Origin of the sequence: Longimicrobium sp. (assembly GCF_035474595.1) — a bacterium.
Taxonomy (GTDB): Bacteria; Gemmatimonadota; Gemmatimonadetes; order Longimicrobiales; family Longimicrobiaceae; genus Longimicrobium.
On record NZ_DATIND010000157.1, the window covers coordinates 1 to 52,221 of the forward strand.

48 protein-coding genes are annotated in these 52,221 nt (G+C 72.0%); 8 read left to right on the forward strand and 40 right to left on the reverse strand.

The genetic code is table 11. The features are described 5' to 3' along the window. Positions 1 to 33 precede the first annotated feature (33 nt). Both VLK66_RS27805 and VLK66_RS27810 read right to left on the reverse strand, forming a co-directional pair. Entirely contained in the window at positions 34 to 447 is a 414-nt protein-coding gene (locus VLK66_RS27805; RefSeq protein ID WP_325312784.1) for a cupredoxin domain-containing protein, read from the reverse strand. Positions 448 to 1,213: 766 nt separating this feature from the next. Further along, the gene (locus VLK66_RS27810) at positions 1,214 to 1,555 is read right to left on the reverse strand and encodes an HIRAN domain-containing protein (RefSeq protein WP_325312785.1); all 342 of its coding nucleotides are present in this window, start codon (positions 1,553 to 1,555) and stop codon (positions 1,214 to 1,216) included. A 146-nt stretch (positions 1,556 to 1,701) separates the two neighbouring features. On the opposite strand from VLK66_RS27810, the gene VLK66_RS27815 reads away from it, so the two are divergent. The 3 genes from VLK66_RS27815 (at position 1,702) to mnmA (ending at position 4,535) form a co-directional block, all read left to right on the forward strand. Continuing rightward, on the forward strand, positions 1,702 to 2,850 hold the full coding sequence (locus VLK66_RS27815; RefSeq protein ID WP_325312786.1) for a cysteine desulfurase family protein: 1,149 nt from the start codon (positions 1,702 to 1,704) through the stop codon (positions 2,848 to 2,850). Next, positions 2,840 to 3,328 (forward strand): DUF1801 domain-containing protein, encoded by a 489-nt coding sequence (locus VLK66_RS27820; protein WP_325312787.1) that lies wholly within the window; start codon positions 2,840 to 2,842, stop codon positions 3,326 to 3,328. The genes VLK66_RS27815 and VLK66_RS27820 overlap by 11 nt, the downstream gene beginning before the upstream one ends. Before the next feature lie 94 nt (positions 3,329 to 3,422). Continuing rightward, positions 3,423 to 4,535 (forward strand): tRNA 2-thiouridine(34) synthase MnmA, encoded by a 1,113-nt coding sequence (mnmA, locus tag VLK66_RS27825; RefSeq protein ID WP_325312788.1) that lies wholly within the window; start codon positions 3,423 to 3,425, stop codon positions 4,533 to 4,535. Between the two features lie 93 nt (positions 4,536 to 4,628). Here mnmA and VLK66_RS27830 read toward each other — a convergent pair whose 3' ends face one another. Further along, complete coding sequence (locus VLK66_RS27830) at positions 4,629 to 4,895, reverse strand: hypothetical protein (RefSeq protein ID WP_325312789.1); 267 nt, start codon at positions 4,893 to 4,895, stop codon at positions 4,629 to 4,631. Between the two features lie 279 nt (positions 4,896 to 5,174). Here VLK66_RS27830 and VLK66_RS27835 point away from each other — a divergent pair, with 279 nt between their 5' ends. After that, positions 5,175 to 6,227: an AI-2E family transporter gene (locus tag VLK66_RS27835; RefSeq protein ID WP_325312790.1), complete on the forward strand. Its 1,053-nt coding sequence runs from the start codon at positions 5,175 to 5,177 to the stop codon at positions 6,225 to 6,227. 383 nt (positions 6,228 to 6,610) lie between these two features. On the opposite strand, the gene VLK66_RS27840 is transcribed toward VLK66_RS27835, so the two are convergent. From VLK66_RS27840 to aroF, 16 genes are all read right to left on the reverse strand, one after another. Next, a complete protein-coding gene (locus VLK66_RS27840; RefSeq protein WP_325312791.1) occupies positions 6,611 to 6,844 on the reverse strand; it encodes a hypothetical protein in 234 nt (77 codons plus the stop codon). Between the two features lie 61 nt (positions 6,845 to 6,905). Continuing rightward, complete coding sequence (dnaJ, locus tag VLK66_RS27845) at positions 6,906 to 8,048, reverse strand: molecular chaperone DnaJ (protein WP_325312792.1); 1,143 nt, start codon at positions 8,046 to 8,048, stop codon at positions 6,906 to 6,908. A gap of 60 nt (positions 8,049 to 8,108) precedes the next feature. After that, the gene (locus VLK66_RS27850; RefSeq protein ID WP_325312793.1) at positions 8,109 to 8,729 is read right to left on the reverse strand and encodes a nucleotide exchange factor GrpE; all 621 of its coding nucleotides are present in this window, start codon (positions 8,727 to 8,729) and stop codon (positions 8,109 to 8,111) included. 322 nt (positions 8,730 to 9,051) lie between these two features. Further along, entirely contained in the window at positions 9,052 to 9,969 is a 918-nt protein-coding gene (locus VLK66_RS27855) for a lysophospholipase (RefSeq protein WP_325312794.1), read from the reverse strand. A gap of 7 nt (positions 9,970 to 9,976) precedes the next feature. Beyond that, a complete protein-coding gene (locus VLK66_RS27860) occupies positions 9,977 to 10,630 on the reverse strand; it encodes a CDP-alcohol phosphatidyltransferase family protein (protein WP_325312795.1) in 654 nt (217 codons plus the stop codon). Between the two features lie 17 nt (positions 10,631 to 10,647). Further along, positions 10,648 to 11,226 (reverse strand): GTPase domain-containing protein, encoded by a 579-nt coding sequence (locus tag VLK66_RS27865; RefSeq protein ID WP_325312796.1) that lies wholly within the window; start codon positions 11,224 to 11,226, stop codon positions 10,648 to 10,650. A gap of 13 nt (positions 11,227 to 11,239) precedes the next feature. Beyond that, entirely contained in the window at positions 11,240 to 11,740 is a 501-nt protein-coding gene (locus VLK66_RS27870) for a roadblock/LC7 domain-containing protein (protein ID WP_325312797.1), read from the reverse strand. Continuing rightward, positions 11,740 to 12,048 carry a hypothetical protein gene (locus VLK66_RS27875; RefSeq protein WP_325312798.1) on the reverse strand — a complete coding sequence of 103 codons (309 nt, stop codon included), beginning with the start codon at positions 12,046 to 12,048 and terminating at the stop codon, positions 11,740 to 11,742. The genes VLK66_RS27870 and VLK66_RS27875 overlap by 1 nt, the downstream gene beginning before the upstream one ends. Positions 12,049 to 12,288: 240 nt before the next feature. Beyond that, complete coding sequence (gene recR, locus VLK66_RS27880) at positions 12,289 to 12,876, reverse strand: recombination mediator RecR (protein ID WP_325312799.1); 588 nt, start codon at positions 12,874 to 12,876, stop codon at positions 12,289 to 12,291. 7 nt (positions 12,877 to 12,883) lie between these two features. After that, positions 12,884 to 13,207 (reverse strand): YbaB/EbfC family nucleoid-associated protein, encoded by a 324-nt coding sequence (locus VLK66_RS27885; protein WP_325312800.1) that lies wholly within the window; start codon positions 13,205 to 13,207, stop codon positions 12,884 to 12,886. Between the two features lie 99 nt (positions 13,208 to 13,306). After that, positions 13,307 to 15,436 (reverse strand): DNA polymerase III subunit gamma/tau, encoded by a 2,130-nt coding sequence (dnaX, locus tag VLK66_RS27890; protein WP_325312801.1) that lies wholly within the window; start codon positions 15,434 to 15,436, stop codon positions 13,307 to 13,309. A gap of 329 nt (positions 15,437 to 15,765) precedes the next feature. After that, positions 15,766 to 16,341 carry an RNA polymerase sigma factor gene (locus VLK66_RS27895; protein ID WP_325312830.1) on the reverse strand — a complete coding sequence of 192 codons (576 nt, stop codon included), beginning with the start codon at positions 16,339 to 16,341 and terminating at the stop codon, positions 15,766 to 15,768. Then, on the reverse strand, positions 16,334 to 16,621 hold the full coding sequence (locus VLK66_RS27900; protein ID WP_325312802.1) for a hypothetical protein: 288 nt from the start codon (positions 16,619 to 16,621) through the stop codon (positions 16,334 to 16,336). Before VLK66_RS27900 ends, VLK66_RS27895 begins: the two co-directional genes overlap by 8 nt. Before the next feature lie 297 nt (positions 16,622 to 16,918). After that, positions 16,919 to 17,899 carry an aldo/keto reductase gene (locus VLK66_RS27905; RefSeq protein WP_349260558.1) on the reverse strand — a complete coding sequence of 327 codons (981 nt, stop codon included), beginning with the start codon at positions 17,897 to 17,899 and terminating at the stop codon, positions 16,919 to 16,921. A 217-nt stretch (positions 17,900 to 18,116) separates the two neighbouring features. Next, positions 18,117 to 18,500 carry a YraN family protein gene (locus tag VLK66_RS27910; RefSeq protein WP_325312804.1) on the reverse strand — a complete coding sequence of 128 codons (384 nt, stop codon included), beginning with the start codon at positions 18,498 to 18,500 and terminating at the stop codon, positions 18,117 to 18,119. 243 nt (positions 18,501 to 18,743) lie between these two features. Then, the gene (aroF, locus tag VLK66_RS27915; RefSeq protein WP_325312805.1) at positions 18,744 to 19,799 is read right to left on the reverse strand and encodes a 3-deoxy-7-phosphoheptulonate synthase; all 1,056 of its coding nucleotides are present in this window, start codon (positions 19,797 to 19,799) and stop codon (positions 18,744 to 18,746) included. A 288-nt stretch (positions 19,800 to 20,087) separates the two neighbouring features. Between aroF and VLK66_RS27920 the strand changes: the two genes are divergently transcribed. Then, a complete protein-coding gene (locus VLK66_RS27920; RefSeq protein WP_325312806.1) occupies positions 20,088 to 20,459 on the forward strand; it encodes a hypothetical protein in 372 nt (123 codons plus the stop codon). 102 nt (positions 20,460 to 20,561) lie between these two features. Here VLK66_RS27920 and VLK66_RS27925 read toward each other — a convergent pair whose 3' ends face one another. From VLK66_RS27925 to VLK66_RS27960, 8 genes are all read right to left on the reverse strand, one after another. Further along, positions 20,562 to 22,187, reverse strand: a complete 1,626-nt coding sequence (locus VLK66_RS27925; RefSeq protein WP_325312831.1) for a serine hydrolase domain-containing protein — start codon at positions 22,185 to 22,187, stop codon at positions 20,562 to 20,564. Positions 22,188 to 22,439: 252 nt separating this feature from the next. Then, positions 22,440 to 25,991 carry a chromosome segregation protein SMC gene (gene smc / locus VLK66_RS27930; RefSeq protein ID WP_325312807.1) on the reverse strand — a complete coding sequence of 1,184 codons (3,552 nt, stop codon included), beginning with the start codon at positions 25,989 to 25,991 and terminating at the stop codon, positions 22,440 to 22,442. Between the two features lie 293 nt (positions 25,992 to 26,284). Further along, positions 26,285 to 27,937: an SPOR domain-containing protein gene (locus tag VLK66_RS27935; protein WP_325312808.1), complete on the reverse strand. Its 1,653-nt coding sequence runs from the start codon at positions 27,935 to 27,937 to the stop codon at positions 26,285 to 26,287. A gap of 219 nt (positions 27,938 to 28,156) precedes the next feature. Further along, positions 28,157 to 28,546 (reverse strand): ribosome silencing factor, encoded by a 390-nt coding sequence (rsfS, locus tag VLK66_RS27940; RefSeq protein ID WP_325312809.1) that lies wholly within the window; start codon positions 28,544 to 28,546, stop codon positions 28,157 to 28,159. A 419-nt stretch (positions 28,547 to 28,965) separates the two neighbouring features. Continuing rightward, positions 28,966 to 29,412, reverse strand: coding sequence for a 50S ribosomal protein L9 (gene rplI, locus VLK66_RS27945; RefSeq protein ID WP_325312810.1), 447 nt, complete (start codon positions 29,410 to 29,412; stop codon positions 28,966 to 28,968). Positions 29,413 to 29,425: 13 nt separating this feature from the next. Next, a complete protein-coding gene (gene rpsR, locus VLK66_RS27950; protein ID WP_325312811.1) occupies positions 29,426 to 29,647 on the reverse strand; it encodes a 30S ribosomal protein S18 in 222 nt (73 codons plus the stop codon). Beyond that, positions 29,647 to 30,006: a 30S ribosomal protein S6 gene (gene rpsF, locus VLK66_RS27955; protein ID WP_325312812.1), complete on the reverse strand. Its 360-nt coding sequence runs from the start codon at positions 30,004 to 30,006 to the stop codon at positions 29,647 to 29,649. Before rpsF ends, rpsR begins: the two co-directional genes overlap by 1 nt. A 136-nt stretch (positions 30,007 to 30,142) precedes the next feature. Continuing rightward, on the reverse strand, positions 30,143 to 30,373 hold the full coding sequence (locus VLK66_RS27960; RefSeq protein WP_325312813.1) for a hypothetical protein: 231 nt from the start codon (positions 30,371 to 30,373) through the stop codon (positions 30,143 to 30,145). A gap of 215 nt (positions 30,374 to 30,588) precedes the next feature. Here VLK66_RS27960 and VLK66_RS27965 point away from each other — a divergent pair, with 215 nt between their 5' ends. Next, positions 30,589 to 31,101 carry a VIT1/CCC1 transporter family protein gene (locus VLK66_RS27965; RefSeq protein WP_325312814.1) on the forward strand — a complete coding sequence of 171 codons (513 nt, stop codon included), beginning with the start codon at positions 30,589 to 30,591 and terminating at the stop codon, positions 31,099 to 31,101. Positions 31,102 to 31,182: 81 nt separating this feature from the next. Here the strand turns inward: VLK66_RS27965 and VLK66_RS27970 are convergent, their stop codons facing one another. From VLK66_RS27970 to VLK66_RS28000, 7 genes are all read right to left on the reverse strand, one after another. After that, complete coding sequence (locus VLK66_RS27970; RefSeq protein ID WP_325312815.1) at positions 31,183 to 31,431, reverse strand: hypothetical protein; 249 nt, start codon at positions 31,429 to 31,431, stop codon at positions 31,183 to 31,185. A gap of 254 nt (positions 31,432 to 31,685) precedes the next feature. Then, the gene (locus tag VLK66_RS27975) at positions 31,686 to 32,126 is read right to left on the reverse strand and encodes a hypothetical protein (RefSeq protein WP_325312816.1); all 441 of its coding nucleotides are present in this window, start codon (positions 32,124 to 32,126) and stop codon (positions 31,686 to 31,688) included. A 308-nt stretch (positions 32,127 to 32,434) separates the two neighbouring features. After that, positions 32,435 to 34,570: an MASE1 domain-containing protein gene (locus VLK66_RS27980; protein WP_325312817.1), complete on the reverse strand. Its 2,136-nt coding sequence runs from the start codon at positions 34,568 to 34,570 to the stop codon at positions 32,435 to 32,437. Between the two features lie 252 nt (positions 34,571 to 34,822). After that, positions 34,823 to 36,160, reverse strand: a complete 1,338-nt coding sequence (locus VLK66_RS27985) for an erythromycin esterase family protein (protein ID WP_325312818.1) — start codon at positions 36,158 to 36,160, stop codon at positions 34,823 to 34,825. Between the two features lie 59 nt (positions 36,161 to 36,219). Beyond that, a complete protein-coding gene (locus VLK66_RS27990) occupies positions 36,220 to 37,158 on the reverse strand; it encodes a CHAT domain-containing protein (RefSeq protein ID WP_325312819.1) in 939 nt (312 codons plus the stop codon). A 14-nt stretch (positions 37,159 to 37,172) separates the two neighbouring features. After that, positions 37,173 to 39,851, reverse strand: coding sequence for a hypothetical protein (locus VLK66_RS27995; RefSeq protein WP_325312820.1), 2,679 nt, complete (start codon positions 39,849 to 39,851; stop codon positions 37,173 to 37,175). 199 nt (positions 39,852 to 40,050) lie between these two features. Beyond that, positions 40,051 to 40,284 carry a pinensin family lanthipeptide gene (locus VLK66_RS28000; RefSeq protein ID WP_325312821.1) on the reverse strand — a complete coding sequence of 78 codons (234 nt, stop codon included), beginning with the start codon at positions 40,282 to 40,284 and terminating at the stop codon, positions 40,051 to 40,053. A gap of 249 nt (positions 40,285 to 40,533) precedes the next feature. Here VLK66_RS28000 and VLK66_RS28005 point away from each other — a divergent pair, with 249 nt between their 5' ends. Then, positions 40,534 to 41,304 (forward strand): hypothetical protein, encoded by a 771-nt coding sequence (locus VLK66_RS28005; RefSeq protein WP_325312822.1) that lies wholly within the window; start codon positions 40,534 to 40,536, stop codon positions 41,302 to 41,304. 81 nt (positions 41,305 to 41,385) lie between these two features. Here the strand turns inward: VLK66_RS28005 and VLK66_RS28010 are convergent, their stop codons facing one another. Together VLK66_RS28010 and VLK66_RS28015 are read right to left on the reverse strand one after the other, a co-directional pair. Then, on the reverse strand, positions 41,386 to 41,919 hold the full coding sequence (locus tag VLK66_RS28010; protein WP_325312823.1) for a hypothetical protein: 534 nt from the start codon (positions 41,917 to 41,919) through the stop codon (positions 41,386 to 41,388). Positions 41,920 to 42,117: 198 nt separating this feature from the next. After that, positions 42,118 to 42,255, reverse strand: a complete 138-nt coding sequence (locus tag VLK66_RS28015; protein ID WP_325312824.1) for a hypothetical protein — start codon at positions 42,253 to 42,255, stop codon at positions 42,118 to 42,120. A gap of 107 nt (positions 42,256 to 42,362) precedes the next feature. Between VLK66_RS28015 and VLK66_RS28020 the strand changes: the two genes are divergently transcribed. Next, positions 42,363 to 42,614: a hypothetical protein gene (locus VLK66_RS28020; protein WP_325312825.1), complete on the forward strand. Its 252-nt coding sequence runs from the start codon at positions 42,363 to 42,365 to the stop codon at positions 42,612 to 42,614. A 26-nt stretch (positions 42,615 to 42,640) separates the two neighbouring features. Here VLK66_RS28020 and VLK66_RS28025 read toward each other — a convergent pair whose 3' ends face one another. The 4 genes from VLK66_RS28025 to VLK66_RS28040 form a co-directional block, all read right to left on the reverse strand. Continuing rightward, entirely contained in the window at positions 42,641 to 44,428 is a 1,788-nt protein-coding gene (locus tag VLK66_RS28025) for a hypothetical protein (protein ID WP_325312826.1), read from the reverse strand. Positions 44,429 to 45,435: 1,007 nt separating this feature from the next. Then, the gene (locus tag VLK66_RS28030; RefSeq protein ID WP_325312827.1) at positions 45,436 to 46,815 is read right to left on the reverse strand and encodes an MFS transporter; all 1,380 of its coding nucleotides are present in this window, start codon (positions 46,813 to 46,815) and stop codon (positions 45,436 to 45,438) included. A 66-nt stretch (positions 46,816 to 46,881) separates the two neighbouring features. Continuing rightward, positions 46,882 to 49,923 (reverse strand): type I polyketide synthase, encoded by a 3,042-nt coding sequence (locus VLK66_RS28035; protein ID WP_325312828.1) that lies wholly within the window; start codon positions 49,921 to 49,923, stop codon positions 46,882 to 46,884. Between the two features lie 41 nt (positions 49,924 to 49,964). Next, positions 49,965 to 52,221: amino acid adenylation domain-containing protein (locus VLK66_RS28040; RefSeq protein WP_325312829.1), on the reverse strand; the 2,257-nt coding region annotated here is incomplete at its 5' end.

Consider the following 52,221-nt stretch of genomic DNA (forward strand, 5'->3'; position numbering starts at 1 on the left):
TGCGTTGAAGGTCGCACTCACGCACTTCCGCACTCACCGCGCGACGACGGTGCCGAACATCCCCGTGTGGATGCTGCAGCGGTAGTGGTAGACGCCCGGCGTGGCAAAGGTGCGCGTCACGCTGGTGTTCTGCGTCTCGGGGATGTCCGACGGCGGGTTGCCGGTGCTGCCGACGCCGCCGTAATCGCCGGGATTCGTGACGCCCTGCTGGAAGGTGACGGTGTGCGCCACCGACCCGAACGCGAACGTCACGTTCTCGCCTGCGTTCACCGCCACGGAATCCGGCGTGAAGGCCAGCGACGGGGTGGCGTTCACGGTGGCGGTGGAGTTGTTCGGCGGCGGGTTGTTGGGCCCGGTGGGGCCGCCGTTGTAGTTGTTTCCGCTTCCGTTGCCGCCGCCGCAGGCCGCGATCATCACCACGCACGCAAGGACCAGGGGAGCTCGCATCGACGCCTCCAGAGCACGGGTGGACCGGCGCGCGCCAGGATAAGGCACGCGCATCTCCCTGCTCGCATGCCGCGCTCCGGTGTCCCCGCCGATCTTCCGCACATCGGAAGTCGTTGCAACACAATTCTATCGCCCCCAAAAGCCGGCTACGGCAGGGCGAGGGCATTCGGCTGATTGCGATGCACCGTGTCCCATTGCGCCACACTCCGCCGAACCTCCCGCCGGATCTGGCCCCGATGCCGCAGAGTGAGCGGATCAGCCTCGCGCAGTTTGCGAGGCTTCCCGTAGTTGTTGCTGCGACTTCAGCCGCCGGTGAGGAGGCCAGGGCTCACACGTGCGCTGCCGGACACGATCTTCCTCCCTCGCCCTCCGGCACCACCTACGCGAAGTCCGATCTCCGCAACGGATCGATCAGGGGGATGCTGATCCGATATCCGTCCGTTCCCGCACCATCCGCGATGCGAAAACAATCGGTAGATGCCGAGAGCACGCTCGATTCTACTTGATCGACGCAGTGGTCCTTCTGCAAAAAATCCGCGATACTCATCGCATGCCGAGCCCTCCACGGCTCGCCCGCAACAACGCGGATTCGATGCGGCCTCGACGAAACAGCGGCGGGCGATCCGTTGTGGATCGCCCGCCGCCGTTGGGGAGGACCGGCCTCGCCAAGGAGTCGCGCGGTTGCCCCGCGCGCTGCCATTTGATTGACGGGTTGCCCTCGAGGGGTCCCAATTTTTCGAGCGAGACCGGCCCGCTGCGATGTATATTAGGCGGCGTTCGCCTGGAGGCAATGGACTTCGATGACCAGCCGCTTCCAGCTCGGCACGTCGTCGCCGCGCACGCGCACGGCGGTGGCCGTGGCGGCGCCGCCGCGCTGCAGCCACGGGGCGAGCCAGGCGTTCACCTCGGGCGGCAGATGGCCCACCGGATCGCCGCCCGCCATGTGCACCCACACGGCCGGGTCCTCTTCCATCGGCGGGTCCGGGATCAGGATCAGGCGGTCGCCCTGCTCCAGCTCGCGCACGTGGCTGGCCCGGTCACCGAATACGGTGCCATGCACGGTGCTGCGGAAAACCGGGGGCTTCGCGTCGGGAAGCGGTGGGATCATGAGACCTCGATGGATGGATCGGCTGGCTCTCCCGAATGTATCACCGCGTACACGGCCGCTCAAGCTTTTTGTAAGCGATTGCATCACCGTCAGATAAATCTCCTCGGACGCGTCCCGTCCGGGGGTGCGGAAGGGGTCGCGGAGCGATGACGGAAGCACCCATCTACCTGGATTACGCCGCCTCGGCGCCCGTCCGCCCCGAGGCGCGCGACGCCATGCTCCCCTTCCTCGACGGCCGCTGGGGGAACCCCTCCAGCCTCCACCGCTGGGGGCGCGAGGCGCGCGCCGCGCTCGAGGACGCGCGCGCCCGCCTGGCCCGCGTGATCGGCGCGTCGCCCGCGGAGATCGTGTTCACCCGCGCGGGCACCGAGGCCGACGCCCTGGCTATCCTCGGCCGCGCGCGGACCGTTCCCGGCGCGCCGGTCGCCGTCACCGCCATCGAGCACAAGGCGGTGCTGGCCAGCGCGCACGCCGCCGCCGACGAGGGCGCGCCGCTCATCCTCCTTCCCGTCGACCCGAACGGCGTGGTGGAGATGGCGGCGGTCGATGCCGCGCTGGAGCGGAAGCCCGCCGTGCTTTCGGTGATGTGGGCCAACAACGAAGTCGGGGTGATGCAGCCGGTGCGCGAGGTCGCGGAGCGCTGCCGGGCCGCGGGCGTGGTCTTCCACTCCGACGCCGTGCAGGCGCTGGGGAAGGTGCCCGTGCGCGTGGACCAGGTCGCCGCGGACCTGCTGGCGTTCAGCGCGCACAAGGTGGGCGGCCCCAAGGGGATCGGCGCGCTCTACGTCCGCCGGGGGACGCGGCTGAAGCCGCTCCTCTTCGGCGGCGGGCAGGAGCGCGGCCTCCGCCCGGGGACGGAGGACGTGGCCGGCGCGGTGGGCTTCGCCGCGGCGGCCGAGGCCGTGGAGGCGGCGCGCGAGGGGGCGATGTCGCGCATCGGCGCGCTGCGCGACCGGCTGGAGGCGGGGCTGCTCGAGCGCGTTCCCGGCCTGGTGGTGAACGCCGCCGGGGCGCCGCGCCTGCCGACGGTGAGCAACGTCTCCGTCCCCGGCGCGGACCCCGAGGCGCTGCTGGTGTCGCTGGACCTGCAGGGGATCGCCGTCTCCTCCGGCTCGGCGTGCTCCAGCGGCGCGGTGGAGCCCAGCCACGTCCTCACCGCGATGGGCATCCCCGCCGACCTGGCGGGCCCGTCCGTCCGCTTCTCCCTGGGCTGGGGAACGACGGACGAGGAGATCGATCGTGTGCTGGACATCTTCACCGCCGTCGCCGAGCGCGTACGCTCGCTTGCTGGTTGATCGGCATCCACGTCTCTCGATCTACATCTCCCAACTCAGTGCCGCATCGACGGTCGAGGAGTACCTGGCCGAGCTTCCCGAGGACCGCCGCGCCGCGATCTCCACCGTGCGCGACACGGTGCTCCGCCATCTGCCCGCCGGCTACCGCGAGGGGATGGCCTGGGGGATGATCGGCTGGTGCGTGCCGCTGGAGGCGTATCCGGACACGTACAACGGGCAGCCGCTGTCGTTCGTGTCCCTAGCGGCGCAGAAGAATTACAACGCGCTGTACCTGACCTGCGTGTACGGCGACCCCGAGCGCGAGCGGCGGCTGCGCGACGCGTTCGCGGCCGCCGGGAAGAAGCTGGACATGGGCAAGTCGTGCATCCGCTTCAGGTCGCCCGACGACCTGCCGCTGGACGCCATCGGCCAGTTGATCGCCGACACGCCGCCTCACGCCCTGATCGCGCGCCACGAAGCCGTGCACCCGCGGAGATGAGAGGGCATCGACTCGGGCGCCGGCCGCACCGATCGGCCGCAGCGGGGTACGAGCGGCGGCGTATCGCAAACGGCTGAACCGCACGGAACTGGAGATGGAGAAGAAGACGGTCCTCGTCGCCATGTCGGGCGGCGTGGACAGCTCGGTGGCGGCGGCGCTGCTCGTGGAGCAGGGGCACACCGTGATCGGCGTGACCATGAAGACGTTCTGCTACCAGGACGCGGAGGCCGAGCTCACCGGCCCCACGCGCTCCTGCTGCGGGCTGGACGGCATCATGGACGCGCGGCAGGTGGCCGACCGCCTGGGGATCGCGCACTACGTGTTCGACGTGGAGCGCGAGTTCACCCGCGACGTCATCGACGACTTCGTCCAGGAGTACGCCGCCGGGCGCACCCCCAACCCGTGCGTGCGCTGCAACGGCAACACCAAGTTCCGCGACCTGCTGCGCCGCGGCCGCATGCTGGGCTGCGACGCCATCGCCACCGGCCATTACGCGCGGATGGGGATCGATGAGGCCGGGCGCCCCCTGCTGCTGCGCGGCGTGGACGCCGACAAGGACCAGAGCTACTTCCTCTGGGCGCTCCCGCCGGAGATCCTGCCGCAGCTGATGTTCCCGCTCGGCGAGCTCACCAAGCCGCGCGTGCGCGAGATCGCCCGCGATCTCGGTCTCGTCACCGCCGACAAGCCGGAGAGCATGGAGATCTGCTTCGTCCCCGACGGCAACTATCCGCGCTTCCTGCAGAAGCGGCTGGGCGCCGGACACGCCGCGCTGGCTCCGGGCGCGATGGTGACGACGGCGGGCGAGGTGGTCGGCGAGCACGACGGCTACGCGCGCTACACCGTGGGCCAGCGCCGCGGCCTGGGCGGCGGGCGCCCGCTCCCGCTCTACGTCATCGGCACCCGCCCCGGGCGCCGCGAGGTGGTGGTGGGCACGATGGAGGAGCTGCATCGCCCCGGCGTCACCATCGGCGAGCTGAACTGGCTCGCACCGCCGCCGGCGGTGGGCGACGCCGTGCAGGTGCAGATCCGCCACCGCGCGAAGGCGGTGGACGCCACGGTCGCGTCGGTCGATGAAGATGCGGTCACGCTCCGTTTCGCCACGCCGCAGCGCGCCGTCTCCCCCGGCCAGAGCGCGGTGATGTTCGCCGGCGACGTGGTGCTGGGCGGCGGCCGCATCGCCGGCGGCGATCCCGCCGCAGGCGAGTGACCCGCCGATCATCACGGGCCATGGCGGTGGCGCGAACGACGAGCCCGGCCCCCTGACCAGGGAGCCGGGCTCGTTCGCGTCATCGCCCCCGCGCTACTTCTGCACGTCGCAATCGAGCGGGACCGATTCCGAGTAGATGGACGTGGTGCCCCACCACTGCTGATACTTGAGATCGCAACCCATCTCACCCTCGCCGACGAGGGTGCCGTACGACCCGTCCGCGTAGAAATAGTAGTGCTGTGGCGCCGGAAGTCGGGCGACCGCCCTCACCGCCGCGGGCGCGGCAGCCGAAGCGGTGAGCAGGGCCACCAGTGCGGCAGCCATGCGGCGGCGCGAAACGTCGCGGATGCGATGCAGCATACGTCCCTCTCCTCCCCGTCAGGGTGAAAGCATCCCGCACCCCGGCCACCGGCGGAAGAGGCTTCCGCGCCTGGACGAGGGTCGGGTGGGACGGCTGCGCAGCCGGTATGGATCGTAACCGATCGCCACACTTCCCGTCAATACATATCCGGCGTTCGTCCGAACGTCACGCTCATCTTCCCACGTCCGCGTGTCCCCGGCGGCTGGACGCAGTAGATTCCCCGCGCGCGGCCCGGCATCCCACCCGTGCGGCCGCACCCACCCCGCATCGCCCACCCGATGAACGAGTCGAGACGCAACATCCTGCTGTACCTGCTGGGCGGCGCATCCGTCGTGATCATCACGGCAGGGCTGCGCGAATCGGCGGGATGGCTGAACCCCGTGCTGATGGCCGGCTTCCTGGCGCTCCTGCTGCAGCCGCTGGTGGTGCGCCTGCGCAAGCTGGGCGTGGCCGGCGGCGGCGCGGTGGCGCTGGTGGTGTTCGCGCTGGTGATCGCGGGGCTGCTGCTGGCGGGCTTCGTGGGCGTGTCCATGCGCCAGGTGGCCGGCGAGCTCCCCGGCTACAGCGAGCGGATGCAGGGGCTGATGCGCTCCATCACCGGGATGCTGTCGGCGCGCGGCATCGACGCCGGCCAGTACCTGGACAACGCGCTGCAGGGGCCGCAGCTGGGGCGCATGCTGCTGGGCGTGGTCGGCGCCATCGCCACCACCTTCGGCAACATGCTGCTCACCCTCTTCATCTTCGCCTTCATGCTGGGCGGGATGTGGGAGATGGAGCGCCGCGCCAGCAGGCGCGCGCGCGACCACAGCCCGCTGGCGGCGCGGTTCCTGGCGTTCTCGGACACGCTGCGCGGGTACATCGGCGTGCGCGCGGTGCTGGGGCTGGTGGCCGCGGTGCTGGACTACATCGTCCTGCTCGTCCTGGGCGTGGACCACGCGCTGCTCTGGGCGGTGCTGTCGTTCATCCTGAGCTTCGTGCCGAACATCGGGTTCACGCTTTCGCTGGTGCCGCCCACGCTGCTGGCCCTGCTGGAGGGCGGGTGGGTCCCCGCGCTGATCGTGTTCGCCGCGTACAACATCATCAACACGGTGATCGACAACGTGATCGGACCGCGCTTCGTGGGGAAGCAGATGCAGATCTCCGCGCTGCTCAGCTTCCTGTCGGTGATCTTCTGGGCCTGGGTGCTGGGCCCGACCGGCGCGATCCTGGCCGTGCCGCTGACGGTGCTCGTGCGTGACCTCACCTTCGGCCCCGCCGACCCGCCCGACATCGCCCCGCCCCAACCGGTGAAGTCGTCCACCGTTTCGGCGAGTGCCGGCACCGCGGGATAAAGCCGTACGCGGATTCCCGAGATGACGTCATCCCGAGATGACGTCATCCTGAGGCCGGCCACGCTGTAACGTACGCATGTGCAAGTGCTTGCAGGCCGAAGGATCCATAGCCTGATCCGCACGTGAGGCGTCGCTTCGCACGGATCGCGACCAAGGGAGTCATCTCACGGTCCACAGCGGACGTGCGAAACGGGCTATGGATCCTTCGGCCTGCCGTCCTCGGTGTACGCAGATTCGTCGGGGCCGGCCTCAGGATGACGTCTTTGTGCGCTTTTATGCAGAGGTGATTGCGATGCGAACGAAAGCCCGGAGCGCGTCCTGGCGCTCCGGGCTTTGCTGCATCGATGAAGTCCACGAAGGAGATGCGGATCAGGAGATGGAGATCAGTCCAGCTCTCGCGAGCTTCGCAGCATCTCCCTCAGCTGCTTTTCGTCGTACTCGACGACCTGCTCCTCGGCGGCGGCCTCGTTGCCGGGGCGCTCGACGTAGCGCGGCGGGCGGTTGGGGTCCGACAGGCAGTTGAACACGATCCGCGGCCGGACCGAGAAGCCGAATTTGCCGCTGGAGGCGAACGCCTCCCACGTCATCAGGCTCTCGTCGGTGAAGGTGTGGCTCATCGTCTTCCGCTCTCCGTCTCCGTCGTTCCGTACTCTCGTGCTTCCGTACTTTCGTACCGGTTCAGTGGCGCAGCCCCGCCGCCGAGGCGAAATCCTCGAACTGCTTGCGCTGCTCGTCGGTCAGCTCGTCGGGGACGGTGACCTCCACACGCACGTACTGGTCCCCGCGCCGGCCGCCCTTCTCCACCCCCTGCCCCTTGATGCGGAACTTGGTGCCGCTCTGCGTGCCGGGGGGGACGCGGAGCACCACGCCCTTGCCGTCCACCGTGCGCACCTTGATCTTCGACCCGAGCACCGCCTGGGCCACGTTGATCGGCACCGTCGACTGCAGGTCCAAGCCGTCGCGGGAGAAGAACTTGTCGGGCGTCACGCGCACGTTGATCAGCAGGTCGCCCGCCGGGCCGCCCGCCGCCCCCTTCTCGCCCTGCCCCGCGATGCGCACCTTGGAGCCGTTGTCGACGCCGGCGGGGATCTGCACGTTCACCGTCTTCTGCTCGCGGATCTGCCCCTGCCCGTGGCAGTTGGCGCACGGCTCCTGCGGAACCTTCCCGCGGCCGTAGCAGTTGGGGCACGGGCGGGTGACGCCGAATCCCCCCTGCCCGAAGGTGATCGTTCCCGAGCCCTTGCACTCCGGGCAGGTGATGATCGGCGTCCCCGGTTTGGCGCCGCTCCCGGCGCAGACGGGGCAGTCCTCCGTCACCGGGAGGGTGACGGTGAGGGTGCCGCCGCGCGCCGCGGTCTTGAAGGGGATCTCGACCTGGTACTCGATGTTCTCGCCGCGCTGCGGGCCCGCGGCGCGCCCGGCCGTGCCCGCGCCGGGGCCGGTGCCGCCGCGGCGCCGGCCGAAGTCGAAGATCGAGCCGAAGATGTCGCCCAGCCCGCCGAAGTCCAGGTCGTCGAAGGTGGCCCCCCCGGCGCCGGCGGGGCCGCCCGGCCGCGCGCCGCCGCCCGGGCGGAAGCCGCCCAGGCCGCCGAACGCGCCCAGCTTGCGCATCTGGTCGTACTGCTTGCGCTTGTCCTCGTCGCTCAGCACCGCGTAGGCCTCGGAGATCTCCTTGAACTTCTCCGCGGCCGCCGCGTTGTCGGGGTTCGCGTCGGGGTGGTACTGCTTGGCCAGCTTGCGGTACGCCTTCTTGATCTCGTCGGGCTTGGCGTTCTCGGGCACGCCCAGCACGCGGTAGAAGTCCTTCGTAGGGGTCGCCATTGGTCTCGGAACTTTATCTCTTGAGCGCGGCCGGAAGGCGCGGCCGCCGCCGAACGCCGGTCACCCGTGCTTGCGGACCACGACCTGCGCGGGGCGCACCAGCACGCCCTTGAAGCGGTAGCCCTTGCGGAACACCTGCCCCACCGTGTCGTCGTCGGCCTCGCTCTCGGCGGGCATGGTGGTCAGCGCCTCGTGCTGCGTGGGGTCGAACGGCTTGCCGGCCGCGTCGATCTCCTCCAGCCCGGCGGCCTCCAGCGCGCGCAGGAACTTCTTCTCCACCATCTCGGCGCCCTCGTGCAGCGCCGCGGCGGGCGTGGTCGCCGGGTCGAAGTCGGCGATGCGCTGCAGGTCGTCGAGCGGCTCCAGCAGCCGCTCGGCCAGCTGCGCCTGGGCGCGCACCCAGGCCTCGCTGCGCTCGCGCTCCACCCGCTTGCGGTAGTTCTCGAACTCGGCCGCGAGGCGCAGGTGGCGCTCGCGCACCGCCTGCAGCTCGGACGCGGGATCGGCCGCCGGGGTTTCAACCGGCTGCGGCGGCGCCTGCGCGCCGGCGTCCGCCGCCTGCGGCTCCGCCTCGGCCGGCGCGGGCTCCGCGTGGCCGTTCGCCTTCCCGTTGGGCCTGGCGCCCTGCTCGTCGGCCCGCGCGCCGTGGTGGTGCCGGTGATGGTGCTTGTGGTCCGCCATCGGAAAATCCGCCGTCAGAAGAAAATACGCGTGAGGCTCGACCGCGCCGGTGCGGCGCGGCGAACCGTCAGATTCCACATCCGCCGTCAAGGCAAACAGCGGTTTAGCAAGCCGAGTGCCCGGTTTGGATGCCGTTTCGGCAGGGTGCGGGAGTGCGAAGGTGCGAGAGTGCGAAAGTACGGCAGCACGCCTCCGCCAGATCCGCTTCGCGAGCACGAGTACGAAAGTACGAAGAGCACGGAAGTACGAAAGCCCGTCGCGGCGCGACGATGGCGCCGCGCGAGTCCGCGAAGGCGGACTTCGGGCCGTTGTTGCCGCGAATTCATTCGCCTTCCGGCCTCGGCCTCCCACCTTCCCGGCCTTCTCCACCCGGCGCCATTCCGCCCCCGATCCGCTCCTCCATCCACCCCAGCAGGTCCGCGATCGGCCGGGCGCGGTCCAGCTCGTTCAGCGACTCGTGGTGGAAGCCGGGGTAGCGCCGCACCGTCACGTCGCCGCGCAGGCTCTCCGCGAAGCGCAGCGTGGCCTCCTCGCGCACGATGGTGTCGGCGCCGGGGACGACGAAGAGGAGCGGGAGGGAGATGCGGTCCTTCTCCGCGAAGGCGTCGCGCATCGCCCCCACCATCTCGGTGTACAGCCGCGGCGAGATCTTGTCGTGGACGAGCGGGTCCTCGCGGTACGAGCGGGTGTACGCGGAGTCGCTGGACAGCTCGGCCGGGTCCACCTCGTTGGGGATGGGGATCCACGGCAGCGCCTTCGACAGGAAGCCCGAGAGCGCCGTCTTCCACCGCGCCGCCTGCTTGGCGATCCCCAGCAGCGGCGCGGAAAGGATCGCCCCGCAGAGCTCCGCGCGCGGCCGCGTCTCCAGCCAGCGGATGCCGATCAATCCCCCCAGCGAGTGCGCGAGGAGGAAGACGGGGACGTCCCGCGGCGCACGCTCCATCACCCCGGCGGCGAAGCGGTCGAAGTCGTCCACCAGCTTCCCGAAGCGCGCGGTGTGGCCGCGAATCCCCCTCGATCTACCATGCCCGCGGTGGTCGAGCGCGTGCACCTCGATGCCGCGCGGCGCCAGGTCGCGGGCCACCGCGGCGTAGCGCCCGGCGTGCTCGCCCAGGCCGTGGCTCAGCAGGAGCACGGCGCGCGGGCGTTCCACGGGCCAGGAAAGGGAATGGAGGCGAAGGCCGTCCGCGGCCCGGAATTCCGACGAGGCGTCGGGCGGCGGAAGGAGCCCGTCGCTCACGCGCGGGTCAGCGCGCCGCCTTGCGCTGCAGGTCCAGCGTGCGGAAGGAGTTGAGGTAGATGGCCAGCGACCACACCGTGAGCACCACCGCGATGGTGAGCGAGGCGATGGCGAACCAGCGGTGGAAGGGAACCCACACGCCGTTCCAGAAGGGGGTGTTCCACCCGTTCTCGCGCTGCGCCGACCAGAGCGCGTACCAGAAGATGATGGCCCCGGTGGCGATGTTCTGGAACACCGCCTTCAGCTTTCCCGCCGCCCCGGCGGGGATCACCACCCCGCGCCGTGCCGCGTACGAGCGGAACAGGGTGATGAACAGCTCGCGCCCGAAGATGATGGCCAGGATCCACCAGGGCAGCGTTCCCCCGAACCAGGGAAAGGGCGTCCGCGGCTCGCCGCCGTGGGAAAGGTAGTAGAAGGTGAAGAACGTCGCGGCGAGGAGAAGCTTGTCGGCCAGCGGGTCCACCAGCTTGCCGAAGTCGGTGATCAGGTTGCGGCTGCGCGCCAGCTTCCCGTCCACCAGGTCCGAGAAGGCGGCGATGAGGAAGACGATGAAGGCCGCGAGGCGGATGCCGAACCCGTCGGCCAGCAGCATCGGCGCCAGCAGCACCGCCAGCGCGATGCGGCCGAGGGTGATGGCGTTGGGCAGGTTCAGCCAGGGCATGCGCGCGGCCGCCTCCATCAGCTCAAGCTCTTGATCACGAGCTTGCTCACCGCCTTCAGCGTGTCGAACACCCCGATCCCGCGCACGGCCACCGCCTCGAAGTGCGGCACCCGGTTGGGGTTCAGCTGCGCCTCCAGCTCCTGCAGGCTCGACGTGTTGGGCAGGTCGCGCTTGTTGTACTGGATGACGAAGGGAATCTCGCGGAGGTCCAGCCCGTACTCGGACAGGTTCTCGTAGAGGTTGTGCATGCTCTCGATGTTGGCGTCGAGCCGCTCCACCTGGCTGTCGCCCACGAACACCACCCCGTCCACCCCCTTCAGGATGAGCTTGCGGCTGGCGTTGTAGTACACCTGCCCCGGCACGGTGTACAGGTGGAAGCGCGTCTTGAACCCGCGGATGGCACCGAGGTCGACCGGGAGGAAGTCGAAGAAGAGCGTGCGCTCGGTTTCCGTGGCCAGCGAGATCAGCTTGCCGCGGGTGTTGGGCGCCACCTTCTCGAAGATGTACTCCAGGTTCGTCGTCTTCCCGCAGAGACCCGGACCGTAGTACACGATCTTGCAGTTGATCTCGCGCGAGGCGTAGTTGATCATCGACATCGTTTACGCCCCCTCAGAGATCGCCGAACAGGCGGTCGATCTCGTCCTCCGCCTCGTCCACGAAGGCGGACTCCACGCGCGCGGTCTGCGGCGCGGAGGCGGAACGATCGAACATCTCGCGGAAGATCTCGGCGAGCTCGCGAACCACGCCTTTCACCTTGATCCGGATCATCCCCAGCGTCGTGCGGTTGTCGAAGAGCACCACCAGGATCACCCGGCGGGCCACGTCGGCCAGGTACATGCTCTCCTTCTCTCCCTGGTGGAAGAGCGAGGAGAACTCGTTCTCGCCGATCATGCTGGCCAGCTGGTCGTTGGCCGAGAAGTCGGCCGCGGCCAGCGAGGCGAAGGCGGTGGAGTCGAAGTCGGGCTTCTCGCCCGCGGTGGTCACCAGCTGCCCCGTGCGGTCCACCAGCAGGGCGCAGCGGGCGTTGGAGTCGTACAGGAACCCCTGCAATAGCCGGTCGATGCGCTGGAAGTCGCGTTCCTCGAAGCTCCAGCTGCTGGCGCCCGCCATCAGGCGACCTCGCTCTCGCGGGTGGCCAGCTCGCCCTCGAGCCTGAGCAGCACGCCCTGCGCGCGCTTGCGCAGCAGCGGGCGCGGCTCCCACGCCAGGAAGTCGCGCAGGAGCAGCACCGTGTCCACGCTGGCGGCCACGCTTCCCAGGTACTCCAGCGCGGCCAGGCGGCGGAGCGGGTGCGGGCTGAACAGGTCGCGCTTGCTGCGGCTGATCTGGTCGCGCACGAGCAGGACCCCGAGGGCGGCGAGCGCCCCCACGGCCAGCAGGGTGAACGCCGTGGTTCGCAGGATTCGCTTGTTTTCCATGTCCCCGGTGGGCGGCGGCCAACGTATGGAGCGTGAGGCGGGTGACAAACTAATAGGGAACAGGGGACAGGGAACAGGGGACAGGGCCAAACGGCCCGGGCGGGGAAGGCGATCGGTTATACAGGGCCACTTCACCCGGGCACGGACGCGGATACGGATGAGACGAAGGGCAGCGGACCGCGCGTCGCGATCCCCTGCCCTTCCGCTTTTCCCTGTACCCTATCCCCTGTCCCCTGCCGTTCACATCTCCCGGCGGTGCGTCAGCGCCTCCGCGATGGTGACGCCGTCCGCGTACTCCAGGTCGCCGCCCACGGGAAGGCCGCGGGCGATGCGGGTGACGCGGACGCCCAGCGGGCCGATGAGCTTGCGCAGGTACATGGCCGTGGCCTCGCCCTCCACGCTGGGGTTGGTGGCGAGCACCACCTCCTGCACCACGCCGCCGCCCACGCGCCGCACCAGCGGCTCCACGTTCAGCTCGCTGGGGCCCACGCCGTCCAGCGGGCTCAGGCGGCCGCCCAGCACGTGGTACATCCCCCGGTACTCGCCGGTGCGCTCGATGGCCATGATGTCGCTGGCCTCTTCCACCACGCACACGGTGGTGCCGTCGCGCCGCGTGCTGGTGCAGATGGCGCAGGGGGTGACCTCGGTCAGGTTGCCGCACACCTCGCACGGGCGTACGCGCTCGCGCACGGCCACGATGGCGCGCGCGAGGCGCTGGGCGTCGTCGGACGGGGCCTTGAGGAGGTGGAAGGCGAGCCGGAGCGCCGTCTTGCGCCCGATGCCCGGGAGGCGGGCCAGCTCGCCGGTCAGATCGTCGATCGCGGACAAGCGGCGCTCAGAACTCGGGAAGGCTGAACGGGAGGTTCAGGCCCCCCATGTGCTTGCGCATCTCGTCCTCGTACAGCTGGTTGGCGCGGTTCTGCGCCTCGCTGACGGCGGCCAGCACCAGGTCTTCCAGCATCTCCACGTCGCCCCCGTTGGCCACCGTGGGGTCGATCTTGAGCGAGCGGATCTTGCCGCGCCCGTCGGCGGTCACCGTGACCATGCCGCCGCCGCTGGAGCAGGTGACCGTGCGCTGGCCGAGCTCGGTCTGGAGCTGGGCCATGCGGGTCTGCACCTGCTGGCTCATCTGGAGAAGCTGCTGAATGTTCGGATTCATCGTCTCTGTCTGCGGCCGCCGCGGGGGGCGGCCGGTTGCGGTCCACGGATGCACCGGCGCCCGCGCGGCCCCTTGCTCGGCCGGCGCGGGAAACATCGGTCAGTCAACGAGTTCCAGGTCCCACGCTTGTACCGCCGCGCTCAGGACCGGTTCCCCTTCCATCAGCCGGCGCAGCTTGTCGTGCCGCGCGCTGGCCGCGGTGATGCGGTTCTGCCGCGGGTCGATCGCGGTCGCCTGCCCGGACGCCAGCTCCAGCGTGACGCGTCCGCCCAGCCGCTTCGCCAGCGCCTGCTCCAGCGCGGCCCTGGCGGCCGAGTGCGAGAGCCGCTCGATGGCCGGGTTCCCCGCGGGAAGCATCATCCGCACGCTGCGCCCCTCCGGCGAGAGCTGCGCGGCGCGGAGGACGAACCCCATCCCCGGCGGCAATCCATCTCCATCCTGCAGGATCCCCTGCCACGCGCGCCGCAGCCGGGCGCCGTCGATCGGCCCGTCATCCCCCCGCACTTCGGGCGCCGCGGCGGGAGCAGACGGCTCGGGCTCCGCCGGTGCCGGCGCGATCGACATCGCGGGGACGCTCGGCTCCGGGCGCGCGTGGGACGACGGCGCCTCGTGCGGGAGCTCGATGGGCGGAAGATTGTAGCCGTCGTACTCGTCGTAGCTCGGCGGCGGCACCGGAACCGGCTCGCGCGCGGAGACCGGCTGCGCCGGAGCGGCCGGAGCCGGCGTCGGCGCGGGCGCGCTCACCGCCGCCGGGGGCGCGGGAACGGCCGGCGTCTCCGCGACGGGCGCGGGTGCGGCGGGCTTCTCCGCGACAGGCGCGGGTGCGGGCTCGATGACAGGCGCAGACGTGACAGGCGTCGCCGGGGCGGACGCGACGGGCGTGGGCGCTTCCGCGCGGGGCTCGGGCGCGCGCTGCGGCTCCGGCGCGGGACGCGCGACGGGCGTGGACGCCTGCGCGGGCGCGGAGGGCGCGGCGGACGGCGTACGGTCGAAGCTGCGCGCGGGGGGCGCGGGCGAGGGACGCGGGCCGCCGTTGCCGCGCGATCCGCCATCCCCGCCGCCCGACGGACCGCCGGGCGAGCCGCCGCCGAGCGCCGCCAGCACGTCCTCGATGCTGACCGTGCTCTCCAGGTAGGCGAAGCGGAGAAGGAGGAGCTCGATCAGGATCCGCTGCTCGCCGCTCTTCCGGAACCGCCCGTCCGCGTCCAGCTCGGCCACCTGCGCCAGCATCCGCAGCAGGTCGCCGGGCGCGAAGTGGTTCGCCATCTCGGTGACGGCGCCGCGCAGGTGCGCGGGGACGCTCTCCGGGTCGCCGCCGCCCAGGCGCACGATCAGCAGCGCGCGGATGAAATCGGCCAGGCCGCGGTAGAACTCGGTGAGGTCGTATCCCTCGTCCAGCATCTTCCCAACGAAGCGGAAGACGTCGGCCTGCCGCTTGGTGGCGATGATCTCGAAGAGGTTGAGATAGACCTCCGTGCCGACGAGGCCCAGGATGCGCCGCACGTCGTCGGGCGTGGGCGTGCCCTCGGTGAACGAGAGCACCTGGTCCAGCAGGCTCAGCCCGTCGCGCATCCCCCCGTCGGCCTTCTGGGCGATGGGGAGAAGCACGTCGTCGCCCGCCTCGATCCCCTCGTGGCCCAGCACGGTGCGCAGGCGGCCGACCAGGTCCGGGGTGGAGATGCGGTGGAAGTCGAAGCGCTGGCAGCGCGAAAGGATGGGCGGCGCGGCCTGCTGGATCTTCTGCGGCTCGGTGGTCGCGAACACGAAGATCACGCGCGGGGGCGGCTCCTCCAGGATCTTGAGGAGCGCGTTCCACGCCTCGCGCGTAAGCATGTGCGCTTCGTCGATGATGTAGATCTTGAAGCGGTCTTCCTCGCTGGGCGCGTACATGGCCCGCTCGCGCAGGTCGCGCGCGTCGTCCACGCCGCGGTTGCTGGCGGCGTCGATCTCCACCACGTCCAGCGAGGTGCGCCCGGCCCAGATGCGCTCGCAGCTGTCGCACGTGCCGCACGGCTCGCCGTCGTCGCCGCGGTTGGGGCAGTTGAGCGCCATGGCCAGCACGCGGGCCAGCGTGGTCTTTCCCACCCCGCGCGGGCCGCAGAACAGGTACGCGTGGGCCACGCGGTTGCGCTGCACGGCCGAGCGCAGCGTGTTGCTGACGTGCTCCTGCGTGGCGACCTCGGAGAACGTCTTCGGGCGGTACGTGCGGGCCAGCGCGGTGCGAGACAACGGCTTACCTCGTGCGGGGGTGCTGCTGATGCATTTGGGTACGGAATATAGCCGCTGGGGGAAGAGGGTACAACGACAGGGGACAGGGGATGGCGATGATGATCCTTGATGCGAACGCTGGCAATCATTACCCCCACCAAACCGCACACTGACGTCATCCTGAGGCCGACCTCCGGGAATCTACCGCATTCACGGAAGATGGCAGGCCGAAGGATCTACAGGCGAGGTCGCACGTGCGCCGCCGGATTGCACGACCAATCCTCGATCGGGATCACCTGCCGCTGAGCACGAAAAGGGATGTGTCGGGCGATGCATCTCCCGTCCCGTCGTCAGGATTCGCCGCGTCCCGCGCCCCACGTGCGGCGGAGCGCGGCGATGCCGTAGGCGAGGCGCGACTTCACGGTGCCGAGGGGGATCTCCAGCGCCTCCGCGATCTCCGGCTGCGTGAGGCCGTGGAGATATCGCATCCGGAGCACCGACCGCGCGCCCGGCGGAAGCGCGTCGAGCCTGCGCGGCAGCTCGGCGACCAGTTCGGAATCTACGGCGGGCTCGTCAGCGGGCGGCGCGGGGAGATCGGCCCATTCGTCGAGCGGCTGCGTGCGCGACGCGCGCGAGCGCCGCGCCGCGCGCACCGCCTCGCGCGTGGCGATGCGGTACGCCCAGGCGCGCACCCAGCGATGGTCCCGCACCGTGCCCAGCCGCCGGCAGACGAGGAGCAGCGTCTCCTGCAGCACGTCCGCGGCATCGTCCGCGTCGCCGACGATGCCGCGGATGTGCTCGTGCAGCGGCGGCTCCAGCTCGCGGAGCAGGGCTTCGAGCGCCGTCCGGTCGCCCAGCTGCGCGCGTGCGGCGAGCTCGGCCAGCCGGAGCCCGCCGGCCGCGGATGGGCCGTTTCCCTCAGACAGGGCGCCTTCCCTCCAGCGCGGCCACTACCCGGGCGCCGACGCGCGACACGTGGGCGCCGAGCGCGACCAGCCCCAGCGCCACGATGGTGTAGCCGAGCACCGCGAACAGGAAGAGCAGCACCTGCGTCTCGTTCTTCCAGTCCACCTTCAGCAGGGCGATCACCATCAGCAGCCCCTCCACCGCCGCGGCGGCGAGGATGGCCAGGCGCACCATGCGCGCGTGCCGGTCCATCCGGTCCAGCACGCCCGCCACGATCCCGTCGCGATCCGTGTTCGTCATCTCCAGTCTCCGTTTGCGGTTGCGGGAAGCGGCGGACGGGTCAGCGGTGCCAGAGCACGGCCGTGATCGCCGCGGCTTCGACGATGGCGTAGACCCACACGGCGATCTCGGTCGCCGACATCCTGCGGCGCGGGCGCGGGGCGGGCATGTGGTCCTCCAGTGTCAGAGTTGCGATCGGAAGGAATCGCCTTCCACTGGATGAGAGGCAGGCCGTCCGCCATCCGTTCGGTCGGGCGCGAGAAAAACCGCCGCGGCGAAGCTCGCCACGGCGGTCGGCCCGGCCATGTCGTGCCGGATTCAGCGCCCGAGGCCGGACATCGCCGCCGCGGGGTAGCGCGTGCCGGCCACGGCGCCGGCGGGGACGGCGCGCTCGAGCAGCGCGAGGTCGTCGGGCGAGAGCGTGGCGTCCAGCGCGCCCAGCGCGTCGGCCAGGCGGTCGCGGCGCTTGGTGCCGATGAGCGGCACGATGTCGTCGCCGCGCGAGAGGACCCACGCGAAGGCGAGCTGCGCGGGCGTGAGGCCGGTCTGCCCGCCGATCTGCCGGAGCGCGTCGGCCAGGCGGATGTTCTGCTCCAGGTTCTCGCCCTGGAAGCGCGGCGAGTGCGCGCGGAAGTCGCCCGGCGCGAACGCCGCGCCCGGGGCCACGTCGCCCGTCAGCAGCCCGCGCGAAAGGACGCCATACGCCACCATGCCAATCCCCAGCTCGCGCAGCAGCGGAAGGATGCCCTGCTCGGGGTCGCGCGTGGCCAGCGAGTACTCCGTCTCCAGCGCGGTCACGGGGTGCGTGGCGTGCGCGCGGCGGATGCTGCCCACGCCGGCCTCGCTGAGGCCCAGGTGGCGCACGTAGCCAGCGTCGATCAGCTCCTTCACCGCGCCGACGGTGTCCTCGATGGGAACGTTGGGGTCGACGCGCGCGGGCTGGTACAGGTCGATGTAGTCGGTGCGGAGGCGGCGGAGCGAGTAGGTGACGTACGTCTTCACCGCCACCGGCCGCGCGTCGAAGCCCACGATCTGCCCGGGCGGCTGCAGCTGCGCGCCGAACTTCACCGAGACGAAGGCGCGGTCGCGCTTTCCCGCCAGCGCGCGCCCCACCAGCATCTCGTTGTGCCCGGCGCCGTAGAAGTCGCCCGTGTTCAGCAGCGTGACGCCCGCCTCCATCGCCGCGTGGATCGTGGCGATGCTCTCGTCCTCGTCCGCCGGCCCGTACACCCCCGACATCCCCATGCACCCGAGGCCCACGGCGGAAACCTCAACGCCACCGAGCTTGCGCGTCTGCATCTTCATCCCCCTCCCCACACGAGAAACCCCGCCGGCTCACCGGCCAGCGGAGTGAAGATAAGCCGGGCGCAAGAAGGCCGCCGGGACAAGATGAGCGGTGGCCAGCTCCCGAGTCACCGGCGACTGAAGTCGCAGCAACAACCACGGGAAGCCTCGCAAACCGCGCGAGGCTGTTCGGCCGGCTCAGGCGCGCTTCACGCCCCCGCCGTGACCGCGCCTACATCCGCCAGGCGTCCTCAACGTGCTCGATGCGGGGCTCGCCGCCGGTGGGGAGGAGCACGGCGATGGCGTCGTAGCGGTAGCTGTCGCCCTCGCGGCCGTGGCGGTCCACCCACATCTGGGCCACGAACTGGATCTCGCGGCGCTTCTTCGCGGTGATGGCCTCGAGCGGGTGGCCGTAGCCCAGCCCGGCGCGCGTCTTCACCTCCACGAACGCCACGACCTCGCCGCGGCGCGCGACGAGGTCGACCTCGCGGTGCCCCACGCGGAAGTTGCGCGCCAGCACCGTCCATCCGGCGCGCTCCAGGTGCTCCGCGGCCATGCGCTCGCCGCGGTCGCCCATCGGCTTGTTCTGCGAGACCAGCGTGCGCGGCGCGTCCATACGGAACCCCGGTTGAAAGGATTTCGTGTGCTTGGGCCTGTTCCGATGCAGTGCCTAACCGAATCGTGGCCCGGCTGCACCAAGTCAACCGGGCCACGCTCATGCTGCAAGTAGATCGTTCGCACGGATGCCCGTGGCCCGCCCCGATGGCGCGGCAGCAGTCCGCGAAGGCGGACTTTGGGCCGTTGTTGCCGCGATTTCAATCGCCCGGGGCACCCCCGCGGCGGCCCTGTCCCCTGTCCCCTAAACCACCGCGCGCACCGGCCGCCCGGTGAGCGACGGCTGCATCTCGCGGCCGATGGCCTCGGCGATGACCGCGATCTGCTGCATCAGCTCCTCGAACTGCTCGGGGTAGAGCGACTGCGCGCCGTCGCTCATGGCCCGCTCGGGGTCGGGGTGCACCTCGATCATCAGCCCGTCGGCGCCGGCGGCTACGGCCGCGCGCGCCATGGGGATCACCTTCGCCCGCAGCCCCGTGCCGTGGCTGGGGTCGGCGATGATGGGGAGGTGCGAGAGCGACTTCACCACCGGGATGGCCGTCAGGTCCAGCAGGTTGCGGGTGTGCGTGTCGAAGCCGCGTACGCCGCGCTCGCACAGGATCACCTGCCCGTTCCCCTCGGCCAGCACGTACTCGGCGCTGAGCAGCAGGTCCTTCACCGTGGCCGCCATCCCCCGCTTCAGCAGGATGGGCTTTCCCGTGCGGCCGGCGCGGCGCAGCAGCGAGAAGTTCTGCATGTTGCGCGCACCGATCTGGATGATGTCGGCGTACTCGGCCACCCGCGCCAGGCTTTCCTCGTCCAGTGCCTCGGTGACCACCGCCATCCCCGTCTCCTCGCGCGCCTTGGCCAGCAGCTTCAGCCCCGGCTCGCCCATCCCCTGGAAGGCGTAGGGGCTGGTCCGCGGCTTGAACGCGCCGCCGCGCAGGATGGTGGCGCCCGCCTCGCGCAGCGAGTGGGCGATGCCCACGATCTGCGCCTCGCTCTCCACCGAGCAGGGGCCGGCCATCACCACCACCTCGCCGCCGCCGATGCGCGTGCCGTTGGCCAGCTGCACGATGGTGGGCTCCTCGCGCCACTCGCGCGAGACCTGCTTGTACGGCTGCGAGACGTGGATGATCTCCAGCACGCCGGGGAGCGACTCCAGGCGGTCGGCGTTCACCTTTCCGTCGTTGCCGACCAGGCCGATCGCGGTGCGCTGCTTCCCGGGCATCGGGCGGGCCTCGTACCCCATTTCCTCGATCACGTCCACCACGCGCGTCACTTCCTCGGCGCTGGCGTCGTGCTTCATCACGATGAGCATCGGTGCACTTCGGTTGCGGAACGTTCCCGGCCGGAAATCCACCGAAATCTACCAAGCGCCGCCCCGTGCGTCCACCGTGCGGAGCGGGACGGGGGAGATTCGACGGGAGATGAAGATCGAGGAAGATGCGAGCGGGATTTCACCCTCCGCGCCGGTGAGATCCCTCTCCGCACGACCGGCGTCTCCCCCACACGATGATCCGGCGAGCGACGGACAGGATTCATCGCCCGATGGCGTATCGTTGTTCGGGAAATGGAGATCGGACCCGGAACGACGTCGAGGTGGCGTATGCGGACGGCAATCGCGTTGCTGATGGCGCTGCACGGGATCGCGCACCTGCCCGGGTTCCTGAACTCGTGGGAGCTGATGGCGATGGAGGAGATCCCCTACCACACCACCGTCCTCTCCGGGCGGCTGGACCTGGGGGATGCGGGGATCCGCGCGCTGGGCGTGCTCTGGCTCGCGTTCGCGGCGGTGTTCGTGGCCTGCGCGGGCGGAGCGCTGGCGCACGGCACGTGGTGGCTGCCGTGGGCGATGGGGGCCGCGCTCGGCTCGCTCGTCCTCAGCGCCGCCGAGTGGCCCGAAGCGCGCATCGGCGTCGGCGTGAACGCGGGGCTCATCGCCGCGCTGGTGATCGGCGCGAAGCTCGGATGGCTGTGAGCTGATCGGACACGTTGGACTCACGCAGAGACGCGGAGACGCGGAGGTGGCTGGGCTGCACCTCCGCGTCTCCGCGTCTTCGCGTGAGAGATCGATGCCGGTTTACGGGGTCGATGTCACCGCGGAGCGGCGCACGAACTCGACGCCGAAGATGCGCGGGGTCGACGCGGCGAAGCCGGTCACGCGCCCCGCGGCGTCGCGGCGGAAGACGACGAGGAGATAGCCGTCCGAGAACACGTCGGGGGCGGCCGGGCGCAGCTCGGCGGTATCGCGCGGCATCGCCGCGACGAGCCCGCTCCCACCCGGGCGGATGGCCCAGCGCGCGCCCAGCTCGGGCGAGGCGTAATCGCCCGCGAAGTCCGCTAGCGCGGGCCGCGGCGCGTTCGGGCCCGGGCGCTCGTAGACCACCGCGCGGCCGGCAGCCTCGGAGCGCTCCTCCATCTCCATTCCGCCGTCCGGACGGGGACGGAAGGCGAGCGTGATGGGCTCGCCGCGCACCGCGAAGCGCCCGCCGCCCAGCGGCGACAGCTCGTAGTACGTCACCACCATGCGCACCGCCAGGCGCCCGTCGCGCCAGGCCACGTTGTGGTACTGGTGGGTGGCGCGGCTCACGTAGAAGCCCAGGAACGGCGCCACCGCGGCCGAGTCCACGCGCGGCTCCGGGGCGGGCGCGTGCCCCGCGGCGGCCAGGGTGGGCGCCAGGAAGAGCTCGGCCACGCGCTCCGTGAGCCCGTCGGGCTCGGCCGTGCGCGTGTTGCAGGTGGTGAGCACCGACAGCCGCTGGCGCGGAAAGCGCCACCAGCTGGTGCGGAAGCCGTACTCCAGCCCGCCGTGGTACTCGCGCGCGAGGCCGCGGTACGGCTCGCGGTGCAGCCCGAACGAGTAGGTGCTGAGCGCGCCGCCGGCCATCCGCAGCGTGTCGTGCAGGATGGCCCGCACGCGCCGCCCGCCCACGCGCGCGTCGTAGAAGTTGCGGTCCCACCGGGCCAGGTCGGCGGGCGTGGTCAGCAGCCCGGCGTCGCCCTGGCTCTCCACCGGCGGGAGCATGGGCACCCACCGCCCCTCGCGCAGCGCGTACGCCACCCCCCGGCTCCCGGCCTGGCTGCTGTCGGCGGGAAGCAGGGTGTGCGTCATCCCCAGCGGCCGGAAGATGCGCTCGGCCATGAACCGGCCCAGCGGCTCCCCCGTCACGCGCTCGACCACGCGGCCCAGCAGCAGGAAGCCGGTGTTGCTGTACAGGTACTGCGTGCCGGGCACGAAGCTCAGTCCGTTCACGCGCTCCGCCAGCTCCACCCCCGGCCTGCCGTCGCCCGCGAGCGACGGCAGCTCGCTGTACTCGCGCACCCCGCCCACGTGGTGCAGCAGGTGGCGCAGGGTGACGCGGTGCGGGTAGCGCGGCAGCTCGGGGAGGTAGCGGTGCACGTCCGCGTCCAGCTCCAGCCGCCCCTCGGCCACCAGCAGCGCCACGGCGAAGGCGGTGAACTGCTTGGTGATGGACCCCGCGGCGAAGACGAACCCCGTGTCCAGCCGCGCCCCCGTCTCCACGTTCGCCAGCCCGTACGCGCGAGAGAAGACGACGTCGCCCGCGCGCATCGCGCTCACCACGCACCCCGGCGACCCCGGCGCCGCGAAGCGCGCGAACACCGAGTCCACCCGCGCCGCCGCCGGGATCGCCACCATCCCGTCCCCCGCCCGCTGCGCCGCCCCCGCGCCTGCGCCGCGGACCATCGTCAGCACCAGCGACGCGGCTCCGAGCGCGGCACGGCGGAGGCATATCGAGAACTGCGGCATCGGGAGATGTTCCTGCGGGCGTGCGACGATTCCCGCGCACGGCGGGATGGGCCCGCACCGCAAGCGCAATCCGCACGCCGATGTGCATCGCGTGAGACAAAGTGCAGCGGGGCGACGAAAACGAAGAAGTGCGCCGGATCAGCAGATCCAGCGCACTCCCGCACTTCCGCACTCCCGCACTTCGGTTTCCTACGCCGCCTTCGTATCCCCGCCGTACGCGTACGCGCCTTCCAGCTCCACGCCCACGATCGACGAAACGCCGGGCTCCTCCATCGTCACGCCGTAGATCCAGTCCGCGCTCTCCATCGTGCGCGGGTTGTGGGTGATGACGATGAACTGCGTCTGGCCCTTGAAGTCGTTCAGCAGCTGGATGAAGCGGCCCACGTTGGCCTCGTCCAGCGGTGCGTCGACCTCGTCGAAGAGGCAGAACGGGCTGGGCTTCACCAGGTAGATGGCGAAGAGCAGCGAGAGCGCCGTCAGCGTCCGCTCGCCGCCCGAGAGGAGGTGGATGCGCTGCGTCTTCTTCCCGCGCGGGGATGCGCTGATCTCGATGGGGCTCTCCAGCGGGTCGTCGGGGTCCGCCAGCCACACGTCGCACTCGCCGCCCTGGAAGAGCGACTGGAAGGTGCGGTGGAAGTTCTGGCGCACGGTATCGAAGGTGCCCATGAACACCTCGCGCGCCGTCTTGTTGATCTGCCGGATCGCCGACGCCAGGTCGTCGCGGGCCGACGTGAGGTCGTCGCGCTGCTCCAGCAGGAACTTCAGCCGCGTCTCCTCCTCCTCGTGCTCCTGCACCGCCAGCATGTTGATGGGCCCCAGCGCGTCCACCTGCTGCGCGATCTCGCGCACCTCCGTGCGCCACGCCTCCGCGTCCCCCTCCTCCACGGGGTTGGCGGCGGCGGACAGGACCTCCCACGGGCGCCCCCACTCCACCTCCAGCCGCTCGCGGGCGCGGATGGAGCGGCTCTCCAGGTCGGCGCGCTCCAGCTCCAGCCGGTGGCGCTCCTCGCTGGCCTCGCCCTCGCGGCGGCGGGCCACGCGGGCGCGCTCCTCGGCGGCGTTCACCTCCATCTCCAGCTCGCCCAGCCGCGCGTCGAAGCCGCCGACCTCGGCCGCGTAGCCGTCACGCTCGGCGAACAGCGCCTCCACGTCCTCCCCCGCGCGGTCGCGGATGCCGGAGAGGCCCTCCAGCGAGCGCCGCAGCTCCTCGGCCTCGGCGTTCAGCGTGGCCGAGCGGGCGCGCGCCGCGTCCGCGCCGTTTACGGCGTCGGCCAGGGCGCGCTCCACCTCGCGCAGCTCGCCCTCGGCGCGGGCGGCGGCCACGCGCAGCTCGCTCTCCTCGTCGCGCGCGGCCTCCCAGCGCGCGTCCAGCTCCGCCAGCCCGGCACCCTCGCGCGACGCGGCGGCCTGCGCATCGCCCGCCATGCCGTGCAGCTCGGCCAGGCGCGCGTCCAGCTCCGCCATCCGCGCCGCCGCCGACTCCGCCTCGCGCCGCGCGGAGGCGATCGTCGCCACCACCTGCTCGCGCTCGCGCTCCAGCCGGCCGCGGCGGTGCCCGTGCGCGGCGGTGTCGGCGTCCAGCTGGCGGAGCTCGGCCTCGAGCACGCGCCGCACCTCGTCGGCCTCGCGGGTGCGCTCCTCGGCCAGGGCGATCCGCTCGGCAAGCTGGTCGCGCTCCAGCACCAGCCGGTCGCGCGCCACCTCCGCGTCCTCCAGCTCGTTGCGCAGCCGGCCCAGCATCTCGCGCCGCGCCAGGATCCCCTCCCCCGCCGCCGGCTGCCCCAGGCGGATGACGCCGCGCGAATCGATGGTGTCGCCGAACGCGTCCACCCGCGCGCCGGGGGCGAAGGCGTCCAGCGGGTCCTCGCCGGGAAGGACGACGAGGCCCTCGAGGAAGACGTCCACCCAGCGCTGCCCCGCCCCGCTCCCCGCCACGCCGAGGCGATGCGAGGTACCGCCCAGCGCCTCGCGCACGCCGGGCGCGTCCAGCGGCAGCAGGAGCAGCGTTCCCCCGCCGCTCCACTCCTCGCGGAACCAGCGGCGGACGACGCGGGCGGAGGCCAGGTCCTTCACCACCAGCGCCTGCAGCAGCGACCCCAGGAAGCTCTCCACCGCCTGCGCCGTGGCCCCGTCGGCCGTCGAGGCGCGCACGAAGTCGGCGAGCGGGGCCAGCACGCCGGGAAAGCGCTCGCGCTCGGCCATGATCGCCGTCACCGCGGGGCTGAAGCCCTCGTAGCTGCTCTCCATGGCCTCGCGCGCGGCCACCTGGCTGGCCAGGCGCTGCACGCGGTCTTCCGCCGCGCGCAGCGTGTCGCGCAGCGGCGCCTCGCGCCCGCGCAGCGTCCGCGTCTCCTCGCGCGCCAGGTCCGCCGCGTCGGCCGCGGCGTCCAGCCGCTCGCGCAGCGACATTCCCTGCCCGCTCCACAGCTCCGTCTGCTGGCCCAGCACGGTGATCTCGGCGCCCAGCTGCGACTCCTGCTCGCCCAGCGAGCCCGCGCGCTCCAGCGCCTCGCCGCGCCGGCGCTCGGCCGCCGCGCGCTCGCCCTCGGCCGCGGCGATCTCGCGCGCGATCTCGCGCGAGCGCGACGCGGCGGCCTCGCTGGCCTGGCGGTGCGCGCTCAGCGTGGCGCGCAGGGCGTCGTTCTCCTCCACCCGCGTCTCCAGCCGCTCGCGCACGCCCTCCAGCCGCGCCAGCGCGTGGTCGCGCTCCCCCGCCAGCCGCTCCGCGTCGGCCGACAGCGTCTCCGCCCGGTCGCCCAGCTCCGCGCGCTCGCGCACCAGCTGCTGGATGCGCATCTCCGCGTTGGAGCGGCGCTCGTCGGCCAGCAGGATCTCGCGCTCGCGCGTGGACAGCCGCTGGCGCACGTCCTCCAGCTTCGCGGCCGAGTGCTGGCGGCGGCGGGTGAGCTCGGCCGCCTCGATCCGCCGCTCCTCCAGGATCGCCTCGGCGGTGGTCCGCTCGGTGCGCGCCTCGCCCTCCTCGCGCGCGAGCGCCTCGCGTCTCCGTCCCCCGCTCTCCAGCGCGGCCGCCAGCGACTGCAGCTCCGCGCGCGCGAAGGCGACCTCCAGGTCCAGGCGCCGCGTCTGCAGCTCCTGGTGGCGCTGGGCGCGGCGCTTCTGCCGGGCCAGCGCGCGCACCTTGCTCTCCACCTCGTTCACCAGGTCGTTCAGCCGCGCGAGGTCGACCTCCGCGCCCTCCAGCCTCCGCTGCGCGGCCTTGCGGCGATCCTTGTACTTGCCGATCCCCGCCGCCTCCTCGAACATCGCCCGCCGCTCGTCCGCGCGCTCGGACAGGATCGAGTCGATCATCCCGATCTCGATGATCGAGTAGGCGTTCGATCCCAGCCCGGTATCGCGCAGCAGGTCGTGGATGTCGCGGAGCCGGCAGGCCACGCGGTTCAGCGTGTACTCGCTGCCGCCCTCGCGGAACACCTTCCGCGCGATCTCCACCTCGGTCTGGGGGATGGGGATGGAGGAGTCGTCGTTGGAGAAGGAGAGCGAGACCTCGGCCAGGTTCAGCGGGCGGCGCTTCACCGTTCCCTGGAAGATGACCTCCTCCATCTTCCCGCCGCGCAGCGCCGACGCGCGCTGCTCGCCCAGCACCCACCGCACGGCGTCGGCGGTGTTGCTCTTCCCGCACCCGTTGGAGCCCACGATGGCGGTCACGCCGTCGCGGAACTCGATGAGGGTGCGGTCGGGAAAGCTCTTGAAGCCGTGGAGGCGGAGGGCGCGGAGCTTCACTGCTCTACATCAAGACGGGGAGATGTCGGGATGGGGACGATGGCGCCCGGGATCCGGGATGATACGGATGAGTCCGCGCCGGCGATGACGGATCGGGTCTGGGAGATTCGGGGCCGGGCATCCGGTTGGAAATCCCCGCCAAGTTACAGGGAGAGGGGAGATTGGGGAAGGTCAGCGGCCGCTCCGCCGGAGATCGAAAGGCGGCTGAAGCCGCGGCAACAACGACGGAAAGCCTCGCAAACGGCGCGAGGCTTCAACAGCACGGCGATGTCCCCTGGCCCCTGCCAGGGCGCCTACTTCGACGTGGCCGGCGCCCGGCCGACACGGCGCACCAGCCGCGCGGGAAGGCGCGAGGATTCCAGCGTCTTCTTCATCGGCGCCGCCTGAGCGGTGTCGGCGAAGGCGCCGGCGTACAGCGCCCACCGCTCGGTGCCGTCCGTCTGCGGCACGGCGGCGGGGTAGGCGTCGATAGCCCCCGCGCGAAGCGCCTCGGCCCGGCGCTCGGCGGCCTCCTTCGAGTCGAACTCGCCCAGGTCGAACGCCAGCGGACGCGGCTGGATGAGCGCGTCGGGGCCGCCCACGCTCTCGGGGTCGGCCAGCTTCTTCCGCACCAGCTCGTTGCGCAGCGCCACGGCCTGCGCGGTGTCGGCCAGCGACCCCGCGAACACGCGGTAGTAGACGACGCCGCCGATGTCCTCGGGAAAGACGTAGGCCTCGGTGCCGGGGATCGCGCTCTGCACCTGCCCGGCCAGCTTCCGCGCCGCGTCGTACGCCTGGTCGCCCTGGAACGCCTTCACCACCACCGCGTACGGCCGCGGCGTTCCCGCCGGCCTGACGGTGGGCCCCGCCTGCGCGCGCCGCGGGGGAACGCCCGGCGCCTCGCCCGCGGGTCGCTCGGCGCGCCCGGGAAGCCCCTTCAGCAGGCCGGGAAGGAAGACCATCGCCGCCCCGACCGCCAGCGCCATGAAGGCCAGCACGAGCAGGACCAGCACGAGCGGCGAGATGCGGCGCTTCTTGGGGATCGACTTCTTCTTGCGGCGCTTCCCCGGCGGCTCGTCGCCCACCGTGTCGTCCCACACCGGCTCGGGAACGGGGAGCGCGGCCGCCGACGCGTGCGGCGCCTCGTGCGCGGTGGGAAGCGGCTCGGGCCCACGCGGCGCCGTCTCGCGCGGCGGCCCCATCCACGGCTGGAACCCCGCGGGCTCGGGCTGCGGAAAGCGGTCCCCCGGCGCGGGCGGCACCACCGGCTGCGGCGGGGGCGACACGGGCTGCGGCGCGGAGCCGTACGGCGCGGGGCGGACCGATCCCTCGGCCACGCGGAACGGCTCGCGCGCCGGCGGCGTCAGCCACGCGCGGATGCGGAACGGCGCGGGAACCAGCGAGTCGAAGAGCTCGCCGTCTTCCCGGTCGCCCAGCAGGATCACGTCGCCCGCCCACTCCCCCAGCGCGGGAAGCCCCGGCGCGTCGAGCGGAACGAAGAGGAGGAGCGACGCCTGCGCCTCGCGGAAGCCGTCCACGATCTTGCCCCAGCGCGCGTGGCGGAAGATGGCGTCGGGCTCGGGGGTGTAGGTTCCCGCGGTGATCAGCAGGAAGCCGCGCCCCGGCACCGGCCGCGCGCTCCTCGCCAGCGACGCGCCGTAGAGGAACAGGTCCACCACGCCGTCGAGGTTGGGCACCCCCACGCGCTCGTGGAGCACCGGGTCCTCGATGGAAAGGTCGGCCAGCACGGTGCGCCGGCCGCCCGCGTTCCACCCCGTGGCCAGCGCGATGGCCGCGTCGGCCACCCACGCGCGGTCGGCGCGCGGGTCGAAGAGGATGAGCACGGGGCCCGGGCGGTCCGCGTCGAACGCGGCGGCGCCGGGAAGCCGCTCGAACGTCGGGTCGAAGAAGGTGGGCGGCGGCAGCCTGCGCCCGGAGTAGCCGGTGGCCGTCTGCGGATCGGTCATGGCCTATGGGGATCGGGACCGGGCGAGAGCGGACGGAAAGACTGCGCCAAGTTAAACGGCGGTGCGGAAGTACGAAAGTACGAAGGGAAGTGCGGAAGTGCGGAAGTGCGTGAGTGCGCTGGTTCGGCGCGGGATGGAGCGGGCGCGTCCGGGAACGCACGAACGCGCCGGGGCCGTCGTTACGGCGCCCGGCGCGTCGAGGGCTGCGGAGTCCCGTCCTTACGCGCCGACGGGCGGCGCGAGGACGTAGGTGGGCGCATCGCCCCACAGGCGCTCGAGCTGGTAGAACTCGCGCGCGGCGGGGTGGAAGACGTGCACCACGAAGTCGAAGTAGTCGATCAGCACCCAGCGCGCCTCGCGCTCGCCCTCCACGTTCAGCGGCCGGTTGCCGTCCTGCTTCAGCCCGTCGACCACGTTGCCGGCCAGCGCGCCCACGTGCGTGTCCGACGTGCCCGAGGCGATGACGAACCAGTCGGTGGCCGACGAGATGCCGCGCAGGTCCAGCAGGGTCACGTCCAGCGCCTTGCGGTCGAACAGCAGGTCCACCACGCGGGCCACGTCCTTCGGCAGGTCCTTCACGGACGAGGGCGGCACGGGGGTGATGCTCATCGCTTCTCCGGGTTGAGTTCTGGGTGCCACGCGCACCATCTGCGCGGGGGCAAGTTAAGGGCCGCGCAGGGGATCAGGGAAGTGCGGAAGTGCGGAAGTGCGTGAGTGCGTGAGTCGACTGCGCGGGCATCGATGTGCCCCACCCGCCACATCCATCCATCGGATCCGCCGCGGACGCCGGCCCGCGAAGTCCGCGCAGGCGCCGCGCAGGCGGACTGCGTGCCGTTGTAGCCGCGAGTTCACTCGCATCTTCCACACGCCAACCCGGCGCCGATCCCTTCCCCGCGCCGAACCAGCGCACTTCCGCACTTCCGCACTTCCGCACTTCCGCACTCACGCACTTGCGTCGAACGACGAAGGCGGCCCCGTTCACCGGAGCCGCCCTCGCGACGAAATCAGAGCGAAGCGACGAAAGACGGTCAGTCTTCCGCGATCACCCAGACCTTGACCTCCGGACGCACCTGCGGATGCAGGCGCACCGGCACGCTGGTCACGCCCAGCGTCTTGATCGGCTCGTCGAGCTCGATCTGGCGGCGGTCGATGGTGATTCCCTGCTCGGCCAGCTTCTCGGCGATGTCCGCCGAGGTAATGGAGCCGAACAGCTTCCCTTCCTGCCCCGCGCGGGCATTGAAGGTCAGCGACACGCCTTCGATGCTGGCCGCGCGCTTCTGCGCGTCCTGCATCGTCTCGGCTTCCTTGGCCGCCGTGCGCGCGCGCTCCGCCTCCAGGCGGCGCTTGTTCGCGTCGGTGGCCTCGTAGGCCAGGCCCTGCGGGATGAGATAGTTGCGGCCGTAGCCCGGCTTCACGTCGACGATCTCGCCGGCGTCGCCCAGGGTCTCGATCCGCTGGCGAAGGATGACCTGCATCTGGGTATCCTCCTTACGACTCGAAGCCGGCGATGTACGGCAGCAGCGCCAGGTACCGCGCGCGCTTGACGGCCGTACCCACCTGCCTCTGGTGCCGGGCGCACATCCCGCTGATGCGCCGCGGAAGGATCTTGCCGCGCTCCGTCACGAAGCGCTGCAGCGTCCGCTCGTCCTTGTAGTCGATGGTGCGCGCCCCGAGCTCGCAGATCGGGCACGCCTTGCGGCTGGTACGCATTACTCGTCCTCCCCTTCCTCGGACTCCTCGTCGCGCTTGGGCTCCGGCGGAACCGGGGTGGTGGCAAGGTCGCCCTCGTTGATCACCACCAGGTAGCGGAGCAGCTCCTCGTCGAGCTTCAGGATGCGCTCGAACTCGGGCAGCGCCTCGGCCGGGGCGGAAAAGTGCGACACCACGTAGTAGCCGCTGGTCTGGTCCTCGATGGGGTACGCCAGCTGGCGCCGGCCCCAGTGGTCGACGGCCGCGATGCTGCCGCCGCGGTCGCCGGTCAGCAGACCGTTGAACCGCTCGAGCTTCTGGTCCACCCCCCCCTCGTCGAGCGACGGGTGGAAGATGTACACGATCTCGTAGTCCCTCAAAGTCACCTTCCTCTGGACATGTGGCCCCGGCCCGGTGATGTGCGCGGAGCAGGAAAAAAAGTGCTGCCCCCCGGGTTTGGGGGGCAGCAGAGAAAGATATCACCCTTGCGGCGCCGGGACAACCGCCCGGGGCGGCCTATTTGCCCACCAGCCGCCACCGCGCGAGCGCCACCGTCAGCTCGCCGTACACGATGCACGCGCCCCCCGTGCACGCCGTGACCACCAGGGCGTTCCCCGCCCAGCGCGGCAGGTGCAGGGGGAAGATCAGGAGAAGCGAGATGGCGAGGAGGAAGGCTCCCCAGGCCAGGGTGAGCACCACCCGGCGGCGGATCTCACGCTCGGGGCTCGTCCAGGGCTGCGGCTGCATCGTTGTACACGGTGAGGGGTTCCTGCGTGGGGCCAACCGACCCCCGCGCCGCACGCAAGTTGTGAACCAGCAACGGTTCACGGTGCGACAAAATGCACGCGCGGCCTTGCGAAAGCAAATGGGGGTGGCGGCTGCGGGCGCGGCGGGCACGGTTCTGGAGTGTGCGCCGCTCGCCGCCCCGGCGGCCCACCCACACCACATCCGGAGCATTTCCGTTGACCGACGTCCCGACTTCCGCGCCCCGCCACGAGCAAGCCAACGCGCTGGTGCTGCAGCGCGTGCAGCCCGCGCTGCTGGGGCTGATGGACGGCTCGGTGAGCACCCTGGCGCCGCTCTTCGCCGCGGCCGAGCTCACCCACCGGCCGCTCTCCGCCTTCTATGTGGGGCTCGCCGCCTCCGTGGGCGCGGGGATCAGCATGGGCCTGGCCGAGGCGCTCTCGGACGACGGCGTGGTCAGCGGGCGCGGCAACCCGTGGAGCCGCGGCGCCATCACCGGGGTGGGAACGGTGCTGGGGGGAATGTTCCACACGCTCCCCTTCCTCATCCCCAACCTGCAGACGGCGCTGACGCTGGCGTACGTGGTGGTGGTGCTGGAGCTGATCGCCATCGCGTGGATCCGGCGCCGCTACATGCACAGCCCGCTGGGGCCCACCCTCATCCAGGTGGTCTTCGGCGGCGCGCTGGTCTTCGCCATCGGCATGCTGCTGGGGAGCGCCGGCGCGGGGTGATCCACCGGCATCGACCGACGCGGCGAGGGCGCCGGGGAGTGAAATCCCCGGCGCCCTCGTGCGCTTCCGTCGATCTCCGCGTCAGTGCAGCGCGTACAGCGCCAGGCGCCAGGCGCGGTGCGAGCGCGGCAGGTTGCCGGACTCGGCCAGCAGGTGGGCGGCGTCCAGGAACGCCACCACGTTGTCGGGCACCACCTCGTCGGGCGGGTCGCCGCGGACGGCGCTCAGCAGATCGCGCAGCCGGGCGGCCACGGCGTCGGTGTCCTCGTCCGCGTAGGCCTGTGCCAGCGAGCTGCGCTGGCGCGCCCACCACAGTTCGTCCGTGCGCATTGTCCGCGTGCCGAATCGGTTCCGATTGCCCGTCTGGACATTCGGTTGGACGCACCGGACCGCCGGATGGTTGGCCGGCGGCCCCGCGACAGTCTCCGGCCAATAGACACGCGGTCCCGCGCCGGCGTTACGGCGCGGAACCCACAGGATGTCTCACGTCGTACCCCCCCCGAACCCGGGTGGATTGCGGAGCCGGCGCGGCGGTGAAGAGCGGGGAGATGGAAGGATGTCGCGGCGGGGCGGACGAAGCGGGGTCAGGCGGCGGCCGGGCCGCCCTCCAGCGCGTCGCGGATGCGGCTGGCGAGCTCGACGTGCAGCAGCAGGACGCTGGGATCGCGGCGGCAGACGCGGTCGTAGCGGTTCACGGTGGGCTCGTCGCCCTCGTCCACCGCCACCAGCTCGCGCGCCTGCTCCACGAAGGCGCGGGCGCCGGCCTCGCTCACCGCGTCCTCGCCGGCGAGTGCCTCGTCGATCTCCACGATCAGCCCCGAGAACGGCCGCAGCCAGGCGAAGAACGGCTCCTCGATCAGCGCCTGCAGCAGCTGGGAGTTGGTCACGGGCCCGCGGCTGCGCTCCCACTCCACGCGCTCGGCGTCGATGAGCGCCTTGTGCAGGCGCATGAGCCCGCGGCGGACCTCGACCAGGCGCTGCCGCAGCGGTTCGGGGGTGGGGTTGCGTCGGAAGCGTGTGGCCATGGCGTCGATTCTCGTTCGTGGAAGCATCGATGGCTTCGGACACGAAAGAAGTGCGCCATGTTCCAGATCAGGGGACAGGGGACAGGGTACAGGGGATAGGGACGGCAGAAACGGCACCGCCGGGTTTTCGTGCGCGCGGGCGATGCGCTCGCGTTCACCGGCACCGCTGTCCCGGCCGCTCCGCGGGAGGCTGACGAGGAAGAGAAATCGACGCGGCAGCATCGCTTCTCCCTGTCCCCTGTCCCCTGTCCCCTGTCCCCTGTCCCCTGTCCCCTGTCCCCTGTCCCCTGTCCCCTGTCCCCTGTCCCCTATTCCTCCACCGGCAGCGTGAAGTAGAACCGGCTGCCGTCTCCGGGCGTGCTCTCGGCCCACAGGCGGCCGCCCTGCGCCTCGATGATGGCGCGGCTGAGGGGGAGCCCCATCCCCCGCGCGGCCACGCTTCCGCTCCACAGCGGGGTGAAGAGCTCGCCCAGCGCCTCGGCGGCGATCCCGCACCCGGTGTCGGCCACGCAGAAGCGCACCGCGTCTCCCTGCACCTCCGCGCGCAGCTCGATGGCGCCGCCCTCGGCCGTGTGGCGCACGGCGTTGCCCACCAGGTTGCTGAGCACCTGCAGCGTGCGCTCGCGGTCGCCCACCACGCGCGGCAGCTCGCCCTCGGTGCGCGTGGCGAAGCGCAGCTCCTTGCGCGCCACCAGCGGCTCCAGCAGGAGCGCGGCCTCGCGCAGCACCATGCACGGGCGGAAGGCGGCGCGCTCCACCGGCAGGCTTCCCGCCTCCAGCCGGGTGACGTCGGCCAGGTCCTGCACCAGGTGGCGGATCTGCTCGGCGGCCAGCACCACCGCCTCCAGCGGCTGCCGCGCGCCGCCGGCCGCGCCGTCGTCCAGCACGGCGGTGGCGTTCAGCAGGATGGTGGACAGCGGGTTGCGCACCTCGTGCGACACCATCGACACCACCTTCTGCCGCGCCGCCGCCTCGTTGCGCACGCTGCGGTACAGCCGCGCGTTGTCCAGGTACAGCGCCGCGCGCCGCGCCACGTCCTCGGCCAGCAGCACGTCGGGGCGGCGGTACGGGCGGGCGCCGTCGGTGCGCATCAGCGTGAGCACCCCCACCGTCCGCTCGCGCGCCACGAGGGGGACGAACATCACCGAGCGGATCCGCATCCCCCGCAGGATCTCGGCGTGCCGCTCGTCCACCGCCAGCCGGTCGGCGAACGACCCGTCCACCTCGGGAAGGAAGTCCGTCGCCCCGCTGCGCAGCACGCCGGCCACGCGGCTGTGGGGGTTGCCGGGCGGGGGATAGAGGCGCCGCGTCTCGGCGATCAGGCGGTGGATCTCGGGGTCGCGGTGCAGCGTGACCACGCGCCCGAACTCGCCGTCGTCGGTCAGCTCGTCGATGATGCACCCGTCGGCCAGCCGGGGCACCGCCAGCGCCGCCAGCCGCGACAGCGTCTCGGGGTAGTCCAGCGAGCCGCTGAGCGCCGCGCCCACCTCGGCCAGGAAGGCCGACCGCCGCTCCGCCGCCTGCGCGTTGCGCCGCGCCCGCCGCTCGCGCTTCAGGGCGATGCGGCGCTCGTGGGTGAGCGCGGCCAGCACCATCCCCGTCATCGACACCAGGGCGAGGTAGGCCTGCAGGAAAAGGAGCGACTGCGCGGGATAGGGCGAGGCTGGGTCGTCCACCAGCCGCGCCGCCGCCGCCACGGCCGAGAACGCCACCGCCGCGGTGACGAGGGATGCGCCGCGCTGGCCCGCGCGCATGGCCGCCCAGGTGATGAACGGGAACACCGCGTAGCTGAGCGGCACCTGCGCGACGGGGAACACCTCCTGGCTGCGGAAGGCCAGCAGCGTCACGCCCACGGCCCCCGCGGCGGCGCCGGCGACCTCCAGCATGCGCCCGCGGGGAAGCGGCCGCCGCGTTCCGGCCCACGCCAGCACCACCGGAGCGGCCACCAGCACGCCGGTGCCGTTCCCCGTCCACCACACCAGCGCGGTGCGCGCGCCCTGCACCCAGTCGATGGAGCCGCGCAGCATCAGCGTGGCCGCGCCGATCAGCGCGCTGGCCGCGGGCCCGGGAATGGCCCCCAGCGGCACGAAGCGCAGCACGTCGCGCACGCCGCTCAGCGACGGGCGCACGCGGAAGACGCGGCCCAGCAGCCACGCGCCGATCACCGCGTCCAGCAGGTTCCCCACCGCCATGATGATCGCCAGTTGCGGCGACGCCCCGCCCGCCACCGTGACCACCACCGCCGCCACGTACACTGCGGGCCAGTAGCGGATGCCCAGCAGGAGCAGCCCGGCCAGCGCCACGCCGGACGCCGGCCACACGGGGCTGGCGTTGGCCTGCACGAAGGCGAGCGAAAGCCCCACGCGGCCGGCCACGTAGCAGGCCAGCGCGAGGACGGCCGCACGCAGGTACGGCTGGGCTCGGGACGAAAGGGTAGCGGGCAACCGGGAACGGCGGGAAAACGGCGCGGAAAGGCAGGCGCGGAACGGACCTGCAAGGTACCCACGCCGCGCGGCAGGGGCAACGGCGGGGAACGGACAGAACCGAAGTGCGTGAGTGCGGAAGTGCGTGAGTGCGTTTGTCACTCGCGCACTTCGGCATTCGTCGCACCGAGACCGGCCCCGCCGGAGTCGGAAACCCTCTCCGCGCCGACTCCAGGCCCGCACTCACGCACTCACGCACTTCCGCACTTCCCCCTACACCGCATACGGATACGTCTCCGGCACCTCCTCGCCGCGATGCCAGATCTCCGACGGCTCCAGCGGCTCCACGGCGCGTGTGGTGTCGATGTGGATCACCGCATCGAACTGGTCCGCCAGGCGCGCGTGGAAGTAGTGGCTCACGCGCTCCGAGCGGGGGAGGTAAACGACGCCGATCGCGCGCTCCAGCCGCCGCTCGCGGAAGACTTCCGCATCTCCATTCCCCCGCAGCGGCAGGACGAAGCTGCCGCCGGCCCGGTGCAGCAGCGCCTCCCAGCTGCCGGGGAGCGCCGGGCGCACGCGCTTGCGCTCGCCGGGACGGTCCCAGTCCGACGCGGCGGTCACCGTTCCCGTGTACGTGCTGAAGCCGACGAGCACGGCCTCGTCGCCCCAGCGCTCGCGGGCGAGCTGGCCCACGTTCAGCTCGCCCTCGTCGCCCGGCTCGGTGGCGCGCGCGTCACCCAGGTGGGAGTTGTGCGCCCAGACCACCGCCTTCGCGCGGGCGCCACCGCGGCCGAAGTGCTCCAGCAGCGCCTCCAGCGTGTCGGCCATGTGCGTGTCGCGCACGTTCCACCCCTCGGCCGGCGGGCCGAACATGGTGCGGTAGTACGCCTCGGCGTTGGCCACCAGCCGGGCGTTCTGCTCGGCGTAGAAGAACTCGTCCTCGGGGATGTGCCCGTCGCGCCGCGCCAGGTCGGCGGCGCGGCGCTGCAGCTCGGTCAGCTGCTCCACCGCCTGGTCCCGGCAGCCGGGGGTGACGCCGATCTCGGCCGCGTAGCCGTACGCCTGGCTGTCGCCGCCGTAGCGCCCGAAGCAGGCGTAGCGCGCGCGGGCCCGGCGCGCGGCCTCGGGATCCACCTGGTCCAGGTAGCGGATCACCGCCTCGATCGACGCGAACATCGAGTACAGGTCCAGCCCGTAGAAGCCCGCCTTCGCGCGCCCGGCCGGCAGCGCCTCGTTCCACCCCCGCATCCACCCGAGCAGCTCCACTACCTCGCGGTTCCGCCACATCCAGGTGGGAAAGCGGGTGAAGCCGCCCAGCGCCGCATTCGCGTCCGCGTCGCCGCCCATCCCGCGCACCCAGCGGTTCACGCGGTACGCGTCCGGCCAGTCCGCCTCGGCCGCCATGATGGTGAAGCCCTTCTCCTCCACCAGCCGCCGCGTGATCCGCGCGCGCTCCTGGTAGAACTCGTGCGTGCCGTGGCTCGCCTCGCCCAGGCACACCACGCGCGCGCCGCCGATCATCTCCATCAGCCCGTCGTAGTCGCGCGCGCTCCCCGCAAGCGCCGCCGATCCGCGCCGCGCCGCCTCGATCACCCGGTCTCCATCGGCCATCCGTCACCCCCCGTTTCCGTTCCCCGCGACGGGCGGCAAGCGCCGCGCCGGAGCGGACTTCACGGCGTCGCACAGGGGTGGTCGCGGCTGATGAGCCTGGGGAGCGGGTATTCCGCCATCTCAGCATCCTCCCAGTGCACGCATCCCATCTCGTACGCCTGCGGGACCGAGCACCCGGCCGCGAGCGCCTGGTAAAAGCCGCGCGAGAACTTGATCGCCGACTCGTCGGGGAGCTCGCCCGCGGTGCCGATCACGTAGGGGACATGCTGCGCGATCGCGCACGCCTGCGGCTCCGAGTAGCAGGAGTTCAGCACCACGCATTCGACCTTGAACGGCAGCCTGCGGAACAGCCCCCGCAGCCGCTCCCCCGACATCGGCCGTGCGTAGCCACCCTCGTCTTCCAGGAACAGCCCCTCGTCCTCGTTGCCGTGGCCGCTGAAGTGGAGGATGCGGGGCGTCTGCTCCAGCAGCCCGCGCGTCAGGTCCGGCAGCCGCACGGAAAGCCAGAGATGAACCGCCCAGCGATCGCGGAGGCGGCCGAGCTGGATGGCTTCGCTGATCTCGCGCGCCTCCTGCCCCACCCTGAGCGCCACCAGGTCACGGGGATCCGCGCCAGCCACGAGGATGTTGTCCGGCGGCGGAGCGTCCGCGTCCCGGGCGCGATGTCCGCCGCCGATGATCACGTCCCGCCCGGCGACGGTGGTCTGGTTCCCGTTCCCGACGACGTGCACCTGCACCCCGGCCGAGGCGGGCGGAAACGCGCGCAGGATGTTCCCCGCCATCCAGTCGGCCGCCGCCGCGTCGCGGAGCGCTTCGGCGACGCGCGGGACGCTCCCCTCCGCGTCCGCCCGCGCGGCGTCCGACAGCGTGGCGCGCGTGTCCGCGTCCAGCGTCTTCTCCAGCCGGCTGCAGAGCAGCCGCTGCGGCGCGTCCATCTCCTCCCGCTGCCAATACGCGATCAGCGCCTTTGCGGCCGCATCCGCCGGGTCGATGCTCATCGAACACTCTTTCTTCAGAAGATTTCAAGCAGGAGGATGACGATGAAGATGATGAGGAGGGCGACGAGAAGCGCCCCGCCGAAGTACCACGCCAGGGCGATGCGGAGGATGCGGGCGACGTCGCGCGGGCGGCTGCCGACGCGCATCGCCTCCCACCGCGCGAGGACGTTGCTCAGCGCCAACGGGCGATGCGTCCGCTGCGCCAGCGCCTCGGGAAGGAGGCCGCGGACCACCGGCCGGAACGCCGGCGCACGCACCGTCGCCAGCCAGGGAACGAGCCCGCCGCCGTACCATCCCGGCGCCGATGGCGGCGCCGGAAGCGCCGCCGCGTCCCACGGCCGCGGTGCGGTGTCCGCGCGGCGCCGCTCGTCGCGGATGCGGGCGATCTCGTCCGCGATCGCCCCGTCCAGCGTCTCCGCGAACGCCACCGCCGCGCGCAGGGCGATGCGCTGCGCCGCGGGCGCAGACGCGTCCTGCATCCAGCGCAGCATCGCCCGCTCGACGGGCGTGGTCTCGCGCGAGCCCTCTGTCCACGCCGCGTACGTCCGCCCGCCGACCTCCACCTCCGCGTCGCCGCCCTTCATTCCCTCCCGCTCCGCCCGGTAGACGTCGGCCAGCGCCAGCGCGATCCGCTCCCGCTCGCGCCCGGTGAGATCGCCCGCCAGCGCCCGCACCATCGGCTCCACGTGGCCGAAGCGCGTCCGCACCTGCCGCGCCACCGCGTGCACGGCCGCGCTCCGCACCCGCGGATGCCGCTCCGTGGCCAGGATCTGCCTCAGCCGCGCGAACCCGTCCTCCGCGCGCACCGGGCTCCCCTCGCCGTACGGCAGCTCGCCGTACGTGTACGCCAGCACCATCAGCAGCGCCTCCCGCTCCCCCGCCCTGCCGGCGCCGGGCGTCCACCGCGAGACCTCGAGATGCCACTCGTCCAGCGTCGCCCCGACGTCGTCGGGAAGGGTGGGCGATGCCTGCGCCAGGCTCGCTCCGATCGCGAACGCGAGATCGGAGCGGCGCGCCAGCCCGCGGAGCGTGGGCCGCAGCTGCGCGACGTGCAGCCGCACCATCTTCGGCAGCGTGTACCGCGCGAAGCGCTCGCGCACGATCCGGTTGCGGTCGCCGGCCAGCTCCTTCATCAGCGTGACCAGGTCCGGCTTCAGCCCGCCCGGCGGGTCGTACTCCGACGCGAAACCCAGCGCCAGCGCCACGGTGGCGCGGATCTGCGCGTGCGCGCCGCCGCTCTTCCGCTCGTCGCGCCCGGCCAGCAGCGACTCCACGATCCCGCGGATGCGCGCATCCCGCTGCCAGCGCTTCAGCAGCGCGAAGAACCGCGCCTCCGCCTCGCCGCCCCGAAGCCGCCACCCCGCCACCGCCGCGGCGGCCACCCCCTGCACGTCTGCGTCGGCATCGCTGGCCAGCTCGAGCAGCGCGGGCTCCACCCCGGCGGGCGACAGGAGCCCCAGCTCGCCCAGCGCCCCGGTGACCGCGCGCCGCACCCGCAGCCGTTCCCCCGGCGAGCCGTACAGCTCCCGGTCGCCCCCGCGCCCTTCCGCCGAGTCGGCGGCCAGGCGGGTGAGCACGTCCAGCGCGCCCAGCATCTGCCGGCGGTGCCCGTCCCATCCGGCGCGCAGGATGAACGCGCGCTGATCGGGCCACCGCGGCTCCCATCGAATCCCCCCGTCCGCCGTCTCCACCCGCGCGAAGAAGTCCTCCAGGCGCGCCACGTCGGCGTAGTCGAACGAGCGCTGGCGCGGGTCGCGGCGCTCGCGGATGTCCGCGACCCACCGCTCCATCGCCGCGAAGAACTGGTCGTCCGGAAGCCCCTCGAAGAACGCCATGCCGAGCGCCAGCAGCCGTTCGTCGTCGGACCGCGGGGGCGTGTTGAACCACCTCCGGATGGGAACCGCGGGACTGGTGATGGCATCGGCCAGCGACTCGATCCCCTCGCGTTCCAGCCCCCCGCTCCGCGCCCGCTGCAGCAGCCGCCGGCCGAACTCCTCCACGTTCGGCGGCGTCCGCAGCCGCTCTGCGATCTCGCGCAGCGCCAGCCCGCACAGCGTCGAGTCTCCGGGCTCGTACGCCTCCTCGTAAGCGCCGTCGCCCAGCGCCCCGCGGATGTCGCCCAACTCGTGCAGAAGGACGGTGAGGAGCGTGTCGGAGTCGAAGAGCCGGTCGGGCGCGATCTCGTGCCAGAAGGCGTCCTGTCCAGGCGTCAGGTTCCACTCGCGGTGCCGGCGGTCGGTCGTGGCGATCACCCACTGGCGCGCCCGTGCGGCGTCGGAGCGCAGGCGCGGGAGATTCCAGTCCACCTGCTGCGGGAGGATGCCGGAGAGGAGCACCACCGCGCTCTCCTTGCGCCGCATCCCGCGCAGCAGCGCGTCCAGCCCGCCCTCCCCCGCCCACTCCAGCACCGGCACCTGCTCGCGCGACGCCAGATCCACCGCCACGTGGCGCGCCACCCGCGCCTTGTCTTCGTACGCGCCGGCCAGCACCAGCAGCCGCTGGTCGGCGAGCTGCCGCACCAGATCGCCCACGGCGCGCGGCGCCGCCTCGCCGCGGACCGCGTCCGCGTCCAGCCGGACGAACTCCTCGGCGGCCATCTGCACGTACAGGTCACGCCCGGCGACCTGCGTCACGTTCGCGCCACCCTCCACCCACACGTCCACGCCGGCCGCGTACTCGTCATCACTCGTCATCGCCAGCGCATGGAGCGGGAGAGGGAGATGGAAAGCGATTCATCGCCAACCGGTTCGCCAGTTGGAAGGACGCGAGCGGCGGTTTTCCATCTCCCTCCACGACCGAGCCCCCGCTCCGCGGAAGGCGGAACGGGGGCTCGGAACCAGTCAGCATGCGAATCGTCGACGCGCACTCCGCGCCACCGCGGGGACGGCTCGGCTACGCCCAGTCTCCCGTGACGGGGACCGTCGGGCCGCACGAGCAGGTCTCGATGGGCTCGCAGGTGCACGGGCCCTGGGTGGCCATGCAGTCGCTGTCCGCCGCGGCGATCGGAGCCACGAGCTGCGCGGCCGCATCCAGGTTGGCGCGCACGGTCCCGATCGCGCCGCCGCGGGCACCGGTCACGAACGACTGCACCTCCAGCGTCTCCAGCTTCAGCTGCAACTTGCGCACGGGCTCCTCCGGGAGAGGGGGATAAGAGAGGGATACGGATAATGTCGATATCTTCGCCCCCGAGCGGAAGCGCCACGCGGGCGATGCGGGCGCGGACAGCACCCGAACCGCCAATCTGGAGGTGTTCGATCCCGTCCGCGTGAGCGAGGAGATTCGTCCACGGAGCACTCATTCGGCCACCAGCGGCACACATCCGTGCAACCGGGCGTACAACGGCGAGTGTACCGAACAAACGCCGAATATCGCCCGATGACCTTCATCCCCCCGCAACTGCTCACCTCGGCCAAGTCTCCGCCCGCCGGCGAAGGCTGGCTGAACGAGGTGAAGTACGACGGCTATCGCCTCCTCGCCCGCATCGCGGTTGGGCGCGTGCGGCTGTACACGCGACAGGGGAACGACTGGACCGCGCGCCTGCCGGCCATCGCCGCGGCCGTGGCGGAGCTGGGGCTGGAGCGCGGCTACCTGGACGGCGAGCTCGTCGCCGTCGGCGCGGACGGCCTCCCCGACTTCGACCTCCTGCACCGCGCGATGCGCGGCGGCCGCCGTGCCCCGCCGCTCATCTACCACGTGTTCGACGTGCTGCAGCTCGGCGGCCGCGATCTCTTCGCGTCACCCCTGCGCACGCGCAAGGAGATCGCCGCCGGGCTGCTCGCGGGGCGCGGGGGCCCGATCCGCTACGTGGAGCACGTGGCGGACACCGGCGCCGAGCTCTGGGCCGAGGCGCGCGCGCTGGGCATCGAGGGGATCGTCTGCAAGCGCGCCGGCAGCGGCTACCGCCCCGGCGTGCGCGGGCGCGAGTGGCTGAAGGTGAAGTGCTTTCACCGCTACCGCCTCACCATCGCCGCGGTCCGCGCGGACGGCGTGGCCGTGGTCGATCGCGATGGCACCGCCGCCGGAACCGTCCCCGTCTACTCGCGCCGCGTCACCGCCACGCTCGCCCCCGGCGTGGAGGTCGAAGTCCAGGCGCTCGCCTGGCGCCCCGGCCGCAAGCTCCGCCACGCCCGCCTGCTCCTCGACTAGTGGTCAGCGGACGCACGAAGCCCCGCCTGCGAGTACCGCCGGCGGGGCTTGAGGGAGATGCGGATTCGTCGCTCGCGCGGATCAGGATGGAGGCGGTGGCGGCGCGAGGACCGGCGCCCGCGCCGACGGATCGTATCCGAACGGCCGCACCGCCCACTCCCATCGCTCGCGCGGCGCGGACGATCCCCACGCCGCGCCGATCGCGCCGCCGACCACCGCTCCGCCCCCGCCGAACAAAGCGATGCGGCCGCCGGCGCTCCCCTCGCCCGGGATCAGCAGCCCGGCGATCGCGCCCAAGCCGCCCCCGACGAACGCCAGGAGTCCCGCGCGGCTGGCCGCGCTCCCACCCGCCGTCCGCCCGCGCGAGATCTCGAGCAGCTGGATGCTGTGCAGCGGAAACGACTGCTCCGTCCCCGTCGCCTCGTCGCGCACCACCAGCTGCGCGGTGTCGAACCGCGTCACCTGGCCCGTCACCTTGTCCGGCCGGACCGGCGGCGCGGTCACCCGCACCCGCGCGTCCAGCAGCTGGCGCGTCTGCGCCCCAGCCACTGCCGGAAGCGACACCATCGCCAGCGCGAGCAGGAAAGCAGCGAGTATCCCACGCAGCACGTTCATCCCTCGTCCGATCGCGGGTTCCATGCGCCTGAGAAGGAGCGGACGCGGGGCGTGCAAGACACACGCCCTCCGGATGGCAGAAACGACGAAGCGCCCGTCGCGGATGACCGCGCGGGCGCTTCGTCTGGATGGGCCGGGGAGGACTCGACCCGGCTGCCTTGCCGCGTCCGCCGTCGTTCTGCGGGCTGCAGCGGTGGCTCAGCCGCAGGCGAGGGGGCAGCTGAGGATGCAGGAGCGGTCGTAGGTCGGCGGCACCTCCGCCATCCGGGCCTCGGCAGCGCAGGTGCCGAACGACTCCACGCGCAGGCTGTCCAGGTCCAGGCGAAGCGTCTTCATGGGAGGATCCTTTGAGTGAGAGTTCCGAAACGGCGAAGCGGAGCTCCCAGTTTACGCAACAACTTGCGTTTCGTCCATCCTCATGGCGGGCGCCGCAGTTCGACCTCGTGCTGGTGCTGGCGCACCAGACGGGCACCGGATCGGCCATGCGCCAGCTCCGCTGGTCAGACATCGACCTCGATGGCGGGACGGTTCACGGGTCGGCCGAGCTGGACAAGGTCGGGATGGAGCACACCACGCTTCTGACCGACGAGGCCGGCGCGGCGCTCTGGGCCGAACAGAGGCCCCGGCCGGGGATCGGGAACGCACTCGCTCCGCCGGCGGGTCCACCGGCGAATCCGGAAAAACACCTCTTGTGATGGATGCCAGACGTTCTCGCGCAGCGTTATGGAGGTGCTTCGGGGACGTGAGTCTGGGTCGGGAACAGCTCCGCGGGCGCGATCGACGGCGTGAGCGCCCACGGCGACGACGGCACGCTCATCGTCCCGCGCGCGACGAGATCGTCGATGCGGATCGAGCGCGAGGCGAGGCGTCCGAAGGCTTCGAACACCGCGGGAGGCACCGCGGCCGGCGACGTCCCTTCCCGCAGCCGACTGAGCATCAGGGAGAACAGGCCGCGGAGCTGTGCGTCGAGGTACGCGACGATCAGCAGCGGCACGCCTGCGATCACGACGGTCCAACCGGGCACGATGATGGTGAAGATCGCTCCGATGATGATGAGCGCGATCAGTCCTCCTCCCATCTTCACGCCGACGTCGAGCGCCCGGACGGTGGTCAGCCGCAGCGAGGTGACGTGGGCGAGGTCATCCAAATCGGCGGCGAGCACCAGCGTGAAATTCGCCCGCAGGTCGAGCAGCGCGCTCGGCGACGTGAACGCGCCGCTGATCAGAATCTCCTTCGTGCCGTCCGCCGTGCGCGCAATGCAGAGCGAGAGCTTGCCGGTGAGGCTGAAGATGCCGACCTGCAGCGTGACGCCGCTCCAGTCGCAGCACACGCCGCGGCCGTCGCTCACCGGCGTCGAGACGGTGGAGAAGGAGAAGACCGGGAGTTTCTCGATCAGGCAGCAGAGCAGATCGCGCAGAAACTCGTTGCTGATGTCGACCTGCACGTCGAGCGGACCGCTTGGGGTGAAGAACGGAAAGAGCGGATCGCCCACCGGCGCGCTGCGCGCGAACGCGATCTGCAGGTAGTGACCCGGAACCGAGCCGTCGTAGACGAGCTGCGCGTTCGCATGCGTCGGCAGCAGCGCGACCTCGCATGACGATCCCGCGGCCGCCGGCGGAAACACCACTTTGCCGGTGCGGCCGGCGAGCGCGAGGAAGCCGCTGCGCAGCGCTTCCCCGATCGCGGCGCGCACGCTCTCCGCGAGGCGGTTCGCAATCGCGGTGACGTCGATCACCGGCTGTGCGATCGAGAGCCCTCCCAGGAGCTGGCGCACGACGGCCTCGATGTCGCGCGTGAGCGTGCGCGCGAGCTCGGCCGCCGGGACGAGGTCGGGAGCAACGGTCCCGACGAGCGGCTCTCCTCCCTGCTGGATCATCACGCCGAAGCCGCTCGCCGCATCGACTTCGCTGCGCGCATCGAGCGCGAGAAAGACGTTCACCGATGCCGGCCGGCGTGCGGAGGTGAGCTCGATGGGGATCGGTACGACCGCGGGCAGCGGGATGCCGAGGTTGCCGGCATCGACCGGCATGGCGAGCGTGGCGACGGTGGCGGGCAGCGAGATCGACTCGGTGTGCATCGGCGACGTCACCGTGCCGGTGAGGTCACTCAAACCGATCGTCGCGGCGCCGGTCGGCAGCGAGATCGTGCCGGCCGTCGCGTCGGCGGGAATCGTCAGGGTGCTCTCCACCGGCATCGCCGTGAGCGTCGCGGTCGACGTCGGAATGCTCAGCCGCACGTCGCCGAGCGTCAGCCGCAGCGTTCCGGCCTGCACACTCGCGGTGACCAGCACCTCGCCGCGCGCCTCGACGAACGCCATCACCTGAAAGACGCCGCCCAGCGAGCTGCGCTCGACCGGCACGAAGCGCGTCACGCGCATCGACGCGTTCGTCATTCCCGGGATCGAGAGCGGCAGCCATCCCTGCAGATGCGCGACCGCCGGCTGCAACACGCGCCAGATACCGTCGAGAAGAGACCGCCCGCCGATGCTCACCGCCGAGTCGAATGCCATGGATCTCCCTTCCGGCAGGATAACAAGATCCTCAACGTCGAGAAGGCACGTTTCGACAAGATGCTTTCCTCTGAGGGGTCGGGGAAGTCTCTCCCTCGACACTCCCCAAAAGAGCAGTCCGAAATCACGAACAGGGGAGAGCCATGCCTGCTGGGGAACGCCGCCAGATCGATGTCGCCCTCGTCGTCGCGCTTGAGCGTGGATGGAGTTCCCCGACGCGTGCTCTCGCCCGAGGTGACGCTGCGCGACCTGCTCTCGCACCGCAAGGGGGCTGGAAGCGGCGAACTCCATGATGCACTTCACCGGCTACGGCCGCCCCGAATCCTGCGGCGCGTCCGCTGGATGCAACTGGGATGAATGGCGCCCGCGACCCAAGGTGGTCTGCTGCCGGGAGACTGATTCGCCAGACGGCAAAGGCCCCGCAACGTAAACCGTTGCGGGGCCTTGCTTTACTGATGGGCTTGGGAGGACTCGAACCTCCGACCTCACGCTTATCATACCGGATTCGGAGATCGATCGTGCAATCCGGAAGCGCACGTGCGACCTTGCCTATAGATCCTTCGGCCTGCAATCGCTCGTGCAGGGGCAACGACGGTGTGGTCGGCCTCAGGATGACGTCTCTCTCTGTGCGATTGTAATGCACAGATAATAGCCAGATCCGGTATCAGTCGGCGCGATCCCGTGTTCGCTTGTGACCACCACGCGAAAATGCGCGCAGCAGCAACGAATTTGTGACCCGCCGTAATCCTCCGTGCCAGCGCATCCGCCGGAAATCGTTCAAGAAATCGTCCAACGCGACATGAGCCGGTGGTTTCTCGACCACGGGCGGGCTGACGAGCGCGGACGCAGGAAGAAGCGGAGGACGAGGGTAACGGCGGGGCACCCACCCGGCCGGCCCCTCCCCCCAACTCGATTCACCTCACCCAGGACGGTGAACCGGCGATAGCCGAACGAGCCACCGCGCTTCGCTCCGGGGGACGCTGCAAATTCCCGATCGCGGACCACTCCTAGGCCGGCACCGGCGCCGGCTCGCCGGCGGGCGCATCGTCGGGCGCGGGCGCGGCGGCGGACGCGGCGGGCTTGACGACCGGCGGGATCGAGTCCGCGGTGCGGAAGTGCGGGAGAAGGGCGGCCCAGGCCGTCGCCGAGAGCACGAAAACGCCCACCGTGCCCAGCAGCAGCCCGAGGCCCCGCGTGGGCCCGGTGCCCATCACCGCGCCCAGGCTGCCGGCCAGCGGCCCGCCCGGCACCAGCAGCGGCTTGAACACCCGGTCCGCCAGCACCCCCGCCGTCAGGTACGCGATCGGCTCGGTCGACCACACCAGCACCTGGAGCACCGCGTAGGTGCGTCCCTGCACCTCCTGGGGGATGCGCGGCATCCACAGCGCCATCAGGCTGCCGTTCATCACCGGGATGCCCAGCGTGATCCCGAAGATGCCGGCGGCCACCAGCGGCACCCAGGGAAGCGCGCCCATCACCATCAGGCACACGCCCAGCAGCACGCCGTAGCCGAGGATGGCCGCCACCTTCCGCTTCGGCCCGCCCCAGAGCGTCATCGCCAGGCTCCCCGCCAGCATGCCGCCCCCCATCGCCGAGCCCACGATGCCCAGCGACCGCGCGCCCGCGAAGCCCAGCACCAGCGGCGCGTGCAGCACCCACACGTATCCCAGCCCCAGGTTCACCAGCGCGAAGAAGAGCAGGTGCGCCCGCAGCGCCGGCTGCGAGCCCACGTAGCGCCAGCCGTCCGCGGCGTCCTGGAGCACCCCCCGCTTCGCCCCTTCCGCCTCGGCGCGGCGCGGGACGGGCGGGAAGCGGACGGCGAAGAGGGTGGCCACCGCCACCCCGAAGGTGGCGAAGTCGATCAGCATCACCCGCCCCAGCCCGATGGTGGTCACCAGCACGCCGCCCAGCGCCGGGGCCGCGATCCCCGCCAGGCCGCGCGCGAAGTTCATCATCCCGCTGGCCCGCCCCAGGTGCTCCCGGGGGACGAGCTGCGCGGTGCTGGCCAGCCACGCCGGCCCCTGGAAGGCGCGGCAGGTGGAGGCGACGGAGACGGCCAGCAGGATGTGCCAGAGCTCCAGCTGCCCCGCGAAGAGCAGCACCGCCATGAACAGCGTGCTGAGCGCGGCGCCGGCGTCGGCCAGCACCATGGTGCGCCGGCGGTCCCAGCGGTCCGCCAGCGCGCCGGCCACCGGCGACACCAGGATGCCGGGAACCACCGTGCACAGCAGGATCATGGCGAACGGCGTCGCCGACCCGGTCTTCTGGTAGATCCACACGCCCACGCCGAAGTCGGTGAGCGCCGTGCCGATCAGCGACACCATCTGGCCGAACCACACGGCGGTGTAGGTGCGCATCCCGGGGGAGAGGAAGTGGGGGAGCTTCATCGGTCTCGCGGTGGTTGGGTTTCGGCCGGGGCGGACTGTCCGCCCCGGCACTGGTGCGGACGGCGGTCAGGCCGGCTGCGGCTCGGCGGCCGGCTCCGGCCCGGGCCCGGCGGCGGACGCGGCCTCGCCGCCCGGGTCCATGCCGCGGGCCACGAGCTGGGCCACCTCGGCCGCGGTGCGGATCTCCCAGATGGCGCGCAGCGGCACCTCCACGCCGAAGCGGTCGCGGATGCGCCCGGCCAGCTGCACGGCCAGCAGCGAGTCGCCGCCCAGGTGGAAGAAGTTGTGGTAGATGCCCAGCTTCTCCAGGCCGAACAGCTCCTGGAAGATCTCCACCACCCCCGCCTCGGTCTCGTTGCGCGGCGGCGTGTACTCGGGGGTGAAGTGGTGCGCGCCGTGCGGCACGAACTCGTGCGCGTCCAGCGTGCCGCTGTCGCGGCGGCCCAGCCAGTAGCGGCCGTGGTCCCACGGGTAGGTCGGCAGGCGCAGGCGCTGCCGGCGGATGCCTTCGTACACGCGCGGCCAGTCGGGCTCGATCCCCTCGTGCCACAGGGCGGCGGCGGTGGCCGACAGCGTCTCCTCCTCTCCCGCCTCGTCCTTCACGTGCGGCAGCGAGTGCAGCACCAGCATCCTCGGCTCGCGGGCGGGGTGCCGGCGGGCGAGCGTGGCCAGGCCGCGGCCGGGGCCCACCTCCAGCAGCACGCGGTCGGGCTCGTCCAGCAGCGTGCGCAGGTTGTCGTCCCAGCGCACGGCGCCGCGCAGGTGGTCCGCCCAGTAGCGCGGGCTGGTGGCCTGCGCGTCGCTGATCCACCCGCCCGTGAGGTTGCTGACGAAGGGGATCTCCGGCGCGCGCAGGGTGACCTCGCGCGCCACCGCCTCGAAGCGCGCGACGATCGGCTCCATCATCCGCGAATGGAAGGCGTGCGAGGTGTGCAGCCGCTGGTGGTGGACGCCGCGCGCCTCCAGCTCCGCCGCGAACGCCTCCACCGCCTCGCCCGTCCCGCCGACGACGGTGAGCGCCGGGCCGTTGACGGTGCAGAGGTCCAGCTCCGCGGGAAGGACCGCCCGCACCTCGCTCTCCGGGAGCGAGACGGAGAGCATGGCCCCCGCGGGCATCTCCTGCATCAGCGCGCCGCGCGCGGCCACCAGGCGCAGCGCGTCGTCCAGCGACATCACCCCCGCGAGGCAGGCGACCGCGTACTCGCCGATGCTGTGGCCCGCGAAGCCCTCCGGCTCCAGCCCCCAGTGCATCCACAGCCTGGCCAGCGCGTACTCCACCGCGAAGAGCGCGGGCTGGGCCAGCGCCGTCTGCCGCAGCCGCGCCGAGGCTTCCTCCTCCTCCCCGGCCGCGGGGTGGAGGATGCCGCGGAGGTCGAGCCCCAGGTGGGGGCGCAGCAGCTCGCAGCAGCGGTCCAGCTCCTCGCGGAAGACCGGCTCGTGCCGGTAGATCTCGCGCGTCATCCCCGCGAACTGCGCCCCCTGGCCGGGGAAGAGGAAGATGACCGGCGTCATGCGGCGCGGGTCCACGTCCGTCCGCACCCGCGCGGGATCGAGCGAGCGCAGCAGCCGCGACGCCTCGGCGGTGGTGCGGCAGAGGACGCTGCGGCGGTGCTTCTGCGCGCGGCGGCCCACCTGGAGCGTGTAGGCGACGTCCGCCAGGCCGGCGTCCGGGTGCTCCTCCAGCCAGCGCGCCAGGTTCTCCGTCGCGCGCTCCAGGGCGCCGCGGGTGCGGGCGGAGAGGACGAGCAGGCTCCAGGGGCGGCCCGGGGCGGAGGGCTCGCGGGGGGGCGCCTCCTGCAGCACCGCGTGCGCGTTGGTCCCGCCGATGCCGAAGGAGCTGACGCCCGCGCGCCGCGGTCCGCCGTCCCGCACCGTCCACTCCAGCAGCCGGTCCGCCACGAAGAAGGGGCTCCCCTCGATCCCCAGCCGCGGGTTCGGCCGGCGGAAGTGCAGGGTGGGCGGGATCTGCCCGTGCCGCAGCGCCTGCACGGTCTTGATGAAGCCGGTGATCCCCGCCGCGGCGTCCAGGTGCCCCACGCTGGTCTTCACCGCGCCGACGGCGCACCAGGGCCGGCCGTCTTCCGCCGCGCCGAACGCTTCCCTGAGCGCGGTGAACTCGATGGGGTCGCCCAGCGGGGTGCCGGTGCCGTGCGCCTCCACGTAGGTGATGGTGTCGGGGGTGACGCCCGCCACCGCCTGCGCCTCGGTGATGACCTCGGCCTGGCCGTTGACGCCGGGCGCCAGGAAGCTGGCCTTGAACTCGCCGTCGTTGTTCACGGCGGTGGCCAGGATCACCGCCAGGACGTTGTCGCCGTCCTCCAGGGCGCGGTCCAGCCGCTTGAGGACGACGACCCCGACGCCCTCGCCCTCCACCGTCCCTCGCGCGTCGGCGTCGAAGGCGCGGCAGTGGCCGTCGGGGGAGACAATGTGCCCCTCGTCGTAGAGATAGCCGCGGCGGCTGGGGACGCCGATGGAGACGCCGCCCGCCAGCGCCATGTCGCACTCGCCGTTCAGCAGCGCCTGCGTGGCCACGTGCACCGCCACCAGCGAGGTGCTGCACGCGCTCTGGATGTTCATGCTGGGCCCGCGCAGCCGCATGCGGTACGACACGTGGGTGGTCAGGAAGTCGTTCTCCGTGATCGTGCTCAGCTGCCAGCGGTTGACGCCCTCGAAGAGCGAGGGGTCGCGGACGTAGTGGTGCATGAAGTACGACGGCGCGGTGGCGCCCGCGTACACGCCCACGGAGCCCTCGTACTCCGCCGTGTCGTAGCCGGCGGACTCCATCGCCTCCCAGCACGCCTCCAGGAAGAAGCGGATCTGCGGCTCCATCAGCTCCGCGTCGCGCGCGCGGTAGTTGAAGAACGAGGCGTCGAAGCGGTCGGTGCCCTCCACGCAGCCGCGGGCGCGGACGTAGTTGGGGCGGGCGAGCACCTCCTCGCTCACCCCCTCCGCGCGCAGCTCGTCCACGGTGAAGTGGGTGATCCCCTCCACGCCGTCGCGCAGGTTGCGCCAGAAGGCGTCCACGTCGGACGAGCCGGGAAAGCGTCCCGCCATGCCGATGACGGCGACGGCGGTGGGCGGGAACTCCGGTGGATTCGGACTGCTCATCTGCACGACCAGGGAATGGGAACAGGGAATGGCCAGCGGGTTCAGCGGCGTCCGCGGTGCGTGCCCACGGAGGCGCGGCGCAGGCCGGCGCGGCCGGTGCCGCGCTGCTGCGCCACGGTGACGGCGGGGGCCGCGTCCGGGTTCTCCGTGACGAAGGCGGCCTGCGTGGCCACGGTGGTGTGGCGGAACAGGTCCACCAGCGTCACCTCGCGCGCGAAGCGTTCGCGGATGCGGGCGTGCAGCCGCGCCACCAGCAGCGAATGCCCGCCGAGCTCGAAGAAGTTGTCCTCCACCCCCACCCGCTCCACCCCCAGCACCTCCGCCCAGAACCCGGCGATGGTCTTCTGCGCGGGGGTCGTGGGGGGAACGTAGTCGCGCTCGGGGGCGCGCTCGGGCGCGGGGAGGGCCCGGCGGTCCACCTTGCCGCTGACGGTGAGCGGGAGCCGGTCCAGCGTCACGAAGGCGTCGGGGATCATGTAGTCCGGCAGGGTGGCGCCCAGGTGGGCGCGCAGCTCCGCGGCGGGCGGCGCGGCGGCGCCTTCCGCCGCCACGATGTAGGCGACCAGCCGCGCGTCGCGCGCCACCACCACCGCCTCGCGCAGGGCGGGACGGGCCAGCAGCGCCGTCTCGATCTCCCCCGGCTCGATGCGGAAGCCGCGCACCTTCACCTGATGGTCGGTCCGGCCCGCGTGCTCGATGGCGCCGTCCGGCCGCAGGCGCGCCCGGTCGCCGGTGCGGTACAGGCGCGCACCGGGCTCGGGCGAGAACGGGTCGGGGACGAACCGCTCCGCCGTCATCCCCGGCCGCCGCAGGTAGCCGCGCCCCACCTGCACCCCGCCGATGTACAGCTCGCCGGTGACGGCGGGCGGCACCGGCTGCAGGGCCCCGTCCAGCACGTGCAGCCGCGTGTTCGCCACCGCCCGGCCGATCGGCACGGGGCGCGAGGGGTCGTCGCCGCGGCAGGGCCAGCAGGAGACGTCGATGGCCGCCTCCGTGGGCCCGTACAGGTTGTGCAGCCCGGCGGACGCGGGAAGCCGGGCCAGGCACCGCTCGGCCAGCTCGCGCGAGAGCGCCTCGCCGCTGCTGAAGACGCGGCGCAGCGCCGCCAGCCGCTCCAGCCCGGGCTGCTCCAGGAACGCGGCCAGCATCGAGGGGACGAAGTGCACCCAGGTGACCGCCTGCGCCTCCATCACCTCTCGCAGGTACCCGGGGTCGCGGTGCCCCTCCGGCCGGGCCACCACCAGCCGCGCGCCCACGACCAGGGGGAGGAAGAACTCCTGCACGGAGACGTCGAAGGAGAACGGCGTCTTCTGCAGGAACACGTCGTCCGCCCCGATGCCGTACTCCCGCCGCATCCAGTGCAGCCGGTTGACCACCCCGCGGTGCGCGTTCATGGCGCCCTTGGGGCGGCCGGTGCTGCCGGAGGTGTAGATGATGTACATCAGTCCGTCGAGATCCGCCTCCCCGTCCAGGTTCTCCGGCGATTCACGGTCCAGCGGCTCGCGGTCGATCCACAGCACCGGCGCGTCGCCGTCCGCCGCGTGCGCCAGCTCCGCCGAGGAGACGACCAGCGACACGCCGGCGTCCTGGCGCAGGTACGCCAGCCGCCCGGGGGGATCGGCGGGGTCCAGCGGGACGTACGCGCCCCCGGCCTTGACAATGGCCAGCAGGGCGGCCACCAGCTCCGCGGAGCGGTGCAGGCACACCCCCACCCGCCGCTCCGGCCCCACGCCCAGCGCGCGCAGCCGCCGGGCGAGGCGGTTGGCGCGGGCGTTCAGCTCCGCGTACGAGAGCACGGTCCCGCCGGAGACGACGGCGACGGCGTCGGGCGTGCGGGCTACCTGCGCCTCGAACAGGCGGTGCGCGGGGAGCGCCGGCACCTCCAGCGGCGGGCCGGCGGCCTCCGCGACCAGGCGGGCCCGCTCGTCTTCCGACAGCAGCGGCAGGCGCGAGAGGCGCTTGTCTGGATCCGCCGCGGCGGCGTCCAGCAGGGTGAGCAGGTGGCCCGCCACCCGCTCCATCGTCGCCGCGTTCCAGAGGTCGGTGGGGTACCGGAGCACGGCGTCCAGCCCCCGCTCGTCCTCTTCCATGTACAGCGCCAGGTATCCCTCCCCCGCGCCCACCTCCGCGCCTGCGGGCTCCGCGCGCAGGCCGGGTAGCTCCGGGCCGGCGCCGGACGCGTTCTGCAGCGCGATCATCGCCTGGAAGACGGGGGGATGGCTCAGGCTGCGCTCCACCTTCAGCTCGTCCACCAGCTGGTCGAATGGCACCTCCTGGTGCGCGTACGCCTCCACCGTC

Excerpts from the sequence above, each read along its gene's own strand:
- VLK66_RS27805 (WP_325312784.1), bottom strand. The coding sequence starts at position 447 with ATGCGAGCTCCCCTGGTCCTTGCGTGCGTGGTGATGATCGCGGCCTGC.
- VLK66_RS27810 (WP_325312785.1), bottom strand. The coding sequence starts at position 1,555 with ATGATCCCACCGCTTCCCGACGCGAAGCCCCCGGTTTTCCGCAGCACC.
- VLK66_RS27815 (WP_325312786.1), top strand. The coding sequence starts at position 1,702 with ATGACGGAAGCACCCATCTACCTGGATTACGCCGCCTCGGCGCCCGTC.
- mnmA (WP_325312788.1), top strand. The coding sequence starts at position 3,423 with ATGGAGAAGAAGACGGTCCTCGTCGCCATGTCGGGCGGCGTGGACAGC.
- VLK66_RS27830 (WP_325312789.1), bottom strand. The coding sequence starts at position 4,895 with ATGCTGCATCGCATCCGCGACGTTTCGCGCCGCCGCATGGCTGCCGCA.
- VLK66_RS27835 (WP_325312790.1), top strand. The coding sequence starts at position 5,175 with ATGAACGAGTCGAGACGCAACATCCTGCTGTACCTGCTGGGCGGCGCA.
- VLK66_RS27840 (WP_325312791.1), bottom strand. The coding sequence starts at position 6,844 with ATGAGCCACACCTTCACCGACGAGAGCCTGATGACGTGGGAGGCGTTC.
- dnaJ (WP_325312792.1), bottom strand. The coding sequence starts at position 8,048 with ATGGCGACCCCTACGAAGGACTTCTACCGCGTGCTGGGCGTGCCCGAG.
- VLK66_RS27850 (WP_325312793.1), bottom strand. The coding sequence starts at position 8,729 with ATGGCGGACCACAAGCACCATCACCGGCACCACCACGGCGCGCGGGCC.
- VLK66_RS27860 (WP_325312795.1), bottom strand. The coding sequence starts at position 10,630 with ATGCCCTGGCTGAACCTGCCCAACGCCATCACCCTCGGCCGCATCGCG.
- VLK66_RS27865 (WP_325312796.1), bottom strand. The coding sequence starts at position 11,226 with ATGTCGATGATCAACTACGCCTCGCGCGAGATCAACTGCAAGATCGTG.
- VLK66_RS27870 (WP_325312797.1), bottom strand. The coding sequence starts at position 11,740 with ATGGCGGGCGCCAGCAGCTGGAGCTTCGAGGAACGCGACTTCCAGCGC.
- VLK66_RS27875 (WP_325312798.1), bottom strand. The coding sequence starts at position 12,048 with ATGGAAAACAAGCGAATCCTGCGAACCACGGCGTTCACCCTGCTGGCC.
- VLK66_RS27885 (WP_325312800.1), bottom strand. The coding sequence starts at position 13,207 with ATGAATCCGAACATTCAGCAGCTTCTCCAGATGAGCCAGCAGGTGCAG.
- VLK66_RS27900 (WP_325312802.1), bottom strand. The coding sequence starts at position 16,621 with ATGACGAACACGGATCGCGACGGGATCGTGGCGGGCGTGCTGGACCGG.
- VLK66_RS27905 (WP_349260558.1), bottom strand. The coding sequence starts at position 17,899 with ATGCAGACGCGCAAGCTCGGTGGCGTTGAGGTTTCCGCCGTGGGCCTC.
- VLK66_RS27910 (WP_325312804.1), bottom strand. The coding sequence starts at position 18,500 with ATGGACGCGCCGCGCACGCTGGTCTCGCAGAACAAGCCGATGGGCGAC.
- aroF (WP_325312805.1), bottom strand. The coding sequence starts at position 19,799 with ATGCTCATCGTGATGAAGCACGACGCCAGCGCCGAGGAAGTGACGCGC.
- VLK66_RS27920 (WP_325312806.1), top strand. The coding sequence starts at position 20,088 with ATGCGGACGGCAATCGCGTTGCTGATGGCGCTGCACGGGATCGCGCAC.
- VLK66_RS27925 (WP_325312831.1), bottom strand. The coding sequence starts at position 22,187 with ATGGTCCGCGGCGCAGGCGCGGGGGCGGCGCAGCGGGCGGGGGACGGG.
- VLK66_RS27935 (WP_325312808.1), bottom strand. The coding sequence starts at position 27,937 with ATGACCGATCCGCAGACGGCCACCGGCTACTCCGGGCGCAGGCTGCCG.
- rsfS (WP_325312809.1), bottom strand. The coding sequence starts at position 28,546 with ATGAGCATCACCCCCGTGCCGCCCTCGTCCGTGAAGGACCTGCCGAAG.
- rplI (WP_325312810.1), bottom strand. The coding sequence starts at position 29,412 with ATGCAGGTCATCCTTCGCCAGCGGATCGAGACCCTGGGCGACGCCGGC.
- rpsR (WP_325312811.1), bottom strand. The coding sequence starts at position 29,647 with ATGCGTACCAGCCGCAAGGCGTGCCCGATCTGCGAGCTCGGGGCGCGC.
- VLK66_RS27960 (WP_325312813.1), bottom strand. The coding sequence starts at position 30,373 with ATGCAGCCGCAGCCCTGGACGAGCCCCGAGCGTGAGATCCGCCGCCGG.
- VLK66_RS27970 (WP_325312815.1), bottom strand. The coding sequence starts at position 31,431 with ATGCGCACGGACGAACTGTGGTGGGCGCGCCAGCGCAGCTCGCTGGCA.
- VLK66_RS27975 (WP_325312816.1), bottom strand. The coding sequence starts at position 32,126 with ATGGCCACACGCTTCCGACGCAACCCCACCCCCGAACCGCTGCGGCAG.
- VLK66_RS27985 (WP_325312818.1), bottom strand. The coding sequence starts at position 36,160 with ATGGCCGATGGAGACCGGGTGATCGAGGCGGCGCGGCGCGGATCGGCG.
- VLK66_RS27990 (WP_325312819.1), bottom strand. The coding sequence starts at position 37,158 with ATGAGCATCGACCCGGCGGATGCGGCCGCAAAGGCGCTGATCGCGTAT.
- VLK66_RS27995 (WP_325312820.1), bottom strand. The coding sequence starts at position 39,851 with ATGACGAGTGATGACGAGTACGCGGCCGGCGTGGACGTGTGGGTGGAG.
- VLK66_RS28005 (WP_325312822.1), top strand. The coding sequence starts at position 40,534 with ATGACCTTCATCCCCCCGCAACTGCTCACCTCGGCCAAGTCTCCGCCC.
- VLK66_RS28010 (WP_325312823.1), bottom strand. The coding sequence starts at position 41,919 with ATGAACGTGCTGCGTGGGATACTCGCTGCTTTCCTGCTCGCGCTGGCG.
- VLK66_RS28015 (WP_325312824.1), bottom strand. The coding sequence starts at position 42,255 with ATGAAGACGCTTCGCCTGGACCTGGACAGCCTGCGCGTGGAGTCGTTC.
- VLK66_RS28025 (WP_325312826.1), bottom strand. The coding sequence starts at position 44,428 with ATGGCATTCGACTCGGCGGTGAGCATCGGCGGGCGGTCTCTTCTCGAC.
- VLK66_RS28030 (WP_325312827.1), bottom strand. The coding sequence starts at position 46,815 with ATGAAGCTCCCCCACTTCCTCTCCCCCGGGATGCGCACCTACACCGCC.
- VLK66_RS28035 (WP_325312828.1), bottom strand. The coding sequence starts at position 49,923 with ATGAGCAGTCCGAATCCACCGGAGTTCCCGCCCACCGCCGTCGCCGTC.